Source organism: Prevotella jejuni (assembly GCF_900187995.1).
Lineage (GTDB): Bacteria > Bacteroidota > Bacteroidia > Bacteroidales > Bacteroidaceae > Prevotella > Prevotella jejuni.
On record NZ_FZNZ01000001.1, the window covers coordinates 1 to 57,671 of the forward strand.

Genomic DNA, 57,671 nt, shown 5'->3' on the forward strand with positions numbered 1-57,671 from the left:
TTACTGTCTCCATTCAAAGAGCATATCAAGTCTATTACAACTGACAATGGTACAGAATTCGCTTGTCATGAAATGATAGCCAAAAGCCTTGGTGTTACCATATATTTTGCTGACCCATACGCTTCATGGCAGAAAGGCGCTATAGAAAATGCTAACGGACTAATTAGGCAATACGTGCCAAAAAAAGAAACCTTTGAGCATATCAGCCAGCAACAAATAACTAAGTATTCAAAGAAAATTAACATGAGACCAAGAAAGAAATTAGATTTTAAAACACCACAGGACTGCTTTTACGAACTAATTAAGTAAATTTGCACTTGCTTGTTGAATTCACGAACCCTTTATAACACCAAGGTTTGTTAACTTCTGAATACGCTGATGAATGGCTGCACCGCTGACATTACACGCACGTGCAACCTCAAGGAAAGGAATTCGTGCATCCTCAGAGATGAGGTGCAGAATCTTTTTATCAAGACGATCTAAACTTCTATGTGCCATTTATTATTCTATTGTTTTTGCTTACAAAGGTATGAAAAAACTTTGAATTATCAAAATAGCGAGTTCCTTTTCTACAACAAATTACAACTTTCTACCTTATTTCTGTTTGTTATTTCTACTCATGGTAGCCGAAAAGTTGACATTCAATACGTTAGCTTCTCTTAGCGCTTGTTTGATGTCCATGATCGTACCCATGTCTGCATGGCGGTCTGCCTTAATACTGACACTAAGCTGCTTACGCTGTTCTGGGGGTAAGGCAGCGGAGAGTTGGATAAGATACCGTTTAATCTCTGGGACGGTTGTGATGTTGTTATTGAGCTGTACAACCATCTCGTTGCCCTCTACCTTACCAAGGTTGTTGATGGGTCGACCGACATAAATGTATTGTATGTTCGACTTGTTATATAAGCGTGAAAGCTCGGTAGCCATTGGGACTTGATACTTCACGTGTACAGTTGCCTTCCTCATGTGTACGACTAACATAAAGAAGAATAGGATGGAGAAGATGAGGTCGGGGAGAGAAGCCGTGTTTAATGCTGGAATCTCATGATTTCTACTGCGATAGAACTTCATTTTGTATCTCCTTTCTTTACGTCGTTATTGTTAGAAGCCACATATACCTCCGTAATTCGAATGGGTACTTCGTCAGCAATCTGTGTTTGTTGCTCATTACTACACAGGTCGAACTCCTTACCAAAGAGGTTCATTGACTTTTGGTTACGGATAGTGTTATAAGCCGCTACTAACTGATTTTGTACGTGGAGATAAGTATCGTATGAGGCGTTGCGGTCGCTTTGTAATTGGATAAGGTGGCCCTTACCAGCCGACTCAACAAGCTGCATCGTACGCTGCTTAATCTCATTCATCGAGGCAGGTTTACCATCAAGTGTCACTTGATTCTCGGCATTGATAACGATACGTATGACCCGCTTGCTGTCTACTGCAGCTGGTGGAGTCTTCGTCTTGTCGATAGCAGCCAGTCTACGTGACACCCCTTTGTCGAGGTCCATAGAGGAGGCAACGAGAAAGAGAATCAACAGCATAAACGAAATGTCAGCTGTTGATGTGGTGTTTAAGCCAGGAACTTTCCTCCGTTCTTTCTTTCGAAACATCATTTCATACGTTCCTTTCTGTAATAACGAGTAGCCCCAAAGACGACAACTCCTGCTGCAAGGACAAGAAGAAGGAGTGAGCTGTTGACAAACATATCAGTCATTCGAAGCCAAAAGCCGTCTGTGAAGTTCTGTCCATTGACTATCATCGCTTGCGTTGAGCCAAAGATAAAAGTCAAGACGAGGATGAGAGCGGTCACACCGTATGTCGTATAAGTAATCTTTCGTGCAGGAATACCATTCGTAACTCCTTCACTTCGGTTAGCTCGTTGTATGCCACGGACTACAGCAAAGACGGAGGCTAACGTGGTGAGAGCGAGTAATCCCCACATAAAACCAAGTAATACGTCGGTAAGCATAGGTGCATTGAAAGCCGTGTTATCGGCAAAAGGCATGTCATATCCAATGAGATAGAACGCTAAAAAGACGATGACTGACAAGGCTACTATGACATAGAGGATGCGTTGTGATATGCGTTCCTCGTCCATCTTTGCTATTCCTTTATTTTTCTTCATATTACTCTATGTTGTACATAACGAATAATTAGGATATTCATGTTTCTATTCGCCCAACTTAAATAAGTTCTCGGAGACGTTCTGATGTCCTTTTCTCTCTTTCTGATGGAAGTCAGATACATCGATAATCATACAGAGGACGAGTTGAGGAGAACGCTCTTGAGTGATAGCGAGTTACATGAATAATAAATTATCAATTACGTTTCAATTTATATTTCATTATCGAATCTAATAATGAAATGGCTGATTCCTCCATCTGAGCTGTGATATGTTCAATCTTAGAGAGGATGTAATTGTAGAATACTTGTAGTACAAGGGCAACGATGATACCGAAGATAGTCGTAATCAAAGCCACCTTCATACCTGCTGCTACAATTGTAGGACTAATGTCGCCAGCCTCTTGAATCTGGTCGAAAGCCATGACCATACCGATAACTGTTCCAAGGAATCCAAGTGAAGGAGCCATTGCGATGAAGAGTGTAATCCATGAACAACCCTTTTCAAGGTTGGCACTTTGAACACTACCGTAGGAGGTCACGCTGCGTTCGATGTTCTCTATAGAATCGTCGATACGGAGTAGTCCCTGATAACAGATGGAGGCCACCGGACCACGTGTGTCTCGGCTCAATTCCTTGGCTTGCTCAATCTCGCCTGCATCAATCATATCTTCGAGTTTTCCAACAAATCGTTTGGCATCTATCTCAGAAAGACTAAGGTAGATGATGCGCTCTATACAGAACGCTAAACCCAGTACTAATGCTAATGCTACCAGCGACATAAAGCCCGCATTACCCTCGATAAACTTCCTTTTCAACGACTGATGGAAACCCGCATCCTTTGTTGCTGGGGTCTTTGCGGTCGTAGTGTCTGCCACACCTGTCTCATTCAAAACATCGTCAGAGAGCGTGTCAGCTGTAGCAGCCGTCGCTGTTTTTGTTGGTTCTTGAGCGATAACAATGGTCGAACAAGTGAATGCAAGAATTGTTATGAATGAAAACAACGCTATTAATTTCTTCATAATTGTATAACCTATAGTGGTTCTCCTTATTATAATAAAGGCATTGCTGCCCCTGTTTATGAGAGGTTCCAGCCTTGAAAAGAGGAGGTTGAATAGTCTCTCTGATTGTCTGCGCAAAGGTATATAAAATTGTAATAACAGCCAAATCTTTGTACTTGAAAAGACTCAAAACCGTTACTTCTAAGTGTTTCTGACGTTGGATAGCTTATTCGTCGAACTTTTTAAGGGAATAGGATATTAGTTTGTCATGTTAAGAAAGCGGTGATGAAGCTCAGAAGATGCCATCTATTTTAGTCATAACTATGGAAAACCTGTTTGTTATTGGTATTATGTAAGGACAAACAGGTTTTCATGTTACGCTAATGTCGTCAGTCGTTATTTCTTGTTATCAGACATAGTAGCGTTGTGTTCTTCGGCTTTTTGTGCCTCTTTATTAGCTTCTAATGCATTCTTTTTACGGTGATATTGCATGACTTTCTTGCCAAACAATGCCGCCATTGAGTCAGCTGAAAGATAGCGCATAGAGCCAGAGTCGAAGCCAACAGAGTCCTGTGGGATGCGGTGCCCCTGCTCATCAACAGTATCTTTATAGATGTATAGTCTGCCATTGAAGATATGCCAGCTTGTATAAACCGTCACCTTCGGGTATTCAACAGGGCTTTCATCTTCCAAGGAGTTGGCTTTCATGACATAACCCACGGGTGAAGCCTGGTTATAACTCTTCAGAGTAAAGCCATACTCACGTGGGATAAACAACGCAGCCTTCATGGAGTCGCTCATTCCTGCTAATATCTCCTCCTCCGTTTTGGTAGGGTTTGGCTTTAACTTAGGCAATACTTGGAATGTCCATGTACCTTTCATCTGTTCGAGATCAATCACCATTTCAGCCTCGAGAGGGTCTATGGGATTAGGAACAATTGCCAGAGCGTCACCAATCTGAGGTGAGCCATAAACCATGCCATTGCGCTTTGCCGTTACAATGTCAAACTTTATAGGGTCGCCTCCCTCGTTAGGTAAGAGAACAATCACTGAGTCAGAACAGCCATCACATGCCAATCCATAGCGTGTACTGTCTCCTTTCAATTGTACCTCGACGTCTATAGCACCATGATCGCCAGTCGATACTTGGTTATAACATGCCGTGAGAAAGAACAGTACAGAGCTTAAGAGAGGAAAAAACAATTTCTTCATGTATTTACTTTTAGACTGCAAAGATAGTCAATTATTGCAAAAAATATTAGTAGTCAGCCGTTTTTTGGAAATTTTTATCTAATTTTGCAAGTCAGATTGCAAGTGGTAATCTCTTCAATTAGGTAATTATTGAAACATATATGGGAAAGAAAATTGAGTTCAGTCTCATTTATCGAGACATGTGGCAGAGCTCTGGTAAGTTCCAGCCACGTAAGGATGAGTTAGTTCGTATCGCACCAGTCTTCGTTGAGATGGGCTGTTTTGCACGTGTAGAGACCAATGGTGGTGCATTTGAGCAGGTTAATCTTTTAGCTGGTGAGAACCCAAACGAGTCTGTACGTGCCTACACCAAGATTCTGCATGAAGCTGGTATCAAGACGCACATGCTTGACCGCGGTCTGAACGCATTGCGTATGTATCCTGTACCTGATGATGTTCGTGCGATGATGTATCGTGTAAAGCATGCTCAGGGGGTGGATATCACTCGTCTCTTCGATGGTCTGAACGACATTCGTAATATAGCTCCTGCATTGAAGTGGGCTAAGGAAGCAGGTATGACTCCACAGGGTACACTCTGTATCACTACCTCTCCTGTTCATACAATTGAGTACTACTGCAAGTTAGCCGACGAGGAGATTGCAGCTGGTGCAGAGGAGCTTTGTTTGAAGGATATGGCTGGTATTGGTCAGCCAGCATTCCTTGGTGAGTTGACACGTCGTATTAAGGAGAAGCATCCAGACGTTATTCTTGAGTATCATGGCCACTCTGGTCCAGGTTTGTCAATGGCTTCTATGCTTGAGGTAGCCAAGAATGGTATCGATATCCTTGATGTTGCTATTGAGCCACTGTCATGGGGTAAGGTACATCCAGACGTTATCTCTGTACAAAGCATGTTGAAGAACGCTGGTTTCGACGTACCAGAAATCAACATGGATGCCTACATGAAGGCTCGTGCTATGACTCAGGAGTTTATTGATGAGTGGTTAGGTTATTTCATCAATCCACAGAACAAGATCATGAGTTCACTGCTTCTTGAGTGTGGTCTACCTGGTGGTATGATGGGATCTATGATGGCCGACCTCGGTGGTATCCGTTCAACGATTAACAATCTACGTAAGAAGAAGGGCGAGCCAGAGCTTTCAGTAGATGATATGCTCGTTAAGTTATTCGATGAGGTAGCATACGTATGGCCACGTGTTGGTTATCCTCCATTGGTAACTCCATTCTCACAATACACTAAGAACATCGCTCTTATGAACCTCCTCACCCTTGAGCAGGGTAAGGGACGCTTCGTAATGATGGACGATTCTATGTGGGGTATGATTCTTGGAAAGAGTGGTCGTGTACCTGGTGAGATATGTCAAGAACTGAAGGACCTTGCTAAGCAGAAAGGTTTCGAGTTCACTGATGCTGACCCACACACACTTCTTCCTAACGCTCTCGACGACTTCCGCAAGGAAATGGACGAGAACGGATGGGATTACGGACAGGATGATGAGGAGCTCTTCGAGTTGGCTATGCACCCAGAGCAGTATCGTAACTACAAGAGCGGACAGGCTAAGAAGAACTTCTTGGCCGACCTTCAGGCTGCAAAGGATGCTAAACTCGGTGCAAAGGTAAGTCCTGAAGAGGCTGCAGCGTTCAAGCATGCTAAGGCAGACGCCATTGTCTCTCCTGTTAAGGGACAACTGTTCTGGGAGTTCCAGGGTGATGGTGAGGCTGCTCCAGCCATCGAACCATTCATTGGTAAGGAATATAAGGAAGGTGAAGCATTCTGTTATGTTCAGGCTCCATGGGGTGAGTTCGTAACTGTTCCTGCTGCCCTCGGTGGTAAGTTGGTTGAAATCAACGCTAAGCAAGGTGCTAAGGTCAATAAGGGCGACGTTATTGCCTACATCGAAAGAGAGCACGAAGCATAAAGAAACAATACCATAATGACTGAGCTACGGTTCTTCGTTCATGGCGGCACGAGCTGTCTGAGTGGGGAGGCGTAGCTTTTTTTTGTTGTATGGACTATCAAGCAATCATTCAGAAGTATTATCCAGAGGATAATGAGTTGCGTCATATCCTCCTTGTTCATAGTCGTTCTGTAGCAGATAAGGCACTTGCCATAGCTGACCGACACCCAGAACTCTCCCTCGATAAACAGTTTCTTGAGGAGGCTGCCATGCTACATGATATCGGTATCATCCGTTGTGATGCACCTGGTATACAGTGTTTTGGTAACGAACCTTACATCTGTCATGGGCGTATTGGAGCTGAAATGTTACGTACCGAGGGCTTCCCTCGTCATGCTCGTGTCTGTGAACGACATACGGGGGCGGGGATTACTCGCAGTCAGATTATAGCTCAACAGCTTCCTTTACCAGCCCAAGACTTCCTACCAGAAACGATGGAAGAGAAAGTTATCTGTTATGCTGATAAGTTCTTCTCAAAGACTCATCTTGATAAAGAAAAGACTGTTGAACAAGCTATTGCGAGTCTTTCTAAGTTTGGAGAAGAGGGAGTTGAACGCTTTCGAGAGTGGGTTAAGATGTTCTAAAACAGTACTTTAACGTCGCTCAGAGTCGTTCCATGCAGAGAAAACAGCTATTGTTTTATCTTTGCCCTACGCTTATTCAGCTGATTTAATATACGCATAATAGTTTTAATCATTATTTCTTTGTACTTTTGTAGTATGATAAGAAAGAATCCATATACAGAGGAGAAATATAATCATTATCGGGTGACAGAGTCGGCTCCGTTGCTTGAGTGGCTACTTGCTAATCTTAAGGAAAGTAAGAGTAAGGTGAAGGCTACACTACAGAATCGTGGTATTAAGGTGAATGGTAAGTGTATTACGCAGTTCGACCATCCGCTGAAAGTAGGCGACAAGATTTCTGTCAGTAAAAGTAAGAAGAACGATATCTTCCGCAGCCGCTACGTTAAAATCGTCTACGAAGACCGCTTCTTGGTTGTAATAGAGAAGAATATCGGTATTCTTTCGATGGCTGCTGGCCACTCTTCATTGAATGTGAAGACTGTTCTCGACGACTATTTCCATAAGACAAAACAGAAGTGTTCGGCGCATGTAGTCCATCGTCTCGACCGTGACACATCGGGACTGATGATCTATGCTAAGGATATTCAGACAGAGCAACTACTGGAACATGACTGGCATAATATTGTCTACGATCGTCGTTACGTTGCTGTAGTCAGTGGCGAGATGGAGCAGGATGAGGGAACGATAGCCAATTGGTTGAAGGATAATAAGTCGTATATCACTTATAGTTCACCAGTAGATAATGGGGGAAAGTATGCTGTGACACATTTCCATGTGCTCAATCGCACAGTCTCACACAGTCTTGTAGAGTATCGATTGGAGACTGGACGTAAGAATCAGATACGTGTTCATTCTGCCGATATGGGTCATCCTGTGTGTGGCGACGTTAAGTATGGTAACGGAGACGACCCTCTTCATCGTCTTTGTCTACATGCCTACGTACTCTGTTTCTACCATCCTATCACCCATCAACGTATGGAGTTCGAGACACCAGTACCTGCTATGTTCAGACACTTGTTCAAATAAAGCATGCTTGAATGGAGAATTTACAGTATTTCATAGCCCTCCTTGCCGTATTAGTTATCGGTCTTATCCTTATTAAGAAGATAACTGGTTGCATCTTTCGCATCGTTATTACGCTTGCAATTCTTGCTTTTGCCTATTGGGCTTTGACTGGTTCACACGTCCTTTAGACGGTCAGTAATGATTTATTTACGTGAGAAGAAATATTTTTTCTCACGTAAATAATTATTTATTTTCATGAAAGTAAATCTTTTCTTTCATGAAAATAATTCCCTTGCCGAGCCCATTTAGGTTCGACATTTCTGTCTTTTATTAATATAATAAGGTGAGGTTGCTATGGAGTAAAGGACTACCTCCGTAGCTTGTTATGCCTTTTAGTGGTTGGTTTATAGGTAGTTATCTTTCTACTTAATACTTATTAAACGCAAAAAGCCCTGTTCCTTTTTGCCTTATAGATAGTAGGCAAAGGGGAACAGGGCTTAGTTTTTTAGTCTTATTATATGTTGGTTATTTAGTCATAGCAGGGTAGAGTACGAACTCAAAGCTTGTTGGCTTAACTGGTACACGATACTTCTCAGCAACACCAGGACCACATGTAGCAGTACCAACACCACTCTGGTTAGCATCTAAGTGTACGGTTAGCAGACCATCACGTGAGAGTTGGTTGATATGCGTTGCACGGTCGATAACACTGTCAGAGAATGGAGTCACAGAGAATTGGAATGGTGTCTTTGCGGCTACCATAAGGCGGTTACGTGTGTCAGAGAGCGACATCCAGCGCACATCAGTGCGATTACCCGTTGCTTGTGGCTTCACATAATAGTGGAACATAGCCTCAGCTGTCGTCTTGTAGTGCCCAATCAATCCAGCTTCCTTACGGTCGTTATAAGTCTCAATATCGCCACGACCATTGTATTCAACCTTGCCGAACGTGTCCTTTACACGGAAGGTAAGACCGATGCGAGCAAGCGACTTGACGGCAGCAGTGTCTGGTGTGAAGTCTACCTTCACGGCTAATGCACCGTTCTTCTGTGGTTGATAGGTGAAGACAGCCTTACCGATTATGTTGCCATTCTTGCCTATCACGTCAGTTTCAGCACGTGTTATGTCTTTACTTCTACTAATCTTTGTAACCTTCTGACTGATAGAGTCGATGCCATCCCTGTGCCAAACTCTTACGCCATATTGGTCGCGACCATCGTTATCGGTGGCTGGACGGTATAGACTTAGGCTCAATGGAGCATCGAGGAACTCTTGGTTGCCACTCTTTAATGAAGTCAACTCGCCCGTCTTCTCATCCACTTTGTAGGTCATGCGCTGCTTCTCACGTGGGAGGAAGGCGGTGCAGTCGTTTGCTTTCTTTAGTACAAACTGGTCGTAAGCCACTACGTCATTCTTCGTGATGATAAGTGCATCGCTGACAGGCTGCCATGCAAGGTTGAGATAGAGTTCCTTCTGTGTGCCAGTAGCAACAGATGGCAGCATGATTGTCGTTGACTCGTGTGGCGCACAGTCTACGTGTTGTGTACCCTTTGAAACGATATTACCGTTTTCGTCTACAACCTGCCAGTTAAGTTGATATTCATTTAGATTGGTGAAATCAAACCAGTTCTTAACCTTTATCGTAATCCCTTTCTCGGTTGAAACGAGCTTAGACTTGATGTTCTGATAGATTTTCTTTACCTCAGAGAGATGTGGGTGAGGGGTGCGGTCGGCAGCGATAAGACCATTAGTACAGAAATTGTCAAAGCTTGGTACGTCCTTTGGACCGTAGTCACCACCGTAGCTCCAGTACCAGTTGCCGTACTTATCTACCTCACGGAACGACTGGTCGACCCAGTCCCAAATACTTCCACCCTGTAAGATAGGCTCCGACTCGATCAAGTCCCAGTAGTCCTTCATACCTCCACAGCTGTTACCCATAGCGTGAAGATACTCGCACATGATGTAAGGACGTGTTATATCGGTTCGTTTTGCGTATGCTTTCATGTGGTCGAGGGATTGATACATAGGACAATAGATGTCTGTATTGAAATTCTCCTCAGCTCGCTCATACTGAATAAGACGTGTCTTATCAGCATTCTTCAGCCAGCGGTAGGTGTTTTCAAAGTTCACTCCGTTGCCAGCCTCATTACCCAATGACCAGATGATGATACTTGGATGATTCTTAGAACGCTCATACATGCGACGCGTTCTGTCCATGTGAGCCTTCAACCAAGTACTGTCTTTTGCCAAAGACTCCTTACCATAGCCCATTCCATGAGACTCGATATTAGCCTCATCGATGACATACAAGCCATATTTATCACATAGTTGGTACCAATAAGCATCGTTAGGATAGTGCGAACAACGCACGAGGTTGATGTTATTCTGCTTCATCAAGCGGATGTCCTGTTCCATGAGTTCCTTGCTCACGGTGCGTCCCAACTGTGAATGTTCATGTCTGTTAGCACCCTTCACGAGGATAGGTGTACCGTTCACGCACAGTTGTTTGTTCTTAATCTCAATCGTTCTGAAGCCCACCTTACTTCCAGTTTGCTCGGTGATATTGCCGTTCTTGTCTTTTAATGTAATAAGTAAGGTGTAGAGGTTAGGGTGTTCAGCACTCCAAGCAGCAACGTTCTGAACTGTTTTTGGGGTGAAATCCACCATTTCATCGTTGTTCTTGCCATTGACAGCCATGTCTTCTGAGAGTACAGTATTGCCTTTTTCATCAGTCAGAACATAGCTTATAGTACCATTGCCAGCCCCCTTAATATTAGTAGAAAGGCTGAAATTACCCTTGAATGAGCCGTTGTCCTGCTTGTCAACACCTGCTGCTACGTTGTAATCGGCAATATACTGGGTTGGAGTAGCATAGAGATAGACATCCTGTTCGATACCACTTATGCGCCAATAGTCCTGACATTCGAGGTAAGAACCTGCTGCCCAACGATAGACCTCCATAGCAATAGTGTTCTCGCCATCGTGTAGATACTTTGTAATATCCCATTCTGACGGCATCTTCGCACCCATGTTATAACCAACGTATGTGCCGTTAATCCACAGATAGAAGAACGACTTAACTCCCTCACAACAAAGGACTATGCGGCGACCCTTCCATGTTGAAGGGATAGTAAACGTACGTCGGTAGGAGCCAACTTCGTTTTGTGCGTATGGAACGAGGGGAGGGTTCTTCTTAAACTGAAAGAGTTTATCATCAAATTCGTAGGTTTCATTGACATAGATAGGCAGCCCATAGCCCTGACGCTCCCAGTTTCCTGGTACGTTAATGTCGTTCCAACCCTGCACGGCAAAGTCGTTTTGGAAGAAATCCTTTGGTCTTTTATCTGGATTCTTGGTCCAATGAAATTTCCATTTGCCGTTGAGTGTCATGTAATAAGCCGACTGCTCATATCCACCTGGTTGTTGTAACTTTTCAACAGAACTGTATGGTAGGACGTAGGCATGCGGTTCCACCTTATTTAAACCTGTTGTGTACTGACTCTGCCACTCTGGGTAAGTGGTCTGTGCAGACATGCACAGTGGAGTAAACGCTCCAATGAGGAGTGCATAAAGTTTGTTCATGTTTATGTTAGGAATGTGTTTGTTTTCTGTTGATTTAGTCGAGTCCCAGCAAAGAGACCACTCTCTAAATACCCTATTTAGAGAGTGTTATCTCCTTGTCGTGGATGGTGTAATGGAAAGAAATGGTATAAGAAAGTCCGTCTAAGACGTTTTCTATATCCTTATTCCTCTTGATCACACCTGTATAAGTCTTTTTGTGGTCTAACTTAGAGTCTATGGTTATCTTGTAGTCATAGAGCTGCTCGAGGATACGAGCAATCTCTTTGAGTTGCATGTTATTGAACGGTATCATGTTATCACGCCATACTGCGTCAGCAAGGGCGTAGCTGTCTTCTTTCGTAATAGTCTTAGAGTCTTTGCTAATCGTAGCTTTTTGGTTAGGGTGAAGGATAACTTTTCCCTCGCCATTATGCCCAGTCACCTCAAGTTTACCTTCTATCAAGCTGATAACATCTTTACCTTTAGCCCCTTGGTCTTTGAAGTTGAAGGTTGTTCCTAACACCTTTGCAGACGAAGCCTCACTGCTAACAATAAATGGTTTTGCGGCATTCTTTGTGACATGGAACAACGCTTCGCCTTTCAAGTTCACCTTTCTTTCATTGCCTTCAAAGCTCTCTGCGTAGCTAATGGTAGCCCCTTTGTTGAGCCATACAATTGAACTATCAGGTAAGACAACCTTCTTTACCTCGTTCAAAGCAGCGACAGTGATTGTTTCGGTGGACTGACGAAGATAGGCAAAAAGTCCTCCTCCAATCAAGAGAACTGCTACTATCATCGCTGCAGCATAACGGAAGAAATGTAATCTATTGTTTTTTATTGTATGTTCTTCGTGTTTATCAATCTGAGCAAATAATCTGTTCTCAGCCTCTTCGACCTTCTGTGGGGTGGCAACAGAGCTATTCCTTCCTAAATGGAATGCCAACTCCATCTCGAAGAGTTCCTTTTGATTCTCCTCCGAGTCTGCCAACCACTGGGCTAACTGCTCCATCTCTTTGGCCGTTGCCTTGCCAATAAGATAGTCTTTGATAGTTTTATTGTTTATTTTATTCATTCTTCTTCTCTTTCAACTAAGGCTTGTTGCCTTTAAAACTTTGGTCGGTAGTTTTCCAACCAGTCATTGTTATAACAACCTAAAAGCCCTTTTTACGTAATAGTAAATAATAAAAAATGTTATAGATGTTACTGTTTTGTAAGTTTGAGTACGTGTTTATCATAGCGTTCCCATTGTTAATGTGGATTTCTTTTCATGATGAAAAATATTTTTCTTCACGACAGAAAATATTTTTCTTCACGACAAAAAATATTTTTTTTCATGAAAATAATTTCAGCAAGAAGATGTTCTCTCCTACGATAAAGACTTTATGAATGACGTTTCAGCCTTGCTCTTAGCGTTTTCACAGCCTTGTAAAGGTGCACTTCAACCGTTCGGATTGAGATACCTAACTGTTCTGCAATCTCCTTATTCTTCTTGTCATGCTGATAACTCAGTATGAAGACCTCACGACATTTGGCTGGTAGTTCTCCGATAGCATCATTGATTTGCTTCCTTGTCTCCAATCCCTCGATATAATTCATCACGTCGTTTGTTTCAGGGTTATAGTAGTCTAACTTGAACTGGGTAACCTTCTTTACGCTATCAGCATGATTATTGACAACGGTACGATGCTTAATGACGTTAAGGGCCTTGGTATAGACGATACGATATAAGAAGGCTTTAATATGGCTTTCATCGTCAATATCCTCCTTGCGCTTCCATAGTTCCATAAAGGCTTCTTGTACGATATCTTCTGCCTCATCGTCTTGTATAAGACGAGTAGCATAGAAGGAGAGCGAAGGATATAGTGCTCTAAATATCTGGCGAAACCTTTGTTCTGGTAATGTCATTGTTTATTCTTTAACCCTACTTTGTCTGTTTTAGTCCTGTCAACAGTTACCTCTTTGCGATAGTCATAGCAGGAGAATTTTAATAATTATGAACAAAGATACACTATTTATGCTTGTTAAGACGAATGAAGGGGTTAATTTATGTGAAATGGGAGTATGTCAACCTTATTAAATAAAGATAATTGACTATCTTTGTGTATGTAAACTTGATGTTTTGTTAGTGTAATGTAATATTAATACTATTTGAACTGATTTACATGGTGATAGTTAGTCGTCTGAAAGTATTACTTTCCCTCAGAGTGATTATGTGTGCCTTTCTCTTGTTGATAGGTGTACATAGTGGTTCTGCGCAGGTGTCACTAACAACAAACCAAACCAACTTAAAGACAGTTATTCAGCGTATAAAATCGAAGACAAAATATCGTTTCTTTTATGATGATGAACTGAAAAAGCATAAAGTTAATGCTGTTTCTATCAGTAATTTATCTATTGACTTTGTTTTAGACAGACTTTTTGAAGGTACAGGGATAACGTATAAAATAATTGATAACGTAATCTATCTAAAGAAAGAAAAACGACCCGTTCAAAGTATAGAAACTAAAGAAAAGGGGACAACTGTACGTCAGCATGTAGAAAAACCATTTGTTGCTCCTACAATATACACTTACTATGGTCAGATACAAGACATTTCAGGAAACCCACTCATCGGTGCTACTGTAATGATAAAAGGCAGTTCTAAGGTGAGTACGGTATCTGATTTAGAAGGTAAGTTTGTACTTAAAACAGAACGTCCAAGTCCTGTGTTGATGATTTCTTGCATAGGTTTTGAAACGATAGAGAAGCGTGCTGAGAGTCGAGAAAACCAACTCTTTGTCTTAAAGGAGAGCCTTTATGAGTTAGACAATATCTTTGTGACTGCCTTGGGTATAAGCCGTTCTCGCCCTGCGCTGAACTACAATGTCAAGCAGATGGACGGTGAAGACCTTAATAAAGTGAAGACAGCTAACTTTGTTAATGCCTTAGCAGGAAGGGTCGCCGGTGTGTTTGTTAACGAGTCAGCAGCAGGAATGGGTGGTGCGGCAAGGGTTGTCATGCGTGGTCCAAAGTCTTTGGCACAGAGCAACCAGCCCCTTTATGTAGTCGATGGTATTCCCATTAACAATCGAAGTAATGACGATATAAAGAGTGGTATCTACTCTTTACAGCCCAGTTCAGAAGGTATATCGGACATCAATCCAGATGATGTAGAGAGTGTGTCCGTACTTAGCGGTGCAGCTGCAGCGGCTCTTTATGGGTCGGCAGCAGCGCAAGGAGCAGTGATGATAAAGACAAAGTCGGGTAGAGTAGGGAAGACCTCTGTAGAGCTTTCTACAAGTACTCAGTTCCTTTCGCCCTTTGTCTTACCCGCATTTCAGAATGAGTATGGCAACAGAAGTAATGAGATGAAGTCATGGGGGACGAAGCGTCTTTCACAAAAGGAGGATTACACACCTAACGATTTCTTCCGAACTGGATTAAACCAAACCCATAATGTTGCTCTGACAGCAGGTACTGAGCGTAATCAAGTGTATCTGTCATTGGGCTCGACCACCGTACATGGCATTATACCGAACAATGATTTCCACCGGTATAACTTCTCGTTTAAGAACGTGTTTTCAACCTTCCATGATAAGTTAAGGCTTACCTTCTCTTTTAAGTACATCAAAGAGAATGATAAGAACATGTTGGCTCAAGGACAGTATTTCAACCCTCTCACCTCGGTTTACCTCTTTCCACGTGGTGAAAGCTTTGATGCTGTGAAATCATTTGAGGTGTTTGATGTTGCACGTAATGTCTATCTGCAGAATTGGAGCTATGGAGATGACCTAAAGATGCAGAACCCCTATTGGGTTGCCAATCGTATGGTGAAGACGACAAAGCGTAATCGTTACCTCACAGACCTTAGCTTAAAGTATGATGTAACAAGGGCTTTCTCACTTGAAGGAAGACTCCGTTGGGATGAAGCTATCAATAAGTTAGAAGACAAGCGATATGCTTCAACACTTGATATCTTCACCCATTCGCCCTACGGATATTATAGTTATAGTAGGGCGAACGACCGTTCTATCTATGTAGACATCATGGCTAATATCTCAAAACAATGGACTGACCTGTCGTTTATAGCCAATATTGGTAGTGCTTTCACCCATACATCCTATGATATAACAGGTTTTCAGGGAGGATTGAAACCACCATCAAACCTCTTCACACCCAATGCCATTGATTATAGTAGAGTGTCGGGCGACAACCGTCCTATCTTCGATTTGACTCGACACGCAATCCATTCCGTACTCGGCAGTGTAGAGTTAGGATGGCAGGAGAAAGTCTATCTGACTGTGACGGGACGTAATGACTGGGACTCATCACTAAGTAATACAGCACAACAATCCTTCTTCTATCCCTCAGTGGGTATGTCGGCTATCCTCTCAAAGATGCTGAAACTCCCTGCGTTCGTTGATTTCTTGAAATTCAGAACATCGTGGGCTTCAGTTGGTTCAGCCATCTCACCTAATATATCTTCAGCTTGGCGATATGAGTATATACCCTCAACAGGTACGTATCATACAGTCACCTATAAGTTTCCAGACAATTTCTATCCAGAGCGTACGAACTCCTTAGAGGCGGGTGTGACCGCAACCCTGTTTAAAGAAGCACTGTCTGTGAAGTTTACGCTTTATCAGTCAAATACGAAGAACCAGACCTTCTTACGGCAAATTACACTTGGTGGAGCTTATAATCGTGAGTATATACAGGCAGGAAATGTTCGAAACAGAGGGCTTGAACTTACTGTTGGTTATAATAAGAAATGGACTGATAGTCGCTGGTCTGTGAACATGAGTTACAGTATGAACCATAACCGGATAGTCAGACTACTTGATAATCCAAACGAGACACTGCGACAAGGAGGGCTAAACGGATGTGAAGTTATCTTGACACAAGGTGGGACAATGGGCGATCTCTATACATTTACTGGTTTTAAGCGCAATCAGCAAGGTGACATCCAAGTGAATGCTGACGGACAGGTGATGCAGATAGAGCTACCTACACCACGTTTAGTAGGCTCTGTCTTACCGAAAGCTCACCTTGGACTGAACAATACTTTCTCATGGAAAGGCTTAGAGTGTAGGCTGTTGATAACAGCCCGCTTGGGAGGAGTCTGCGTCTCACAGACACAAGCCTTTATGGATTCGTATGGCGTATCACAGAAGACTGCTACGCAAAGAGATAACGGTGGTGTAGTTGTTGGCAGTCAGTATGTTCCGACAGAAAGGTATTATACTGTCGTGGGAGGTGAGACGCCTATTTGGGATGAGTATGTTTATGATGCTTCTAATGCCCGAATAAAGGAAGTCTACCTTAGTTACACCTTCGACAAACTGATACGTGGAGCAAAGCTGTCAGTGGCATTGACGGCCCGAAACCTTCTGATGTTGTATTGTAAAGCACCTTTCGATCCAGAGGCAACTCCCTCTACGGATATTTATTATCAAGGCTTCGATTATTTCATGCAGCCAAGTCAACGATCATTGGGATTTAGTATCAACGTTAAACTCTAAGGTTATGATGGTTAGTAGAAAGTTATTTCTCTTCTTCTTATGTTTACCAGCAATCTTCTCTTCATGTACGGGACGTTTTGTTGATATCAACCGTCCAGGTAGTAAACTGTCGCCAGATGAGTTAAAGCGGGACAACTATGCCGTTGGTTCCTTCCTTATTCAGATGCAAGGAGTTGCTTTTCCAGAGCAGGAGAATGCCTATCAGACGATGATAGACTTTGTGGGTAATTATTTGGGACGATACACAACCTACACGAAGGAATTGCCGAAGAATCATACACTCTTTAATGCAAGTAATGCGTGGTGTGCGTGGCCTGCCTCTTACGCTCCACCTATTGTATCAGCCTTTAACGAGGTTGTTAAACTGAATGGTAAGGAGAATATTTCATACGCATGGGCTTTGATACTTCGTGCACAAGCTTTCCTGCGGTTTACAGATATCTACGGACCCTTTCCGCTCAGTATGAATAATGGCAGTGACGAGGTCTATTCTTCTCAGCGTGACATCTATTTACAATTGATAAACGACCTGAATGAAGCGACTACTCTTATCGCTTCTGACACACATCTTGCGCAGGAACGAGAGACGTTGGCGTCCTACGACCTTGTCTATAAGGGTGATTTCAATCAATGGCGTAAGTTTGCTAATTCGCTCAAATTGCGTATTGCTGTGCGTATAAGTAATGTAGAGCCTGTTATGGCACGCTCTCTGGCCGAACAAGCGGTGAGGGATGGCGTCATAGAAGAGAATGAAGACAACTGTACGATAAGTTATCATAAGTCGGGTTTATGGACTACTGCTGTCTCGTGGGGCGATAGTCGTATCTGTGCTGACATTGAGAGCTATATGACAGGATACAAAGATCCACGCATGAGTAAGTATTTCTTACAGCCAATCTCTACTGGTGTACGTAGATTTATAGGCTGTCGTGCGGGTGCTCCGATAGGGAGTAATGTTGTTGCGAAGCGACTTTACTCCACTGTTAATGTGTCGCAAACAACACCAGGGATATGGCTCACCGCCTCTGAAATGGCTTTTTGCAAGGCCGAGGGAGTCTTGCGAGGATGGAATATGGGCGGAGGTACGGCCAAAGAATATTATGAAGAAGGTATCAGACGTTCGTTTAGTCAATGGGATGCAGATGGAGTTGCAACCTATCTAATGGATAATACGTCAACAGAAGCTAATTATATTGATGCTATAGGGGGCTATGGTGGAGATGCTGTGAAGGTCTCTACGATAACAATAAAATGGGATGATAATGCAACTATGGCTGAGAAGATGGAGCGACTGATAACTCAGAAATGGATAGCACTATACCCCAATGGACAAGAGGCATGGAACGAGATTCGTCGTACGGGTTATCCTCATATATTTGCTATACCCCAGACTACAAACGGCTATACGCTCTTGACGCCCAATAGAATACCCTTCGATAAGAATCAACAAATCTATAATCGACAAAACTATACCAAGGCTGTGGAGCTCTTAGGTGGTCCTGATGATTATGCAACACGCATGTGGTGGCAGAGATAGCACCTTATAGTAGGTTAGGCAATGCCCCCCATGATACTATTCAACTGGTTCTTATAGTGGAGTGGTGCCTTAGTACTTGGGATACGGAGGATTGACACACAAGGTGTAGAGGCTTATCTCGCATGTTACACAACATAAAACAGGATATAGACTATCGTAGGAGAAGGAATGGCTGAAGCTTAAGAAAGAATAAGATAATCCTGTGTTAAATTACAGTCGAAGCCTTTAGAGACTCTGTGTTTTTTCCTTTACAACGTTTGGTAATCTCTGCTTTTATATTTACCTTTGTTCTTTGAACATAACAATCATATTATTACCAAATTATCTTTCGGCTATGGAGAAGAAATATTTTGCCCCTTCTGAACTGATTATAAATGCAGATGGGAGTGTATTCCACCTACATTTGAAACCAGAGAACCTTGCAGATAAGGTCATACTCGTTGGTGACCCAGGGCGTGTGGCACTCGTTGCTTCACACTTCGAGAATATAGAATGTGAAGCATCCAACCGTGAGTTCCGTGCTATCACTGGTACTTTTCGTGGAAAAAGAATCACTGTCTTGAGTACGGGTATTGGTTGTGACAATATAGATATAGTAGTAAACGAACTCGATGCACTTGCTAACATCGACTTTAAGACACGTACTGAGAAAGAGGCATTACGCCTGTTGACATTCGTGCGCATCGGTACTTGTGGTGGCCTGCAGCCTTATACACCTGTTGGAACATACATTGCATCTGCCAAGAGTATTGGTTTTGACGGCTTGTTGAATTTCTATGCTGGTCGTAATCAGGCTTCTGACCTTACGTTTGAAGCTGAGTTTAAGAAGCAGGTGGGATGGGACTTGCAGATGGGTAACCCTTATGTGGCTTGTGCGGATAAGGAGTTATTGGATAGAATAGCGTCTGATGATATGGTACGTGGCGTGACGATTGCATGTGGAGGCTTTTTTGGACCACAAGGACGTGAACTTCGTCTACCACTGCAGGACTCTAAATTGAATGAAAAGATAGAAAACTTCTCTTATAACAATATGCAAGTAACTAACTTTGAGATGGAGTCTTCGGCTCTTGCTGGCCTTGCAACGCTCATGGGACACAAGGCTGTAACCGTCTGTATGGTTATTGCCAACCGCCTTGCTAAGGAAGCTAATGCAAGCTATAAGAATACGATAGATGGCTTGATAGAGAAGGTGTTGGAGAGAATATAAGATACATTCTTTATGAACAAACAGACAGACAAGATAATACAATCGGTGTCATCAACATCACTGTCTACTATTGTAGGAGGCAGTGATGCTATTTGTTCTCTTGCCACTCAGCCTGGCGGGGCTATAGGAGTTATCCGTGTGAGTGGCGATGAGGCTATAGAAATAACGGATAAGGTCTTTCGTAGTGTACGTGGACGGCATTTGCAAAATGCAAAAGGGAATACCTTATATTATGGTGAAATCCTTGATAAGGAGGGAAATACCATTGATGATGTTCTGGTTAGTGTCTTTCGTGCGCCTCATAGTTATACGGGTGAGGACAGTACGGAGATATCTTGTCATGGTTCTGCTTATATCCTTAATCAGGTTGTTAAGGCACTTATTGATGCGGGATGTCGCCAGGCTCAACCAGGAGAGTACACCCAACGGGCCTATCTGAATGGTAAGATGGACCTTAGTCAGGCTGAGGCTGTGGCCGACCTCATTTCAGCTTCAAACCGTGCTACGCACAAGGTAGCATTGAGTCAACTTAAAGGTCATTTCAGTTCGGAGCTATCAATCCTGCGTGAACAGCTGTTGAAGATGACATCCTTATTAGAGTTAGAGCTCGACTTCTCCGACCATGAGGAGCTTGAGTTTGCTGATCGAACAGAACTGAAAGCATTGGCAGAGACGATACATCAAAAGATTAAGACACTCACAGACTCCTTTGAAACAGGTAAAGCATTGAAGAAAGGTGTACCTGTAGCCATAGTTGGTAAGACAAATGTGGGTAAGTCGACCCTTTTGAATTGTCTCCTTCACGAAGAGAAAGCCATCGTGTCGAATATTCATGGTACAACTCGTGATGTCATAGAAGATACAACAGAAATAAAAGGAGTTACTTTCCGTTTTATAGATACGGCAGGCATTCGGCATACTGACGACCAAATAGAGAAGTTAGGGATAGAACGTGCATATCAGAAGATGGATGAGGCTGCTATTGTCTTATGGGTTCTTGACGAGCAACCTACAGTAGAAGAATGTGCAGAGATGCAAAGTCTGACACAGGGGAAGCATTTGATTACTATCTTTAACAAAATTGATAATAAGGTAGTTGAGCCCAAGTTAGTAGGGGCAGGATTGCATACTGTCTATATCTCTGCAAAGTTAAAGCAGAATATAACAGCCTTAGAAGAAGCTATCTACGATGCGGCTGATATTCCTGAGATAAACGAGAACAGTGTTATCATTACTTCTGCACGTCATTACGAGGCATTAACTCATGCCGATGAGTCTATCCTAAGAGTGATAGAAGCACTTGATTTTGGACTTAGTGGCGACCTTGTTAGTGAGGACTTACGCATCTGCCTTTATCAACTTGCTGATATCACAGGTGGCCAGATTACCCCACATGAAGTACTTGGAAATATCTTCAAGCACTTTTGTATTGGTAAGTAAGGGCTTAAGATAGTTTACCCACGTTGCATCGTAACTCTTTTTTATTGAGTGATATACCCCTCTTGATCATAACCTTTACGCTCATGATGAATGAGGTCTATCAATTGTTGGATTTCTCTTCTGTCTGATTTAATATCTTTATAACGAGCATATTGTTCGTTATAACGGCTTGTTGAGCCATATCTTAACCGTGAGGAGATATCTTCTGGGATTAAGAGAGATGTGCGTCCTATGCCTAAATGCTTCTGAAACTCAGATAGGAATATATGAATACCAGCCAAATCAAAGTCGCCAAAGTGGATATATAGATTGGAATTAGATGCCAGCCATTCTCTGAGATCAGTTGATTGTGGATAGCGTGAGACGAACAGTACTTTTTGTGAATGTCCATGTTTATGTAGGTACTCATCGAAGAAGAGTCTTTGTTGACGAACTTTTCTAAAATTCTCCATATTCTCAATTCCAATGATAATCACATCATTTGGAATTGTAAAAGTTCTCCAATCAGAAACAAAGTAGAAACATCCTTCTTGCGGATTGATGATAAATGGCTCTTCATTCAATCGACATTCAATAGGCTCATACGTATTCACTGGGAACCCAGGACACGAACGTACAGTCACGAGCTTAGAGTTTCCAGTCTCGCTTGCCATAGAACTTCTTGAGTCGAAATTATCGATATCTAAAATACGATAGTTCTCATCCTTGTCAATGAGAAACCTCTTTAATGCTTCGATGTTATTAGCACGATACGACTTTCTCGACCCATGTATAATGATTTGCAATAGACCTTCCTGAATAAGTTCTGTCAGTAGTCTATTGCTTATCCTTGAGCCTGCAACAGTCTCACCAGCTATCAACGCTTGTATAGATGCACTTATTGCCATAGTCTTTCGATGTTATATTCTCTTCAAGAGCTTCTCTACTTTCGTCTTTACACCATGCTTGCTTAGTAGGTAGGTGTACCGATAATCGTACGGATTGTAGGATGTTGGCGAACTATTTATTAGATAGATATTACGTGAGTTGGCAAACTGCAAGATACCTTTAATATTGTTTGGATGAAGACGCCCAATCTCATCCATCATACAATGGACGATGAAATCACCACTCTTACGGGCTGCCTTCTTCTTGAAAACATTGATAAGCATAATGTTGACCATGGCCTTCACTAAAATGTCTGTTCCGTCTGAACCAACGTTATTAATGCGTTCTACCCAGCTTGTGTCATTGTCGTTCTCCTTCACACGGAACTGTAGACGGAAGGCATCTCCCAATGAAACGATGTTACGATTAGGTTCGTTTTGCAACTGATGAGCTAAGCTTTTCAAGTAGTCTACAACCTTTCGGTTCACTTCATCACGATTATCACTTGAGAAGAGGTTCAGTTCTCCTATAGAGAGGGCGTTCTCTACGCAGTAATCATGGATTGATATAAGCAACTGCATAAGTTTGTCTGACGACTCATTTGCCCTTAATTCTATGCTTTTAATCACCCCTGCAAAGTTCTTCTCGACAAAGTCTCGATTGATGTCAAGGATTACTCCATCTACATCAGAACGACGTTTCATCAACGCACCAACCTCTGTTGAGATACGACCTAAGATGTCTTTGTAGTGTTCACTGGTACGTCTTCGGTACTCTTCTATCTTGTTGTTATCGATAAACTCTTGTAAATCAACAGCTATCTGCATGTAATCATCATCAGTGACAGGCGTTGTATTGAAGTGAAAAGCATTCTGTGGCTTAAAGTTACGATTGAAGTTTACAACGGTTCCCTTTAATGTTTCAATAGCTTCTCGTTTCTGATTAATGGTACCTCTCAGCTGACTTAACAGCTGTAAACAGTCTAAGTGAGTAGATTTCACCTTGTTATCAGCGAGATAGACAGTAGGTACTAAGTGTTCGTTCTCTATAACTTGATGATATTGGCTTAGTCCATCTCGTCTATGTGCGAGGTCTTTCTGGAAAGCCCTCTGTTGGTCTTCACATGCTTGTTTCTTCTTTTCTATGCGTATTCGTTTGTCTTCGTAGCGTTGTTGCAACATAATAAGTCGCTGCGTAATCTCCTTTATATTGTTTCTAATATCAGCTTCTTTAGAGAAGAGAGTCTCCACCGCATCTTCGTATTTAATAACGTCATTGCGGTCAGTTTCTATCTGTTGAAGTAGCTTGTTAAGCTCATCAAGTGCTTTGCGATATTTGTTCAGTAGTTTTATGTCTACTCCTTTGCCTTCAAGCTCAGCCCTCTGTTGTTTGTCGAGTTGGGTCTTTTGATTTTCAAACTCTTGATTATGCGATTCAGCTTCAGTCTTTTGTTGCTCTTGGAAAGCATGAAGCTCATTATTAAGCGCCCTTACAGACCTATTGAAAGCAGCATCAAGTTCCTTCAAGTCCTTTTCGTTCTTAGCATCATTCTTTGCTTGTCTTTCTTTTTCAGCTTCAACTTTAAGAGTGGCATCATTGAATGCACGCATACGTAACTCTTGTTCGCTTGAAATTATTTCCTGCTCTTCCATCTCTAATTTATGCTGTTGGTTTTGCAGGTTCTGTCTCTTTGTCGGTATTTGTTCAGCCTCCACTCTTAGGCGAGTAGCATCCTGACGTAATGGTTTAAGTAGATTACCATATTTCTTCCCGAGTTTGGAAATATCCTCTTGAAGGGTTATAGGCAGTTGTGATAACTGTCTATTTAATAGCTGAAGTTGGTCTTCTAATTTCTTTTTCTCTGCCCGATACTCATCAGGAGTACGGTGAGTTGACTCAATGTTATCCAAGTTGAGTTTTACTCCAAATAGGTTGTCTGTTTTATTGTCTAAAGTTGGCTCAAGTCCTTGGGCATAGAGTATCCGTTCTTCATCTACAACTTTTCCAATTGTATCCTCCCATCCTTCAGCGTTCTCACATAACCAATGATAAAGCGAATCATCTAAATGTGACAGCAAGTCGTTGATTCTTGCAATCTCATTACGGCATATCGTGCGTTCGTCTTCCAACCGCTTTTGTTCCTGCAAAGAGGCCTGTTTCAATTCAGCCTCTTTCATTTCGAATTCGTTAGTCAGCTTTTCTATTTGAATTCTTACAGTTGTCTGCTGTGCCTCATTATCTTTTTCATTGATATCTAATTGTACCAGTTGTTCCTTCACCAGCTTGATATCCTCCTCTTTAGGGTGCCATTGGCGCAGTTCTTTAAGTCTACTATCCGCCCTATGTTGCTCTGTAATAAGTGATTGAAGGCGTTCGTTAGACTCATGTATCCAAGTACGATACACGCTCATAACCTGGTTTCTACTCTTAGAACGCTCTTCTTCGTAGCGATTACGTTCTTGTTGTAGCTCTGTTTGCTTTGCATATAAAGTCTCCTTCTGCCCATTGATAAATGTTTGATGAGCATTTTCAAGTTTCTCTTTAGCGATGTTATATTTATCAGCTATCGAAGCATTCGTTTTGAGTAAATCGTTCAATAGCATTTGTTTCTCAGCCACCTCGTGCTTTAAAGACTTCTCACGAGCGTTAAGTGCAACTTTTTCTTTTATATTGATAGCATCGAAATACTTCCGTTTCTCAGCAATCTCTTTCAGTTTACTATTCTTCCCTCCAAGGTCTTGATTGAGAGCGTCTTTCTCTTTGTCATAGTCCGTTTTTAGTTCCTTCTGACGTTTACTCTCTTTTTCAATATTGTTTCTTACATCTACAAGTTTACTTTCCAATAATGGTATCTGTTGTTCATCATCTGCTACAACATAGTTGAGCATGTGCCATACATCAAGTAGTTGCTGGTCGAACGCTACTATCTTACGGCCTTGCTCAGCTATTTTCAGTGCTTGCTGACGTACAGGAAAGATTCCATCACGTGTTTGTTGGAACCAACAGTCTATCTCATCGTATTCTCTTTCAAAGTCCGTTACCAGTCTTCTGTACGTTTGCAAATCAATAGGATGGTCTTCGTCAGCCATTGATTGGATGATAGTATTCTTCACAAAGTCGGCATCCAACTTCGTATTAAGGAATACATTCTGAATACTTCGAGGTATGTTCTGATAGTGAGCACTCTGTACTAAGGCATAACGAGTAAACTTATGGTCATGTGTATTACCAAAGATAATATCCTTAAACATCACCCCAGAGTCGATTCTTGCCGACACACTCACATTCTTATCAATGCGTTCACGTATCTTCACCCAGTCGCTCAGCACTTGTTTCCCATTGTCAATGAGCCACTCCCTTTGGTAGGGAGCATCAATAAACCGCCATGAAGCACGTCCTTGGTATCGGTTGACTAATATGGTATATGCGCCATTGTCACGCATTACCTCATAGAGGATATGCGAGTTAGATTGGCGGAAATAGAACTCGTCAAAAGACTTTTGGCCTTGTTGAATACCCAACTTATGTTTGTCGGCATTGTAGAAGAACAGAAGAGCCCTTAGTACTGTACTCTTTCCAACGCCTTGTGTTCCCGTAAAGTGCACGTTACCATCTACTGATATTTCAGCGTATGGAATATTCGCACTATTGATAAATATGATTCTATTCAGGTATTTCATCTTCGTTAGCTATTTGAATCATGTTAACCAATTCCTCGGCATAACGGAATGCAGAGGTAATCTTAAAAGTCTCATCTTGGATGTTGACACACTCAGCAAAGCCCATGTTTTGCATCTCTTGGAGTAGTTTGTTCACTATCTCTTGATTTGAGCCTGCGCCATATTTCTTAAACAAGTGGTTGGCTTTCTCCTTTAGTTCGATGTCCAGACTGATTTGTTCTATCAGATGACCTTTGCGAAACTGGTAGCCAGCTGAGAATGCTTGATTGTAGCATTTAAGGAAGTCAAGATAGTCAAGCCACTTAGAGAAGCTCTCTAACTTTTGTTCTATCGCTTGCTTTCCTTCTCCTATACGAGAGAAGTAAAAGTACCCATTGCCTTGTTCTAACTGTAGACCGATCTCCTTAAAGTAGTCAGCATAATCTTCAAAGTTCTCTTCCAAGTCATCATATAGATGTCGGATAGAGTTGTCAGCACTATCCACAGAGAGGAACTCTCCACGGATTAAGCGTTCATATATTCGTTGAGTATTATTTCGCATATATAATAGGATATTCAATGTTTTGGTAAGTTGCGTATTCTCCTGTCAGTTTACATTCATCAGGATGTAGGATGACAAGTTGGCAAAAGAGGGTTGCATGATCTTCTATCTCACGTTTTGTTGTGTAGTTATATCTGAGGATGAACTCAAATAGATTGTAGCTTGATGCTGCAAAGGCATTCCATACTTCAGTAGGGTCAATCTCTTTCAAAAGTTGTACTTGCTCTTGTAAGTCTTCCTGTGTCAGCGGTTCCGCTTCTATTCGTGACGTCTTCTGTATGCCGTTACGTTCTGCTATCCTTCTTAAAACCCGCCCTATCTCGTCATTCTCTCTCAGTGCCTCCAATGAAAGACGTATCTTACTATATTGTCGAGACTCCATCCATAGCGGATTGTTATCTTCTAATACTTGTGTTATATTAGTCTCTGTCTTGATGAGAAGCTGGTCCTTTAGATACTTTAATTTGCGTATCTTCTTGTATAGTTGGTTCTGTTGGTCTATTTGATTGATATAGACAATAATCTGCCTGTCTATCTCCATCAGTGCATGATAAGCTTCAACAAAATCGTGCCTCACGGTGCTACAGGTCTTAGCCATGTGTGGGTCATTGGCCATAATGAAGAAAGCTTGCTCGTTGTCCATTAGCTTCTCACATTCACGTATCATCGAACGAATACTATGGCTTTTCTCATCAAGGTGCTGTAGTTTCGTTTTCTTGTTGAGATAGTTGGGTTCTTGCTTATAGGTGTTGTCCATGTTTCGTTTCAAGTCCACCACATTCTTCAACGTTCTAAAGCCTGTTTTCTTCAAGAGTTGGCGCACACTATCTTGATAACCAGCCCTTCTGTTTACGTTTGTCTCTTGTAGGAAGTAAGTGATATGTTCCTTTAGTGTGTTGATACATTCCTGTACGCTTAGCACACTTATCTCTTCGTTCACATTCAGAACCTCCTCGAAGAAATTAAGATAGTCGCTCTCTATTTCAAGAGAACTGCCTGTTTCTACCAGTACTCCATAGTCAATGAGCCTACTTAGTCGGCTCTCGTTTCCGCCAACTATCTCCAGTGCTATTGCTTTGGGATACTTCATTAGCTTTCGCTTCTCAAACATCTCACTCAGTAGTCGCTGTTCGCGTGAGAGTGTTTTAGTAAGTTCTTCTATTGTTCTAAAGTGTGACAGTATGTCCATGTGCTTGTTTTATATATCAACAGTGTGATAGTCTTTGACGTTCTTATTATATAAGGTGGAAATTAGAAAAACTTCTTACTGTACCAATCTTGCATGGGTAAGATTCTTCTTACTACTTGGTCAGCACCTTATACTTTAGGTATTAAAGCAGATACAAATATAATAATAACTTTTGAAGAATGTGGTCAATTCTCGATAAAATCTTCGTAACATACGGTAAACTCGCCTTATACGAGTCTTATCATGGGCATATTCGTATGATAAGGGTGCTAAAAGTCAATCTTTTATGGCTCGTGATATAACATTAAAGTTATATGTTTACCAGTAAGTTATATGACATTCTCTCTATTTTAAGTTTAATAAGAGTGTAATAAAAAACCGCACTTAGTCACAATCATAACTAAGTGCGGATTAGTATTTAATCTTCTTATGATTAGCCTTTCACGGCAATCAATATTACTTTAGCTTCTTGGTCATTCTTCCATCAGGCGTCACCCTCAGTTCGATAACGTATGTTGTGTCAGCATCAGGAATACCAATGATGACATAGTAGTAGAGAGCCTTGGCATCAGCATGGGTGAAATACATCTTACGAAGGATGCTTCGAGAGAGAAAGTCCTTCGGGATGAGCGACTGAAACTCTTGTTTACGGAAGTCGTGTGCGAAGACTGGTGTACCGTGATTGTACAACCGCAAGGCTGCAACATTGTCCAGATACATATTGTCTACTTCAACTCCATTGTCGTTGTACGTAGACTTCACCACCTTATCAGATGTCGTTTGCACATGTACCTTGCTCTCAAAATAGCCCAAGTCAGTACGGATAATCGTGTCTTGCGACTGTTCTAAGAAAGTGTTCATTGCATAGACATGATAGTTGAAGGCCGAGTAGAGCGCTTTGTCATTTGTTTTTGTAAGTTTTACGTCATCACCATTTTGATTGGCAAACTTAAACAGATGAGGTGCTTGCTTCTCTATCTTGTATCCATGGACATTCTGACCTTGCAGATAGATAGTGTCTTGATAGATCCAGAAGCGCACAGGCATACTCGCTGAGTCAGGGTAGAAAATACTATCACCCTTTACTAACATGGCTGGGTCACTATTCTCACCATTGGTCCATAAGCCCTGCAACATCTCCTTAGCCTGCTTGTCCTCGTTTTGTTGCTGATAGTCGGCTCCACGATTGCGACAGGCTGTCAAGAGAATTAACAACACCGATATGCAGGTAAATAACTTCCGTTTCATCTTTACAGATAGATAGTTGAACACATTATCCATGCGTTCGTAAATGATTGATTTATGGCGGATACACTGCCGTTGTGCCCGCTATTGATAAATCTATTGATACTTATTCGAATACTTTAGCCTCTTTTAAAGCTAAGCCTTTATTAAGGTCTTTGTCTGAAAGGATAACATCCTTCGCATCAATAGGCCATGTAATCCCTACGGTCTCATCGTTCCATTTAATGCTGGCCTCAGTTTTTGGACTATAAACATTGTCCACCTTATAAGTAAAGACAGCCTCGTCAGAGAGCACAAGGAAACCATGTGCAAAGCCACGTGGTACAAAGAATTGACGCTTATTGTCCTCAGATAGTTCTACCATGACATACTTGCCGAAGGTAGGAGAACTCTTGCGAAGGTCGACAGCCACGTCAACAACCTTACCTTTAATGACACGCACGAGTTTGGCCTGTGCTGTGTCGCCCTCTTGATAGTGCAGACCACGGAGAACACCATAGCTTGACTTAGACTCATTGTCCTGTATGAAATCTACATGGTAACCAATGTGTTGGTCAAATTCTGCCTGTTTGAATGATTCAAAGAAATAACCTCTTTCGTCATTAAATACTTTAGGTTCAATAATCCAAACACCATCAATTTCTGTTTTAATAAACTCCATAGCTTTATTTTTAGTTCTTATTGCAAAGATAAGAAGTTTTATCGATTATCAGAAGGATTATTTCCTTTTTCATATATTAAACAGGATTTTAACGTCACGGACTTGCCTCTTCCAAATAATTTGTTTAATTTTGCAAACGTGATAAAACTCGACCGACATATTGAAATCCTGCTTTTGGAGAATGACTGTGTCATTGTTCCAGGCTTAGGCGGCTTTGTTGCGCATCGTATTCCTGCTCGATACGATGAGCAGGATGGGTTATTCCTGCCACCTTATCGTACACTTGGCTTTAATGCACAGCTCAGAATGAACGACTCTTTGTTGGTTCAGTCTTATGTTGATGCGTATGATTTAAGTTACCCTGAAGCCTTACAGCAGATTGAGAACGAGGTAGAAGAGATTTATCAAGCATTGGGCGAAGAGGGCGTTTTTGAGTTGAATGACCTTGGAAGCCTATCGAGGAACAGTGATGGTAACTTAGCATTCGAACCTTTCGAGAGTGGTATTCTGACGCCATTGTACTATGGCTTGAGTAGCTATGAGTTCCCTAAGCTTATCAGTAATAATCAGTCTGCTACATCGATTGCTGACATTAAGCCGCAAAAGCAGGGCGTTGTCTTCGTTGACGATACTGACGCTACGAACAAACGACTTAGCATTAGCATGCGTGCAGTACGTAATGTCGCGGCTGCAGCGGTCTTCCTTACAGCGGTCTTCCTTGTTGCTTTCCCTGGTTCAAACCGTAACGGCATTGCTGATAAGCAGCAGATTAAGAGCGGTGTGCTCTATAATATATTCGATTCCGACGACACCTCCAACACTTATAAGCAGCTTGAAACACTGACTTCTAATAGTCACCCTATGGGTATAAAGCGTCAACAGGAGGCTACAACCGTTGCTTCTCATTATTGGGCAATCGTTATGGCAAGTCATATAACAGATAGTAATGCCCGTGCTTTTGTAGCGAAACTGAAGAAGAGCGGCCTTACTGACGCACGTGTCTATGATGGTCCTGAGAGTATAAAGGTGCTTTATGGTTATTTCTCAAGTCCTAAAGAGGCTACTGAAAGGATGAAGGTAATCAATAAGACTACTGAATTTAAGGAAGCGTGGGTGATTGAGATAGGGAAGTAAGAGCAATACTTGTTTGTGTAACGAGCGTTTACTTGATTATTTTCTTATTATCATTTTTTGTCAAGAAAGATATATGAATGAAGGCTAATCATAATCCTTTAATGTCTTAGTCTTATTCATTTTTCATAACTCCTCTTTCTCTTCTTCTATGAGGTGAGGGGTGGTTTTATTAATAATACTTTTATTATATGAAGCGTGTTAGATGTCCGAAGTGTGATAACTTCATAACTTTCGACGAAACAAAATATAAGTCTGGACAACGACTTGTATTCCAATGTCCTCAGTGTGGGAAGGAGTTTGGAATCCGTATCGGCGTCTCTAAACTACGTAAGACACAAAAGGAAGAGAACAATTCGCCTATTGATGAGAATGTAGAAAGCCAATATGGCTCTCTTCATGTGATAGAGAATGTGTTTCATTTCCGCCAAGTCATCCCCCTACAAATGGGTGAGAATGTTATTGGACGATACATGAAAGGCAACCCTATTAACTGTCCGATAGAGACAGTCGACCCGAGTGTTGACATGACGCATTGTACTATTACGGTTAGTAAGGACAAGAATGGCAAACTACAGTACGTATTGCGTGATGGTCCTTCTTATACTGGTACTTTCGTTGACAATGTTATCCTTGGCGACCGCGAACGGCGTGTGATAGAAGGTGGTACGCTCTTTACGATTGGTGCTACGAGTATTATTCTTCAAACCCCAGACGGAGATTGATAAAAGAAAATAGTTTACAATCGAGTGGGTTGGTTGTCCTTGAATACCTATATGACGTCTCTTATAATTGACTCTGTAACTGGCAGGAATACAATTAGTTGTGATGTCGGTTTGAGAGCGGGCTTAGTAAGGTTCAAGAAGGGCGTTAGTAAGATGCAAGAAGGGCGTCTTCTAAATGCTTGTCAAGGCTTGTCTTGAATGTTGTAAAGCCTTGGTTAAAATGTACTCGTGAATTTTTATTACAAAAGATAACGATTGAGCAATGGTGATAAAACAATAGAGCCAGCTTTTACAGATGCGTAAAAGCTGGCTCTATCATTTGTGTCTATAAGTTATTTACCCGTCATGACACCTTCTATATAGAGTCGTGTCATCTCCACTTTTCCGTTAGTACGAACGGTAATACTCTTCTTGAAGTGTCCAGGAAACTTACCTGTTCCGTTGTAAGTCACGTCAATCGTACCCTTCTGACCAGGAGCAATCGGACGCTTGTCATAGTTAGGTATGGTACAACCACAGCTTGCAACGATCTGATTAATTACCAATGGCGCCTTACCAACATTAGTGAATGTAAACGTTGTCTTGTGCACTGGGTTGTCATCAGAGAATGTTCCGAAGTCGTAAGTCAACTTATCAAATTTAATTTCTGCCTGATTCTGTGCTGCTGCAAATGTCAGTCCGAAGACTAACATAAGTGTCATTAATAAGAACTTCTTCATGTCGTTTTAATTTAATTGATATTTATTAAGTTCGATGCAAAAGTAATCAGAAAGTTTATAGATACACTATAAATTTACAATAATTAAGGAGATATTGTTATTTTAATGACTTTCTATATGTTATCTTAACAATAAAACCAACAGTAGTCCTTTATATTTTTAATAAGGTGATACCCTTTTTTAATATAAAGTTCGTATCTTTGCAGTAGATTAATTAAACCGAACAGTTGGGGTAAAGATTTCCCCTTTTGTTAATTGAAACGGCGAAATATAATAAAACATATAATATAAGGTATGTATAGAACAAATACTTGTGGAGAGCTGCGCCTGTCGGATGCAGGCAAGGAGGTTACCCTCGCTGGATGGGTACAGCGCGCACGTAAAATGGGAGGTATGACTTTTGTCGACCTTCGCGACCGCTATGGTATTACCCAGTTAGTCTTCAATGAGGCCGATAATGCAGACCTTTGTGGCGAAGCTAATAAGTTGGGACGTGAGTATTGCATCCAAGTTAAGGGTGTTGTCAACGAACGTCAGAGTAAGAACAACAAGATTCCAACAGGTGACATTGAGATTATTGCTAAGGAACTGAAGGTGCTTAGCAGTTCTCAGACTCCTCCTTTCACAATAGAAGAAAACACAGACGGTGGTGATGACCTTCGTATGAAGTATCGCTACTTAGACCTTCGTCGTGAGGCAGTGCGCAAGAACTTGGAGCTGCGTCATCGTATGACGATACTTATTCGTAACTTCCTTGATGCCGAAAAGTTCATGGAAGTGGAGACTCCTATCCTCATTGGGTCTACCCCAGAGGGTGCACGTGACTTCGTGGTACCATCACGTATGAACCCTGGTCAGTTCTATGCACTACCACAGAGTCCACAGACTTTGAAGCAGTTGTTGATGGTAGCGGGTTTTGATCGTTATTTTCAAATAGCGAAATGCTTCCGTGATGAGGACTTGCGTGCCGACCGTCAGCCAGAGTTTACACAGATAGACTGTGAGATGTCATTTGTTGATCAGGAGGATGTTATCAACTTGTTCGAGGAAATGGCACGCCATCTTTTCCGTGAGATTCGCGGTGTTGAACTTCCAAAACTTGAGCAGATGAAATGGCATGATGCCATGAAACGCTTTGGTTCTGATAAGCCTGATTTGCGCTTCGGTATGGAGTTTGTTGAGTTAATGGACGACCTAAAGGGTACTGGTTCATTCTCAGTATTTAATGAGGCTGCCTACATCGGAGGTATTGTTGTTCCTGGTTGTGCTGATTATAGTCGTAAGCAGCTAAATGAATTGACCGATTTTGTTAAACGTCCACAGGTAGGTGCTCAAGGCCTTGTCTTCATCAAGTATAATGCAGACGGTACTGTTAAGAGTTCTATTGATAAGTTCTATACAGAGGAGCAGTTGCTGAAAGTTAAGGAAACAACTGGTGCTAAGGATGGTGACCTCGTGTTGATTCTTTCTGGTAACAACGCAAACAAGACACGTGTACAACTATGTTCTTTGCGTCTTGAAATGGGCGATCGCTTAGGACTTCGTGATAAGAATGTCTTTAAGTGTCTGTGGATTGTTGACTTCCCATTGTTTGAGTGGAGTGATGAAGAGCAGCGATTGATGGCAACACACCATCCATTCACGATGCCACACCCAGAGGATATCCCCCTGTTAGACGAACATCCAGAACAAGTACGTGCGAAGGCTTACGACTTTGTATGTAATGGTATAGAAGTTGGTGGAGGTTCACTTCGTATTCACGATACGCAGTTGCAAGAGAAAATGTTTGAGGTTCTCGGCTTCACACCAGAGAGTGCTAAGGCACAGTTTGGCTTCTTGATGAATGCCTTCAAGTATGGAGCGCCACCTCATGCAGGTCTTGCTTTCGGTCTTGACCGCTTTGTAAGTATCATGGCAGGTCTTGACTCAATCCGTGACTGTATTGCGTTCCCTAAGAACAATAGTGGACGTGATGTCATGTTGGATGCTCCTTCGTTTATTGACCAGAAACAGTTAGACGAGTTAGAGATTAAGTTAGACTTAAAGGACTAATCCTCCTATTTGGTTGATATACATCAAAAAAAACAAGAGGAGAGTCCTAAAGCATTCAAAATCTTTTACTTTTCGTCGTAAGTATTTGATACTTTGAATTATTTGATGTACTTTTGCAAATGATTAGTAACGTTCAATAGTAGATGATTAATATCTCTTTTAATGTTTATAAAAGTAATAGTTGCAGATAAAAACAAATTAGATAATATTCGATTGCTTGAACAATACTTTAATTGTGTATAACTATGACAGAAAAGAAAGAAGTTAAGTCTGCTCCTAAAGCAGTAAAGAAAGCTCCTGCTAAGAAGGCCCCTGCAAAGAAAGCAGTTGTAGCTATTAACGCAGAGAATGTTGGTTTTAAGGCCGGTGATGTTTACAATGCTCTTGCTGCCGAGGCTAAGGCTTTGACTGTTGCAGAGATTGCTAAGGCTGCAAAGATTAGTTCTGAAGAGGTTTATCTTGGTATTGGATGGCTCTTCAAGGAGGGTAAAGTGAAAGGTGAAAACGACAAGGTTACTCTTGCTTAATTAGAGTAATTATCATAACAAAGGAGGGAGTCTGTATGATAAGTGTATAGGCTCCCTTTTTTTATGCAGTACGATAAGGAAATATTACGGGTTCTTGCTGAAGCAGGCGACGAGGGACTTTCTGTACAGAATATCTCCCGTCATGTCTTTAATGCTTGTAACTCGTTTTTTAATCCTATCGATCAAGAAGAGGTTCGTAGGTATGTTCAATCGTATCTTTTGAAGAATAGCAAGACTGCGAACGCTCTTTTAGCTAAGAATAAGAAAGGAGTTTATAAACTTAATGCTAATAATCAACTATCTGAGCAGCTACTTTTCCAATTCCATGATGAACCAGAGGTTTATAAAGAGAAACCCATTGTAGACCAGAGTCTGAGCCTCTTTGATGACTAATAAATGTCCTTGTAGCTTTGAGAAATCCGTATAAACAGTACTAAAAAATAAAAAGCTACATTAATTATTGCCGTTGTTCTTTTTTATTTGTATATTTGCAAGCATATTAATTCATTGCTTATAAGTTATGGCGCAAACTGATAATCATCTCGTAATCATGGCCGGTGGAGTAGGAGGTAGGTTCTGGCCGATGAGCACTGCAGACTGTCCTAAACAGTTTATTGATGTCTTAGGAGTAGGAAGAACGCTTATTCAGCTGACGTATGACCGCTTTTCTGGTGTTGTCTCAGCGGACAATGTGTGGGTTGTTACTAATCAGAAGTATGTGTCTTTGGTTCATGAACAATTGCCAGAGATACCTTTGAACCATATTCTGAGCGAACCTTGTCGTCGCAATACCGCTCCTTGTATTGCATACGTGAGCTGGCGCATCAAGAAAGAGAACCCAAAGGCAAATATCGTGGTGTCGCCAAGTGATCATATCGTAACGAATGAGAATGAATTTAAACGGGTAGTTTCTAACTGCTTGAAGTTCACTGCTGAGACGGATGCTGTCGTTACCTTGGGTATGAAACCTACTCGTCCTGAGACGGGGTATGGCTATATACAAGCCGACTTGTCCACTGCCTCTGCCCGTAACCGTGAGATTTACCGTGTTGATCAGTTTCGTGAAAAGCCTGACTTAGAGACTGCTGAGCAGTATATTAAGCAAAGTAACTTCTTTTGGAATGCTGGTATCTTTATCTGGAGTGCTTTGACTATTGTTAATGCCTTCCGTATTTATCAGCCAAGTATAGCAAGAATATTCGAGCGGGTTATGGACATCTTGGATACACCTGACGAACAGCGTGTTATCGATGAGGTCTATCCTGAATGTGAGAATATCTCTGTTGACTATGCTATCATGGAGAAGGCTGAAGAGATATTCGTGTGCCCTGCTGACTTTGGATGGAGTGATTTAGGTACTTGGGGTTCGCTACTTGCACAGACAAAGCATGATATCTATGGTAATGCTGTTATAGGAACTGATGTCCATCTCTTTGATAGTAAGAATTGTATAGTACATACAACGGAAGAGAGAAAAGTTGTTATTCAGGGCCTTGATGGCTATATCGTTGCAGAACAAGAGGGTAAACTTCTTATTTGTCGTTTGTCTGAAGAGCAGCGTCTGAAGCAGTTCACAGGAGAGGGATAGGCTCATTTGTGTTCCTTTCTATTGTTCAGGGAAAGGGAGATAAGGTCAGAGTTCGAGCATATCTTTTACAGATTTGATTTCTATTGAGCATGAATAGTTTGCGTAGGTACAGGTTTTATAAACTGGTCCTACGCATATCTTTTTTATTATAGTAGGTTAATTCTGAACGTTATCATTATGGACTTTATTCATTAAAGGGCTGTTGTAAGATCGAGTCTATTATTCTGTTGATTTTATTCTGTCGTTATATAATGTGATGATAAGCCTATGTATTCCTTATAAGGAGGTTCTTCACATAGAAAGGTGAGGGACGGATAGAGCCTATTAGTCCTTATCATATATAATAGACCTTTAATGATTGGATTATAGAAGAGTGTTTGTCAGGTCACTTAAAAATATATATTTGTGAGTATGATACTAAAGTTTAGGTACATTATAAGCTTTGTTTTATGTTTTCCCTTTACTGTCTTTGCACAGGTTCCACGGCTTGTAAGAGTCAATCCACAGCATTATTTTCAGCGAACAGTACCTAAAGGAAACTATAGCGGACTGACATGGTTGGGTGGAGACCACTATGCTGTTGTTTCTGATAAGGCTTCAGAAAGTGGCTTTTTCGTCTTTCGAATACAGGTAGATACTGTTAGTGGGGATATTAAAGATATTGTTAATGAGGGCTTCCGCTCGTCGGGTGAGATGAATAAAGATGAGGAGGGGATTGCTTTCTTCCCAAAGGATAGTACGTTATGGATATCTCGTGAAGCAGATAATACGGTTTTGGAGTATGGACTGAATGGTAAGCAGACAGGTAGGGGGTTGTCTATACCTTCTGTTTTCAGTACTGCTACGCCTGCATATAGCTTTGAAGCATTAACTTATAACGCTCATACCCATCGCTTTTGGACAACTTCTGAGAGTACGTTGAGGCCTGATGGTAAGCAAGCTAATGCAACGAATCAAGTGAAGAATAGGCTTCGCTTTCAAAGCTTTGATGATACTTTCGTTGCTAAAGAACAGTATGCTTATTTGATGGATGCGCCTGATAATCATCCTTCTGCAGCTAATTATGCAATGGGAGTACCTGCTATGGCGGCATTAGATAATGGATGTTTGCTTGTTTTAGAGCGTGAGTTCTTAGTTACACCAAGTAAGTTTGGCTCGTATGTGGTCAATAAGATATATTGTGTAAACCCTATTCAATCAATGACTATCAGCCAAGACAAAGTGCTTGATGCCGATAGTCCTTATATGAAGAAAATGTTGATTGCAACGTGGAAGACCTCTTTAAGTCTGTTTCATCAGAACCTTGCGAATTATGAAGGGATGTGTCTTGGCCCCCGCCTAATGGACGGAAGCCAAGTTATTGTGCTTTGTGCGGATAGTCAAGACCAGTATGGTGGAGTCCTGAGAGACTGGTTTCGTACGGTTGTTATTCGTTGACAGCTATGTGTCTAATACCGTTCTTACTTCATCTTCTTATGTAGCTTGCGTAAAGCCTTGTCTCTTATCTGTCGTACACGTTCACGTTTTAGGCCCATCTCTTCGGCAATCTCTGCCATTGTGTAGTGCGACCCAGTTAGTCCATAGATATAAGTAATGATGCGTTTCTCACGTTCGTCGAGTACATCCAACCCTTTTTGTATCTCATTACTGAGGATATCTTGATTAAGCTGGTCGTCTGTTTGCTTGGCATTCTCGTTCTCAAGGATGTGTTGAAGAGTAAAGTTATTGTTACTTCCTACGGGGACTGGCTGGTCAATAGACAGTGCTCGTGAGCGTATCTTCTCGTATTTATTCTTCTCGTTCTTAGGGAGCTTGTATAGTGTAGACTGTTCCTTGATAGCTTCCTCCATTGCCTTACGGATGTAAGGAGCCGCAAAGACAACAAAACGCACACCCTTCTTACCATCAAACCGTTGGGCTGCATACATCATACCAATATTTCCCTCGCTGATAAGGTCGTCTTCTCCTAATCCACGGTTACGGTATTGATGTGCCAAAGAAACAACAAACTTCAAATTAGCCTTTGTCAGTTTCTCTAAGGCCATAGCGTCCCCAATCTTTATCTTCTCGGCCAACTCTTGTTCTTCTTTATCTGAAAGGAGTTGCTCATGGGCTATCTCTTCGATGTATTTCTCGTTTGATGTCATAAAAAAAGAGTTTTTATTTGATGCTATAAAACCACATTCTACTTATTTAACCTGCTCGTTATCAGCCTTCTTCTTCTTGATATACCATTTGAGAAGGAAGTAAAGACAAACAATGATAACTAAGATTATCAGGCCAAACTTTATGTATTCTCCGTACTCTAAGATTTTCTCATTGAGCTGCTCCTCGGGTACAAAGGCATGCATATAGTGTCCTAAAAGAGCAAGGATACTGTGCCATGCACCCGCACCAATGGTAGTGTAGAGCAAGAACTTCCAATAGTTCATCCTTGATAGGCCTGCTGGGATAGAGATGAGATGGCGAATACCTGGCAAGAGGCGGCCTGTGATAGTGGCAACCATACCATGTTTCTCAAAGTATCTCTCGCTTTTTTCAACCTTCTCTTGGTTCAACAAGCATAAATGTCCCCATTTACTATTTGCAAACTTATAGATAATTGGACGTCCAAGATACCATCCGGCAAGATAGTTTATAGTAGCTCCTACATCTGCTCCTAAGGTGGAGAAAAGAATTACCAACCACATATCAAGATTCCCTCCAGCGGCATGATAGGCCGCAGGAGCTACAACTAATTCAGAAGGAACAGGGATGACTGTACTTTCAAGAAGCATCAAGACGAAGATGGTGCCATAGTTGAGATGACCAAGCATGGATGTGATAAAACTCATAATAGTATGTTATTTCTTTTATTCTAATGGGTTATAAAATATTAAACGAGGGATAGTCTTTCGGATTTGTCCCTTCTGGATAGAGGTCTGAAAGTACGTCAATACATTCTTCTGGGTTCTTCTCTACAGCTTGACGCAGGTACTTCTTGAACTCTCTCTTCTTCTTTAATTCATAGCAACAGCGTGCAAGAAAGCCATAGCCAATGTCCCAATCATCCCCTAAACTTGGTAAAAGGGTGCTAAAGAGATGGTATGCATATTCTATATAACCATTGTCAAAGCTTGAACACCCCATTTGGATGATTGCCATATTCTTGTCTGGTGCCTCCTCTAAAGCCATCTGAAAATGTTGTTGAGCATTGTGTATATCCCTTTGTGAGAGGTAGATATGACCAATAGAGATGTCTACTAACGATTTATCCTGTTCATGACTTAGTTTCTTATAACGCTCGAAGTACTTCAGAGCTTCCTCATAGTTACCAAGCGCAAAGAGCCCATTTGCTTTATTCAAGATGGCCTCCTCATCTTCAGGATTTATGGCTATTGAGTACTCACTTGAGGTAATAGCCTCATTGATGTCGTTCCTTAAAAGTTGACTCTGTGCCAGTTGGTTCCAGTAAGGACCTGAGTAAGGATTGCTATCAAGTAATTCGTTCAAAATCAACTCACTCTCTTTATACTCTCCACGGCTCTTGAGGATGTGTGCACGAATCTCTTTGTAATCGTTCTCTTCAGTCTTATTTGAACGATTCAACCACGTCTCTGCATACTCCATCTCCTCATAGTCAGAGAAGAGGGCAGCGACATCAAGGGCCATACCAGCTCTCTCCTCAGGGTCTATAATATCGTCATAAACATTCTTAAGGAAGCTATCAGCAGCAGCAACCTTATTGTCAACGATCATTATCTCAGCCTTAAGGTATTCGTAGTCAGGGTCGTTCTTGTCAATAATCGTCTCTGCAATCTTGTTTGCGAGTTGTGGGTCTTTGTCGCACAGTAGTGCCATACGTGCTTTAAAGGTACGTGGGATAACGGCAAGAGGGTCTATTTTAATGGCCATGTCTATAGCCTCCATAGCCTCTTGATCATCACCCATATAATGAAAGAACTCCGCAATATCAGTTAGTTCCTCGGGGTCGAGGAACTCACTGCTAATATTTTCCTGCAGGTCTTCATACCTACGAAGCAACTGCTTGAACTTATCACTTTGATAGTATATATCCAACTCTTAATTTCTTTTAGTTATGCTTTAGCCTTTTTTGCCCAAGTATCTTTCAAGCCGACAGTCTTGTTGAACACGAGGTGATCAGGCGTTGTGTCTGGGTCGAGCATAAAGTATCCTGTGCGCTGGAACTGCAAGTAGTCGCCTGGTCTCTTCTCTGAAAGATACTGCTCAACATAGCACTCTGTACGCACGGTAAGGCTCTCTGGGTTAAGAAGCTCACGGAAATCACGCTCATCAGCAGATGGGTTTTCTATATTGAACAGACGGTCGTATTCACGAACCTCAGCTTTTAAGCAGTGGTCAGCACTAACCCAATGAAGCGTACCTTTCACCTTGCGGTCAGCACCTTGCATACCGCTCTTACTGTCTGCATCGTATTCTGCTTGTATTTCAACGATGTTTCCCTCTGCATCCTTGGTACAACCGGTACATCTAACGATGTAGGCATTCTTCAGTCTGACCTCTTTACCAGGTGTCATACGGAAGAACTTCTTTGGAGCATCCTCCATAAAGTCAGCTCGTTCAATCCATAGATTCTTTGAGAAAGTGATGGTATGTGAGCCATCCGCCTCATTTTCAGGGTTGTTGATAGCCTCCATTTCCTCGGTCTTACCCTCTGGATAATTAGTAATAACGAGTTTTACTGGGTCGAGAACAGCACTAACACGGGTAGCCTTTTTGTTTAAGTCGTCACGTACGGCAGCCTCTAACAATGCAACATCATTGAGGGCATCAAATTTAGTGTAGCCGATAGAGTCAATAAAGTTACGTATAGACTCTGGTGAATAACCACGACGACGCATACCACAGAGGGTCGGCATACGTGGATCATCCCATCCCTTAACGAAGTTCTCATCTACTAATGTATGGAGCTTACGCTTAGACATTACTGTATAAGTAAGGTTTAAGCGGTTGAACTCTATCTGTCGTGGACGGTTATCAGATAAGTTATCATCAGTGCCATCGCTCTCCTTTAAGAAATCAATAAACTTATCGTAAAGAGGGCGGTGAGGTACGAACTCAAGTGTACAGATAGAGTGGGTGACACCTTCAAAGTAGTCGCTTTGACCATGCGCAAAGTCATACATTGGATAACAATGCCATTTTGTACCTGTACGATGGTGTGGTATTTGAATGATTCTATATATGATTGGGTCACGGAAGTGCATGTTAGGATTGGCCATATCAAGCTTAGCACGTAGCACCATACTTCCTTCCACAGCCTCAGGAGTATTCATTTGTTCAAACAGTGCAAGGCTCTCCTCGATAGGACGGTCACGGTAAGGTGATGCTGTACCAGGGGTTGTTGGTGTACCTTTCTGTGTCGCAATCTGTTCTGCAGTCTGCTCGTCAACGTATGCCAAACCCTTCTTTATCATCCAAATAGCAAAATCCCACAACTTCTCGAAATAGTCACTTGCATAATAGATATTGCCCCACTTGAATCCAAGCCAGCTAATATCATGAAGGATATTCTCCACATATTCATTATTCTCCTTGCTTGGATTAGTATCATCAAAGCGGAGATTACAAATACCATTATAGTTTTCTGCTACACCGAAGTCCATGCAAATCGCTTTCGCATGACCAATGTGAAGATAGCCGTTAGGCTCTGGCGGGAATCGTGTCTGAATACGTCCACCATTCTTACCTTTAGCAAGGTCTTCCTCTACCAGCTGTTCAACGAAGCTCAAGCTACGCTTTTCTTCATTGGTGTTGTTCTCTATCGTAGTCATATTTTCCTATTTATTATTATGCTGCAAAGTTACTTATTTTTTCTCGTTTATGATGCACTTTACTATAAATAATGGTGTTCAATCTGCAATGATGTTAAAAAATAAGTTTATAAACTCTTTGTTGTGTAACGCTTTGAAAGCCTAATTGTTGTTTCAGTAACGAAATGTAAGCTTTTCTCGTACCCTTTTTTTAATGTTTAATAAAGGTGAATAAGCAATATGTGTACGTTTAGTATATGTGCAATAACAAATGTTTCATTATTGATAAAAAAGTTGCATAAAAGTTTGCACATATAAAAATAATGCTCTATCTTTGCATTCGTTATCCTGAATACAATCTTTTTACCTTAAAGAAACTAATACCTATTGAGATTGAATGCCCATCGCTGTGAAGCGTAGGGCATTTTTGTTTTCAGTAGTTTTGAAGCTTGTTAATTTTGTTTACAATATTCAGTTTATAAGTTTAAGTTTGTTTAGAGTTATGCTTATAATTTTCTTTATAGTTTATTCGAACGGTTTGTTATTTTATATGTAGGTGTATAGTAGACTATTCAAAGCACATTTTAACGATTCATTTCATTCTTTTGTTATTTGCCTATTGGGCTGTAACAGAATTACTTTCGTTTGTGTTTATTATATTAGTGAGGGCACCTCTCCAAACTAACTTACACTCCCTTGTATTTTTTTCAATATTTCGTTTGTATCTTGTAGATTGTCATATAGAAATCGTATCTTTGCATAAAAACTAAGAAAAGATGAAGAATATATTAAAAGAACTACGTCGTAAGGATCACCCACGAGTGTTGGGAGCCTTAGATATATTTAAGTTTATTGGCCCTGGTCTGTTAGTGACAGTAGGGTTCATTGACCCTGGTAACTGGGCAAGTAACTTTGCAGCCGGCTCTGAGTATGGGTATGCACTGCTATGGGTGGTAACCCTTTCAACGATTATGCTGATTGCTTTGCAGCATAATGTAGCCCATCTCGGTATCGTGACTGGTCTCTGCCTTAGCGAAGCCGCTGTTAAGTATGCCCCAAAATGGGTTGGTCGTCCGATTATTGTGAGTGCCATTTTGGCCAGTATCTCTACCTCTCTGGCCGAGATATTGGGTGGTGCTATAGCCCTACAGATGCTCTTTGGGATAAGTATTCCTACGGGTTCGGTCCTCACAACAGCAGCTGTATTAATCATGTTGTTTACGAATAGCTACAAGAAGATGGAACGTGCCATCATTGGTTTTGTGTCAATGATAGGCTTGTCCTTTATCTATGAACTCTTTTTAGTAGACATTCATTGGCCTGCAGCCATAGAGGGAGCATTCGTACCAACCGTCCCTCAGGGGTCGCTTTTGATTATTATGAGTGTGTTAGGAGCCGTTGTCATGCCCCATAACTTATTCCTTCATTCAGAGATAGTACAGAGCCGTGAGATTCATTTGAAGGGTGATGAGCGCATTCGTCACATGTTGAGGTTTGAGTTTGTCGACACTCTTTTCTCTATGATAGTAGGCTGGGCTATAAACTCAGCGATGATTCTTTTGGCAGCGAGTACGTTCTTCTCACATGGTCAGCACGTCGATGAGCTTTCTCAAGCACAAGCGATGTTACAGCCGCTATTGGGTAACAATGCTGCAAACATCTTCGCTATCGCCTTACTTCTGGCTGGTATATCAAGTACGATAACCAGCGGTATGGCTGCAGGTAGTATTTTTTCAGGACTTTTTGGAGAGTCATATAATGCGAAGGATACGCACTCCATTGTCGGGATAGTCCTCTCGTTGGGTGTAGCCCTCCTCATGATATTCTTTATTGGTGACCCATTTAAGGGATTAATCATCTCTCAGATGTTTCTATCAGTACAACTTCCGTTCACAGTCTTCCTACAAGTAGGCTTGACATCCTCTAAGAGAGTGATGGGTAAGTACGCTAATAGCAAGTTGAACATGTGTTTCCTTTACTCATTAGCAGGCATTGTCACCTTACTTAATATATGGCTCTTAATAGAGAGCGTGTCATAGTGTTGGTTGGTTACAAGATGGTTTTCATATAGTAGTAAAATCAGTTTTTGTAAAATAAAATCATCGACTCGAAATGAGATGAGGCCTGACTGTGTTTCAAATAGGCCTTATCAATGATAAAGAAGGGCGTTTTCTTGCATGTAGTTAACGCCCTTCTTTAATGCAGTAAGGCGTCTTCTTCAATGCTAATCACAACTGTCTGACTCATTGATGATTATGATGATGATTTTACTCGATATCGTGTGGTAGTAAAGGGAGTGTTTTCTATCTTAAATGTAAGATATTTTTAATCCAATGAAGCATGTAGTCTATTGTGGTAAAGTTTCTTTATAGCGATTTTATAGGTCAGGGTATAAAACAAAGAAAACGGGAATGACACGACGATATCATTCCCGTTAGTTATGGTATATGCTATTTAATCTTAGATAGACTTGTAGCCATTTGTACTGTTATGTGCAAGCAAGTCTTTCAGATTTAGCTCTCTTCCACCATGTGCTTCGTAGGCTTCTTTCATCTCTTCCTCGCCCTCAGCCTCTTCTTCAGAGTGTACGAACGTAACGCACTTATCCTTAAGTTCTGCGATTACCCAGCCAATCAGTGCGATGATAAGCAGTGCAATCAATCCTATCATTGGAGTTGTCATAATTAAATAGTTTTTTATTTCTGATGCAAAAGTACATTAAGTTTCGTAAAGAACCAAATTATCTCTAAGTTTTCAGTAACTTTGCAGTAAATATAGCTGTATAAAGTTAATAAGAACAAGATGACAAGAAAAGAAAGATACGACTATGCACTGAATTATTTCCGTAAGCATGTTGGACACGTGTCAACGGAGCTTAATTTCGGTTCAGCATTCCAATTGCTTTGTGCGACACTCCTTTCTGCACAGTGTACGGATAAGCGTATTAATGCAATTACACCCGAATTGTTTCGCCATTATCCTGATGCAAAGACAATGGCAACGGCCACCTCGGATGAAATATTTGATTATGTGAAGAGTGTCTCTTACCCTAATTCAAAGGCAAAGCACTTGGTTGAGATGTCAAAGATGCTGGTAGAGAAGTTTGGAGGGGAGGTTCCTTCTGACCCAAACGCCCTCATTACGCTGCCAGGAGTAGGTCGTAAGACGGCAAATGTCATACAAGCTGTGTGGTTTGGCAAGCCAACATTGGCTGTCGATACGCATGTTTATCGTGTTAGTCACCGCTTGGGACTGGTCCCCTCAACGGCAAATACGCCCCGAAAAGTAGAGGATTATCTGATGAAAAATATCCCTACTGAGGAGGTTACGGATGCTCATCATTGGATATTACTTCATGGACGTTATGTCTGTAAGAGTGCGAAGCCCGATTGTGAACATTGTCCCTTTGATGACATGTGTCCCAAGTTATTGGAGAATAGTAAGCTGTAAGAAGACCTAAAAAGGTAAAGGATTAAAAGGATATAATATAAGAAGAATATGAATACAAAGAAGATAATGCACTTCTTGAAAGGTATTGCTGCGAACAACAATAAGCAGTGGTTTCAAGAACATAAGGCTGAGTATGATGCTGTAAAGGCTGACTTTGAACAGGGAGTCGACAAAGTTATAGCTTGTTTGGCAACCTTTGATGAAGAGGTTTCACACCTGACAGCAAAGGATTGCACCTACCGTTTCTATCGTGATGTTCGTTTCTCACCCGATAAAAGTCCGTATAAACGCCATTTAGGTGCATACATCTGTGCACGTGGTAGGAAGGCTTTGCGTGGTGGTTACTATCTACATCTTCAGCCAGGGAACTGCTTGATAGCTGTAGGTTGCTATTGGTTGCCTACAAACATACTGACGTCATGCCGCAATGAAATCATGGCGAATATTGATGAATGGCGTAAGGACGTTGAGAATGAGGGCTTTGTCAATTTGTTCGGACGACCCAATGAGGGCGAGTGGACGGACGATAAGGTTAGTGAGAAGGGTTTTGGACTTGCTGCCTTGAAGACTGTTCCAAAGGGATTCCCCAAGGACTATGAGTATCTTCAGTATCTTCGAATGAAGGACTACTGCTGTTGGGTGTCTGTGCCTGATGACTTCTTCGAGGGAGAAGGATGGGTTGAACAATTGAAACACATCTGCAAGACGGGTAAGCCGATGATGGACTTCATTAATAATGTGGTAGATGATTATGAATAGAAACAAATAAAGAGGAACGCAAAGACATTCCTCTTTATTTTTATACTTACTAAAACGCTTTGGCTAATGGGCGCATTAGCCAAAGAGATAGCGATTATTTCTTTCTCAATTCCTCAAGACTTGCCTTCAAAGCGGCAATCTTCTCTTCAGAATCGCTCTGCTTCTTACGCTCGCGTTCAATAACTGCTTCTGGCGCATTGGCCACGAACTTCTCGTTAGAGAGCTTCTTCTTGATACCAATGAGGAAGCCTTCAAGATGCTTGAGTTCCTTCTCCTGCTTCTCAATCTCGGCCGCAACGTCAATCAAGTCGCCCACTGGTACTGCGAAGCTGTCGGTTCCTACCATGAAACCAGATGCGTCACCACGCTTCTCGGTTACTACCTCGATAGCCTTTAAGTTAGCCATCTTGATGATTACACTGTTATAAGCTTCATAATTGTTCTGGCCGATTACGTCCAGTTCCAACTCTACCTTTGGTGCGATGTTCTTCTGATTACGTACGGTTCTCACACCGCTGACGATTGCTTTAACCTGTTCGATGGACTCGATAAGAGCCAACTCTTCCTTGCTTGGAGCGTCAAGTTTGAGTTCATCACGCATGATGCTCTCGCCGTCTTTACGGTCGTAGATGTGTTGCCAAAGCTCTTCTGTAATGAAAGGCATGAATGGATGGAGCATCTTCAGCAGTGTATCGAAGAACTTAAGAGTAGCTTGATAGGTGGTCTTATCGATTGGCTTGCCATATTCAGGCTTGATCATCTCTAAGTACCAACTTGAGAATTCATCCCAGAAGAGGCGATAAACAGTCATTAAAGCTTCTGAGATGCGATAGCTCTTGAACTGTTCATTCATCTCAGCGTTCACTTCCTTCAACTTTGCATCGAACCATTCAACGGCAATCTTGTTGGCTAATGGCTGTTCAGCATCGGCTGTCTCCCAACCTTGAACGAGGCGGAAAGCATTCCAAATCTTATTGTTGAAGTTACGTCCTTGCTCACAAAGTGTCTCGTCGAAGAGGATGTCGTTGCCTGCAGGAGCAGATAGCATCATACCCATACGGACACCATCAGCACCATACTTCTCTATCAACATGATAGGGTCAGGAGAGTTGCCAAGACTCTTACTCATCTTTCTTCCGAGTTTATCTCGTACTATACCTGTGAAATAAACATGCTTGAATGGGAACTTGCCACGATACTCATAGCCAGCCATAATCATACGTGCTACCCAGAAGAAGATAATGTCTGGTCCCGTAACAAGGTCGCTGGTAGGGTAGTAGTAGTTGATTTCTTCGTTGTTAGGGTTATTGATTCCATCGAATACAGAGATTGGCCACAACCAGCTTGAGAACCATGTATCCATACAGTCGCTCTCTTGTTCGAGGTCAGATGATGTGACAGAAGGATTAATCTCCTGTGCTAACTTTAATGCTTCCTCAGCCGTCTCTGCCACAACAGTAGCGTTCTTACCCTCAGTGTCCTTGAAGTAGTAAGCTGGAATACGGTGTCCCCACCATAGCTGACGACTGATACACCAGTCCTTGATGTTCTCTAACCAGTGGCGATAAGTGTTCTTGTACTTCTTTGGATAGAACTCTATATCATCGTCCATGACAGGTCCAAGGGCAATGTCAGCAAAGTGTTGCATCTTTAGGAACCATTGTGTAGAGAGCTTTGGTTCGATAGGTACGTGCGTACGCTCTGAGTATCCGACCTTATTATCATAGTCTTCAACCTTCTCCATCAGCCCTGCAGCCTCCAAGTCCTTTGCTATCTGCTTACGTACATCCATACGATCCTGACCTACATAAAGGCCAGCTGCCTCAGAAATCGTACCATTATCGTTGAAAATATCAATTGTTTCCAATCCGTGCTTCAAGCCAAGTGCATGGTCGTTAACGTCATGTGCAGGTGTAACCTTCAAACAACCCGTACCGAACTGGATGTCTACATAGGTGTCTTCGATGACTGGGATGACACGATTTACCAATGGAACGATAACATGAAGACCCTTCAACCATGTGTTTTTAACGTCCTCTGGATTGATACACATAGCTGAGTCGCCCATGATAGTCTCTGGTCGAGTGGTTGCTACAACGGCATAGTAACCCTTATCATCCTTGTGTATTACGTTGCCTTCGTCCTTGCGCTCAAACTTAGCTTGGTCTTCTTTTGCAACATAATACTTAAGGTGATAGAGCTTAGAGTGCTCATCCTTGTAGATTACCTCTTCATCAGAAAGGGCCGTCTGAGCCTGTGGGTCCCAGTTAACCATTCGTACACCACGATAGATATAACCCTTCTTATAGAGGTCGCAGAACACTTTGATAACACTCTTACTACGAGTGTCATCCATTGTGAAGGCTGTGCGGTCCCAATCACATGAGCAACCAAGTCGACGCAACTGCTTGAGGATGATGCCTCCATGCTCGTGTGTCCAATCCCATGCATGTTCGAGGAATTGCTCACGGGTGAGGTCGGTCTTTTTTACACCTTGCTCTGCGAGACGGTTCACAACCTTTGCTTCTGTAGCAATACTTGCGTGGTCGGTGCCTGGTACCCAGCATGCATTCTTACCTTCCATGCGTGCACGTCTTACCAAGATGTCCTGTATCGTGTTGTTAAGCATGTGTCCCATGTGGAGCACACCTGTAACGTTTGGTGGTGGGATAACCACGGTGTAAGGCTCACGGCCGTCAGGCTTAGAACTGAAAAGCTTGTTGTCCAGCCAGTACTGGTACCATTTAGACTCCACTATCTGTGGGTCGTACTTGCTTGCTAATTCCATTGTTTCGTATATTATTATTTCTTTATTATCATTAAAATAACGGTGCAAATGTACAAAAAATCCGCCTAAAAAGCGTATCTTTGCAGCAATAATAGTACGTTGATAAGTACTTTAACGTTTATGTTTAACATTAAACATCAAGACTTTGCATACTAAAGAAGAGAAACTGAAAGCCTTTGCACGACTTTTAGACGTTCAGGAAAGACTCCGTAAAGAGTGTCCATGGGATAGTAAACAGACGAATGAAAGCCTTCGTCCTAACACAATAGAAGAGACGTTTGAGTTGGCTGATGCGCTCTTAAAAAACGACTCGAAGAATATCTGTAAAGAGCTTGGAGACATCATGGAGCATGTTATCTTCTATTCAACTTTAGGTGAGGAAAAGGCCGAATTCGACGTTGCTGATGTTTGTAATGCGCAATCTGATAAGCTCATGTTTAGGCATGATTTCATCGATTGGACGGGTTGGAGCGTGTCACGTCCGGACATGGTCGTAAATACTACTGGGCAGGTTGTCTACAAGGATGAGGTTCTGCAAAATAGTGAAGGCTCACAAGCGGATGCGCCTACTACTGCGCCTCAGGTGGAGACTACTTGGGAACAGCGTAAACAACGTGAACGTGATGGTAACACCTCTGTGCTTTCTGGGGTGCCAGACTCGCTGCCCAGCCTCATTAAAGCTTATCGTATTCAAGACAAGGCACGCAATGTTGGCTTTGATTGGGAGGAGAAAGAGCAGGTCTGGGATAAGGTTTATGAAGAGTTAGGAGAGCTGAAAGAGGAGTTAAAGAGAGGAGATAAGCATCGTTCGACCGAGGAGTTTGGCGACTTCCTATTCTCGCTTATCAACGCCGCGCGCCTCTATCACATCAATCCCGACAATGCGCTTGAGTTTACCAATCAGAAGTTTATTAAACGATTTAACTACATTGAGGAAGCTGCTAAGGCTAATGGAGTTATGATAAAAGACTTAACGCTTGCAGAGATGGACGAGTTGTGGGAAGAAGCAAAGGCTCTCAACAAGTAGAACAGCTACGGATTTAAGCTATAAATAAGATATAATTATGAGAAAAACCTTTTATTTTATCATGTCTTTGTTTATCCTTGTGATGGCTTTCTCATGCAAGGATAACAAACCAAAGTCTGTTTTGTCTGAGGTTGAGGCAGCTGGTGATTCTGTTTCTACGGGTGACAGTACGGTCTATGGTATTATGGTTGAGGGTGGAATGAACTCTATTGTCCTACTTACAGACCATGGTGATACATTGGAGTACCTTGTTAATCCGAACGATACTTTCGAGGTTGTTAAGGGCGGAAAGATTGATGGTGACCGCTTTGCTATCATTGGCTATAAGGAATATGGCGACCATTTCATGCGCTCAGCAATCAACTTAACGACATTGTTAGGCAATTGGACCAGCCTTGATCGTAACTTTGAGATTAAAGAAGATGGAACGGTAACATCGAGTCTTCAGTCTGAAAAAAATCCTTGGACAGCCTGGAAGATATGGAATGGTAAGTTGGTTCTGTCTAAAGATACGTTTGATATCGAAAGTCTTGGCGCTGACTCTTTGTCATTAGAAAACAAGTCAGGCTTGTTTGTGTTCACAAGAGGGAAGTAAGTACTTAGCTTTGTTTCCTTCAAGTGATTGTTTAAGACGATTATAATAGTGTTTCTCTTCATCCCCTTCTCATGTTCGAGTGGGAGATGAAGGGTGTTTGATGAGTTTTATTATGGAGCCATTTAAAGTACATATCCTTGGTTGTGGTAGTGCGTTACCAACCTTACAGCATAATGCTTCTTCCCAGATAGTGGAGCTTAGAGAGAAGCTCTTTATGATTGATTGCGGTGAGGGAACACAGATACAACTACGTAGATCGCGCATACACTTCTCTAAGATTATCGCAGTCTTCATCAGTCATCTGCATGGAGATCACTGTTTTGGTCTGCCAGGAATGATTTCCACCTTCGGTATGACAGGTCGAACGGCTCCTTTACACATCTACGCTCCAGCTGCCTTCGAGCCTATTCTCGACCAAACACTGAGTTTCTTCTGTCAAGGATTAGAGTTTAAGGTGGTGTTTCATGCTGTCGATACAACGCAAAATAAGGTGGTTTATGAAGATAGAAGTCTGACGGTTGAGACCATTCCTTTGCAACATCGTATTGATTGTTGTGGCTTTTTATTCCGTGAAAAGCCCATCCTTCCACATATTCGTCGTGATATGATAGACTTCTATAAGATACCGATTAGCCAGATAAACAATATTAAGGCGGGAGCTGACTGGGTGACTGCGGAGGGAGAAGTGATAGCTAATAGTCGGCTGACAACCCCTGCCGAACCAGCTCGCAGCTATGCTTACTGCTCTGATACACGTTATATAAAAACACTACACGAGCTTGTGAAAGGTGTTTCTACGCTCTATCATGAAAGTACATACTCCACCGAAGATGCCGAGCGTGCACGGCTCTATTGGCATAGTACATCTCAAGATGCTGCAAAAGTGGCTCGTGACGCCTCAGTCGGAAAACTGCTTTTAGGTCATTTCTCAGCCCGTTATAATAACGAATCACAGTTGTTAGATGAGGCAAAGGAGATTTTTCCAAATAGTTATTTTACTTGTGAAGGTGCTACCTTCGATATTTGATTAGTCAATACCTCATATTGACGACTACTCCTCATCGTTCTTTCTTAACGTATAGAAGGTGTTGTCTTAGCCACTATGATTTCTTTCCAGCCTTAATCCCTTATCTGTTTGTCAAGAATTTTCATCCTTCTTGAATCTAATATATGCTCTTCATGCTTTAAGAAAACGCCCTTCTACGTTCAAGAACATGCCCTTCTTGGATGTAGAAGACGCCCTTCTTGAGGCAAGAAAGGCATCTTCTTGAACGTAATGTATAATGTGTTGATTAATTGATAGTTATAGTGTTCTGTTTAAGAGATGTTATACCCTTGTTTAGAGAGTGTTTTACTTGATGTTGTGTAATGATTTTTTACAACGTTATTAATTCTCCTTGCATTAAGAGTGTTTACTAATATCGCATGGATGAGTAGGCTGGTTAATATAGTAGAGTACGTTCTTTTTCTCACAGATAAACACTGACTCTTACATGTAGGAAGGAGTCGTAGGTAGATTGTCTTCATTTTCTCGCTTATCAGAATAGGAGGAGAGTGATTGTTGGAATAGCTCCACAAAAACGTTAGGGAGTAGACGCTATGAAAATAAGGGGCAATAGCTACATCGCTCGATAGGCTGTGTGAATGCGAAAAACAATGCTGTTTCTATTTTTAATAGGCTGCTTGAAGCAGACAAAAGATGTTATTACTCATGTATAAAGCACGAAAAAAGGAGCATACTAAAGATAGTACACTCCTTATAAAGGATATAATTATAAAACTTGTCTCTTTGTTATACGTATTTGTCAGAAGCCTTTCAATCTGCCTATTATGACTTTATTAAGTCATTTAAGCATACGAATGCATACCACCAAGAATGTAGTTAACACCGAAATAGGTCATTAGGATGCTAAGAAAAGACAGTAACATAAAGAAATGATATTTCTCTGGTTTCCTTAATGCAGGCAATGAGTTGGTGTGAAGAGGTATCGCATAAATTAAGAAAGTAATCAGTGCCCAAGTCTCCTTAGGGTCCCATCCCCAATAAGTTCCCCAACTGATATTTGCCCAGATAGCACCTATAAAGATGCCTAATCCTAATGTTGTGATAGCAGGATAAAGGAATATTTGCGACAAGTCGGTCAGTTGTTTGTTGACTGATATGACGCTTTCTCTCTTGCTGTTGCGGGTGAAGAAATAGGCTATTGCACTGATAAACGTGAGTGAAAGCAGTGCGTATGACATCATGATAATACTCACATGAATACTCAACAACGGACTATTCAATACAGGCATACGTGGTGTAATACTTGGGTCCATCTCTCCGAGGTGGCTTACAAGAAGCATAAATCCACTCATGATAAGTCCGAATGTTGTCATAAGTTGTAACTTTCTTGTTGTCAGAATAGACACAATCATGATTAACCATGACAACAGGAGCATTGTTTCATAGCCGTTGGCAAGTGGGATAGTACCATTGATAATCCACCGAAGAGCCAATGTGAAGGTGAGAACACACCATGAGAGCGCCATCAATCCAGTGAAATATCTGTAGCGTTTCTTCCTTGTTATGAACAGAATAGACAGTAGTCCAGCTGTTAAGTTTACGATAAAAAGGATGGTTGCAAATGGGTATTGGTTGTAAATCCGTTCTGCTCTGATAGCCGTGTTAGAAGGGATAGTGTTGCCACCGTAGGTGTATTGATATTTTCTCAGCTTCTGTATGAGTTCGTTCACCATATCTGTTTTCCCTTGTCTGGCCAATTGTCCTGCCAAAGGAAGGATAGAACGCATATATTGCTGTTGTGCCTTATCCATGCTCTTAGGGTATTTATCATGTGGTGAGAACCAATCAACAGTACCCTTCTTAGACATATAAGGGAATACACGCAGCGTGTTTCCTTGCATAAGCTCCATGAGTAGCATCATCTTATCGTCGGTATCCAATAGCTGTCTTGCTACGTTGTCATTCTCTTGACTACGTGCTTCTTGGAGGTAAGGACCGAGGATATAGCCTTGTTGGCCAAATAGACTCATTGGTGAGACATACTCTTCTAAGTTCAGTTTGTCGCGTAGTTCGGAGCCTTTTAGTCTTAGGATAGGCTCTCTCATCCACTCTTTTCCCCAGAACATAAAGCCTGTCAGGACTTGAGTAGGAGTAAAGTCTTTGTAATTCTTTTTGCCATAGAGTTTCTTTGTAAAGTCTATGGCGTAGGTTTCCATAGGACATATTCGTCCGTTATATACAATAAGTATCTTACCAAACTCATCGGCCGTCTGTCGTGGTAATGAGGGCTGCGCATTTGCTACAGAATATCCCATCATAAGCATGACTATCACTACCGCTTTCTTTCTAAGCAATCGACGGAAGTTGCCCTTAGGCTCAATTAGCATTGCGATAAGGCCAAAAAAGAGTAGGGCATAGCCAAGATAAGTTACTGGAATACCGTATGGGTCGGAATTGACAGACAGATAGCTACCCTTCAAATCTTCGTCGTAACTACTCTGATAGAGACGTGTCCCATATCCTGAATAGATGTTGTTCATAGAGACTTGATATTGTTCTTTCTTCCCATTCTCGCTGATTGTGATGATTGAAGCATAATCCATAGCTGCCATGTTGCCTGCATGATAGGTGACGTTGAACTTATCCAACAGAATACTGAAAGGTAGTTCGGCTTCATTCCCATCCTTTGTGGTATAGGTGTTGACAACCTTTCCTTGTCGCAAATGAACCATCCCTTTATGAGAAGTAAGGTGGGTTAGCAATGCACCAAGGAGGATGATGACAAAAGAAAGATGTAAAAGAATAATGATAGGACGGCGAACTTTTCTTTGGATGAAGTAGACTATGCCCGCAGCAGTACCCATAGCCCATAGTAAACAGAACCACCATGACCCGAAGATATTGTCTGAAACATAATCAAGGGTCGTGTATTTCCCTATGATTGTCCCCGTAGCCATCACTATGATAAGGAGTATATAAACAATCTCAAGTGTCTTCTTTGTTCGCATTTGTTAGATGATAAAGAAGAAGATGAGCCTTTGTAGACTGCATCTTCTTCTTGTCTTTGTTTTTGTAAATAATCGTTTGTTAGATAGAACGTATGAACTTAACTACAGCGTCTCTATCTTTCTTTGGCAAGTTATAGAATTTAACAGCTGCCTTATAAGCCTGACTGTTCTTGCTATAAGCATGCCACATGATTGCTTCAACCTCATTACGAGCACGAGCATCATGTAGACGGTCTTCTACACCAGAGTTAATCAATGAAAGACCTCGGCCCCACAGTGGAGTAGTGCGGCACCATGATCCGTGGATGTCGTTCTTCATATCGAGCTTGTGCTGTATGAAATCAGAGTATGGATAAATCTTCTGATTAGCATACTTAGGCAGCTGCTTGTTGCCAAGGATTACTGAAGAACCGTGGTTGTCAGCACCTGTTGTCCAAGAGGCCTTGTGACAGTGTGCACAACCTAACTCTCCAGTGAAGAGTTCCTTACCACGCTGTACGTCCTTGTCGTTCAAGTTTCTTGCACGTGGAACAGCAATACCTCTGTGCCATACCATGAATGCGTGATAGGCATCATCGCTCACCTCTGGCTTGAAGTTGAAGTAAGGATTGTTATAGAGGTTTACGTTGTCGCTTGGTGAAAGCAAATAACGAACAGCCTTCTTGATACCTTCACGAGTTCCATCGTTGTAGTATGGATGTACGTAAGAGTTTGGATTACTACCATGCTGTTGGATGTAACTAATCACGTTCTCGTTCTCTGACATTGCTTTTGCCCATGGTTCTGTAGAACAGATGTGCTTGATGTCTGAACGAAGAATATTCAACTCGTCCCAAAGAGCAACGTCGTTCTCAAGACAACCATCGAGCAAATCGTAGTTGAAACGCTTTACGAACTTATTGCCAAAAGCATCTTCTGCCCATGCCTCAGGCTTCAATTGCTTTGTTGTATTGTCCCAGAACTCTGGGTTCAACTCTACAAAGCGTCCCTCTGCCTTGTATTGTTTCTCGAGGTCTTCATTAGAGATAGCGTCAATCAAACCAAGACCTTGGAAGTTACAAGATGCTATCAAGCGTACTTCATAATTGCTTGGTACTGGGTCAGTGTTGAATGCTGACTGTGGAATAGATACTGATGGATAACGAAGATTATACTTCTCACCATCAGGGAACTGCATTGGCAAACCACTTGGCATAGATGTTACGTCATGCCATGTGATGTGTATTTGCTTCGGATCAACAGGAGGCAAGAACGGCTCGACGGCTTGCAACATCGTAAAGGTTGTGAGCTGATTGATAGGAGTACCATTGTTGCTACCTGGAGCATCAGGTGTATAAACTGAAACAATGTAACCGTTGCCCTTTACTGGCTCCATGTCATTACGACTATGACCGTGAGCATAACCACCAGAGTGGCAATACTCGCATGAACGACGAGATGCTACTGGACCCCAACCTTTGTATGGCTCGGTGCTAAGGGTGTACTTAGCACTTGCCATCATATCTCCTTGGTTGAAGAGATCGGTTAGTCCTTGTTCGTCGATAGCTGGTGTGTTGTCCTCATAACCACCTGCTGCGGTGTTCTCTGTTGTACCAAGTTTGCCACCTGGGTACCATTCGTCTGCAGAGAAATTACCTACTGCCTGACCAATGTACTTTGTCTCAGGTTCTGATGGTTGCTGTGGATTGTCTGGCGTAACATTGTCGTCAGAACATGCAGCAAATGCACATAAGAGTGCTCCAGCAAGTAAGTATTTGCTATAGCTGTTGTGTCTCATAATGTTTTATAGTTAAATTTACGTTTGAAACGTAGCCTTGTCCTATAGAAGACAAAGCTACGTTTATTATTTATATTTACTTTTCAGATTTGCAAGAGTTGGATTACTTGTCTGTCTGTTGGTTTATCCATGTACCTGCAGCATTAAGTGCTTCATTCAAGGCAGTAACCTTCTCGATGCAAGTCTTAACCTGTGCATGACCTGGATTATCAATGAAAGCAACGCCACTCTTCTTAGCTGTCTCCAAGGCAGCGATTGCCTCGTTAAGAGCAGTGTTCAATTCATTATATTTAGGATAGTTGTTATTCTTCAAGAAGTTCATGATAGAGTACTGAGCTGGAGTAGAGATATTCTCTGTACCACGTACGCCATAGAGTGAGTTCTTGATAGAATAGATGTTATCCTGGTAGTCTTGGAATGAACGCTTACTGTATGGTGACTCGATGTAGTTAGCTGCATCGTCTGCCGTACCAGTACCTGTAGCCTTACGATAAGCCTGACCAAGTTTTTGTTCAGCAACTTCTTCGCAGATGCCAGAGCATCCGCCAATGAATATATTGTTCAGTGTCTCATGCCATGAAGCAAACATACCTTTCTCAGTAGTGGCGAACTGTGAGTAATCACGGTATGGGATATTCTTTGCAGAAAGTCCTCTGTGACGTGTTCCATTAACTACCCACATTGCATCAGCAAGCTGGTTCACGTGAGAAGTTGGTATACTTGTACCTAACCAGCCATATTCCAAGAGGTAAGTCATGTTACGGAGGTCACCAGCAACAGCTGCTGCAAAGGCTGCTTCGTTCACTGTACTTACGCTTGTAAGGCCTTGTTCTTTCTCTTTCTCAGCATTGAAGTCTGCTACGGTACGGTTCTTACCATTACGGAAGAGAACGAACTCCAATCCATGGAAACCTAAAACAGAGTCGAAGTTACCATTGTTGTCATAAACATACTTGGCTGGGTTTTCACCATTGATACCAGCAATAACGTTTGCATTATTTAAAGCTCTTGTCAACTGATCATGGTCGAGTGGCCATGAGTCGATATGTGGGTCGATCTCATTGTCAGAAGCAGCACCATAGAGGAAAGCCTCACTCTGCTCCCAATCTCGACGTGCTCCTTTGAAAGCCTCACAAGCTGCATCGATGTCATTCTGGGTCAATGTACCAGCTTTACGCTTCTGATAAAGATTCTGGCAAGCCTTGTAAAGAATATCAGACTTCTCTGCCAAGTCTAAATATGTAGGTTTAACAACTTCATTAATGTAGTTTGCAACAACCCTACCCATCTCTGTTTTATTAGCGTTTGCTCTACTTTCGCTTTCAGCCTGGCTTAAAGCTGATTGCTGTTCAGGTGTAAGAATTGTTGTGTTAATAACTTCATCATCATCACTACTACATGATACGAAGCCTGTAGCTAATGTTCCTGC

At 41.8% G+C, this 57,671-nt stretch carries 46 protein-coding genes and 1 pseudogene (1 of these 47 running past the window's edge); 22 read left to right on the top strand and 25 right to left on the bottom strand.

Features of this window, described 5'->3' with window-relative positions:
* On the top strand, window positions 1-309 hold a 309-nt coding region (locus CHB62_RS00005; RefSeq protein ID WP_141240394.1), incomplete at its 5' end, for an IS30 family transposase.
* 24 nt (window positions 310-333) lie between these two features.
* Here the strand turns inward: CHB62_RS00005 and CHB62_RS00010 are convergent.
* From CHB62_RS00010 to CHB62_RS00035, 6 genes and pseudogenes are all read right to left on the bottom strand, one after another.
* Window positions 334-498 (bottom strand): annotated as a pseudogene (locus CHB62_RS00010) (Lrp/AsnC family transcriptional regulator); the annotation flags it as partial.
* A 96-nt stretch (window positions 499-594) separates the two neighbouring features.
* Window positions 595-1,071 (bottom strand): ExbD/TolR family protein, encoded by a 477-nt coding sequence (locus tag CHB62_RS00015; protein ID WP_009012886.1) that lies wholly within the window; start codon window positions 1,069-1,071, stop codon window positions 595-597.
* Complete coding sequence (locus CHB62_RS00020) at window positions 1,068-1,613, bottom strand: ExbD/TolR family protein (RefSeq protein ID WP_089365148.1); 546 nt, start codon at window positions 1,611-1,613, stop codon at window positions 1,068-1,070. The genes CHB62_RS00015 and CHB62_RS00020 overlap by 4 nt, the downstream gene beginning before the upstream one ends.
* Window positions 1,610-2,125, bottom strand: coding sequence for a hypothetical protein (locus CHB62_RS00025; protein WP_089365149.1), 516 nt, complete (start codon window positions 2,123-2,125; stop codon window positions 1,610-1,612). The genes CHB62_RS00020 and CHB62_RS00025 overlap by 4 nt, the downstream gene beginning before the upstream one ends.
* A gap of 193 nt (window positions 2,126-2,318) precedes the next feature.
* Window positions 2,319-3,143: a MotA/TolQ/ExbB proton channel family protein gene (locus CHB62_RS00030; RefSeq protein WP_089365150.1), complete on the bottom strand. Its 825-nt coding sequence runs from the start codon at window positions 3,141-3,143 to the stop codon at window positions 2,319-2,321.
* A gap of 375 nt (window positions 3,144-3,518) precedes the next feature.
* Window positions 3,519-4,334 (bottom strand): hypothetical protein, encoded by an 816-nt coding sequence (locus CHB62_RS00035; protein WP_089365151.1) that lies wholly within the window; start codon window positions 4,332-4,334, stop codon window positions 3,519-3,521.
* A 140-nt stretch (window positions 4,335-4,474) separates the two neighbouring features.
* Between CHB62_RS00035 and CHB62_RS00040 the strand changes: the two genes are divergently transcribed.
* From CHB62_RS00040 to CHB62_RS14775, 4 genes are all read left to right on the top strand, one after another.
* The gene (locus CHB62_RS00040; protein WP_089365152.1) at window positions 4,475-6,253 is read left to right on the top strand and encodes a biotin/lipoyl-binding protein; all 1,779 of its coding nucleotides are present in this window, start codon (window positions 4,475-4,477) and stop codon (window positions 6,251-6,253) included.
* Window positions 6,254-6,342: 89 nt separating this feature from the next.
* Window positions 6,343-6,876: an HD domain-containing protein gene (locus CHB62_RS00045; protein WP_089365153.1), complete on the top strand. Its 534-nt coding sequence runs from the start codon at window positions 6,343-6,345 to the stop codon at window positions 6,874-6,876.
* A 135-nt stretch (window positions 6,877-7,011) separates the two neighbouring features.
* Window positions 7,012-7,902, top strand: coding sequence for an RluA family pseudouridine synthase (locus tag CHB62_RS00050; protein ID WP_089365154.1), 891 nt, complete (start codon window positions 7,012-7,014; stop codon window positions 7,900-7,902).
* Between the two features lie 11 nt (window positions 7,903-7,913).
* Window positions 7,914-8,069 carry a hypothetical protein gene (locus CHB62_RS14775; RefSeq protein ID WP_009012894.1) on the top strand — a complete coding sequence of 52 codons (156 nt, stop codon included), beginning with the start codon at window positions 7,914-7,916 and terminating at the stop codon, window positions 8,067-8,069.
* Window positions 8,070-8,406: 337 nt separating this feature from the next.
* Here CHB62_RS14775 and CHB62_RS00055 read toward each other — a convergent pair whose 3' ends face one another.
* The 3 genes from CHB62_RS00055 to CHB62_RS00065 all read right to left on the bottom strand — a co-directional run bounded on the left by CHB62_RS00055 (window position 8,407) and on the right by CHB62_RS00065 (window position 13,350).
* Window positions 8,407-11,466, bottom strand: coding sequence for a glycoside hydrolase family 2 TIM barrel-domain containing protein (locus CHB62_RS00055; protein WP_089365155.1), 3,060 nt, complete (start codon window positions 11,464-11,466; stop codon window positions 8,407-8,409).
* Between the two features lie 73 nt (window positions 11,467-11,539).
* Window positions 11,540-12,517, bottom strand: coding sequence for a FecR family protein (locus CHB62_RS00060; protein ID WP_089365156.1), 978 nt, complete (start codon window positions 12,515-12,517; stop codon window positions 11,540-11,542).
* A 308-nt stretch (window positions 12,518-12,825) separates the two neighbouring features.
* Entirely contained in the window at window positions 12,826-13,350 is a 525-nt protein-coding gene (locus tag CHB62_RS00065; protein WP_089365157.1) for an RNA polymerase sigma-70 factor, read from the bottom strand.
* 257 nt (window positions 13,351-13,607) lie between these two features.
* On the opposite strand from CHB62_RS00065, the gene CHB62_RS00070 reads away from it, so the two are divergent.
* The 4 genes from CHB62_RS00070 (at window position 13,608) to mnmE (ending at window position 21,133) form a co-directional block, all read left to right on the top strand.
* Window positions 13,608-16,946: a SusC/RagA family TonB-linked outer membrane protein gene (locus CHB62_RS00070; protein ID WP_089365158.1), complete on the top strand. Its 3,339-nt coding sequence runs from the start codon at window positions 13,608-13,610 to the stop codon at window positions 16,944-16,946.
* Window positions 16,947-16,950: 4 nt separating this feature from the next.
* On the top strand, window positions 16,951-18,483 hold the full coding sequence (locus CHB62_RS00075; protein ID WP_089365159.1) for a RagB/SusD family nutrient uptake outer membrane protein: 1,533 nt from the start codon (window positions 16,951-16,953) through the stop codon (window positions 18,481-18,483).
* Between the two features lie 334 nt (window positions 18,484-18,817).
* Window positions 18,818-19,693, top strand: coding sequence for a nucleoside phosphorylase (locus CHB62_RS00080; protein ID WP_089365160.1), 876 nt, complete (start codon window positions 18,818-18,820; stop codon window positions 19,691-19,693).
* Window positions 19,694-19,705: 12 nt separating this feature from the next.
* Window positions 19,706-21,133, top strand: a complete 1,428-nt coding sequence (mnmE, locus tag CHB62_RS00085; protein ID WP_240616313.1) for a tRNA uridine-5-carboxymethylaminomethyl(34) synthesis GTPase MnmE — start codon at window positions 19,706-19,708, stop codon at window positions 21,131-21,133.
* 41 nt (window positions 21,134-21,174) lie between these two features.
* Here the strand turns inward: mnmE and CHB62_RS00090 are convergent, their stop codons facing one another.
* The 6 genes from CHB62_RS00090 to rfbC all read right to left on the bottom strand — a co-directional run bounded on the left by CHB62_RS00090 (window position 21,175) and on the right by rfbC (window position 29,316).
* Window positions 21,175-22,020 carry a DUF7281 domain-containing protein gene (locus CHB62_RS00090; RefSeq protein ID WP_089365161.1) on the bottom strand — a complete coding sequence of 282 codons (846 nt, stop codon included), beginning with the start codon at window positions 22,018-22,020 and terminating at the stop codon, window positions 21,175-21,177.
* Between the two features lie 12 nt (window positions 22,021-22,032).
* On the bottom strand, window positions 22,033-25,680 hold the full coding sequence (locus tag CHB62_RS00095) for an ATP-binding protein (protein WP_089365162.1): 3,648 nt from the start codon (window positions 25,678-25,680) through the stop codon (window positions 22,033-22,035).
* The gene (locus tag CHB62_RS00100; protein WP_089365163.1) at window positions 25,664-26,221 is read right to left on the bottom strand and encodes a condensin complex protein MksE; all 558 of its coding nucleotides are present in this window, start codon (window positions 26,219-26,221) and stop codon (window positions 25,664-25,666) included. The genes CHB62_RS00095 and CHB62_RS00100 overlap by 17 nt, the downstream gene beginning before the upstream one ends.
* Window positions 26,211-27,410 carry a hypothetical protein gene (locus CHB62_RS00105; RefSeq protein WP_089365164.1) on the bottom strand — a complete coding sequence of 400 codons (1,200 nt, stop codon included), beginning with the start codon at window positions 27,408-27,410 and terminating at the stop codon, window positions 26,211-26,213. The genes CHB62_RS00100 and CHB62_RS00105 overlap by 11 nt, the downstream gene beginning before the upstream one ends.
* A 456-nt stretch (window positions 27,411-27,866) precedes the next feature.
* Window positions 27,867-28,658, bottom strand: coding sequence for a DUF4738 domain-containing protein (locus tag CHB62_RS00110; RefSeq protein ID WP_089365262.1), 792 nt, complete (start codon window positions 28,656-28,658; stop codon window positions 27,867-27,869).
* A gap of 103 nt (window positions 28,659-28,761) precedes the next feature.
* A complete protein-coding gene (gene rfbC / locus CHB62_RS00115; protein ID WP_089365165.1) occupies window positions 28,762-29,316 on the bottom strand; it encodes a dTDP-4-dehydrorhamnose 3,5-epimerase in 555 nt (184 codons plus the stop codon).
* A 120-nt stretch (window positions 29,317-29,436) separates the two neighbouring features.
* Between rfbC and CHB62_RS00120 the strand changes: the two genes are divergently transcribed.
* Together CHB62_RS00120 and CHB62_RS00125 are read left to right on the top strand one after the other, a co-directional pair.
* Window positions 29,437-30,450 (top strand): HU domain-containing protein, encoded by a 1,014-nt coding sequence (locus CHB62_RS00120; protein WP_458693487.1) that lies wholly within the window; start codon window positions 29,437-29,439, stop codon window positions 30,448-30,450.
* A gap of 188 nt (window positions 30,451-30,638) precedes the next feature.
* On the top strand, window positions 30,639-31,172 hold the full coding sequence (locus CHB62_RS00125; RefSeq protein WP_009010823.1) for an FHA domain-containing protein: 534 nt from the start codon (window positions 30,639-30,641) through the stop codon (window positions 31,170-31,172).
* A gap of 332 nt (window positions 31,173-31,504) precedes the next feature.
* Here the strand turns inward: CHB62_RS00125 and CHB62_RS00130 are convergent, their stop codons facing one another.
* Window positions 31,505-31,891: a DUF1573 domain-containing protein gene (locus tag CHB62_RS00130; protein ID WP_089365167.1), complete on the bottom strand. Its 387-nt coding sequence runs from the start codon at window positions 31,889-31,891 to the stop codon at window positions 31,505-31,507.
* A 294-nt stretch (window positions 31,892-32,185) separates the two neighbouring features.
* Between CHB62_RS00130 and aspS the strand changes: the two genes are divergently transcribed.
* The 5 genes from aspS (at window position 32,186) to CHB62_RS00155 (ending at window position 37,495) form a co-directional block, all read left to right on the top strand.
* Window positions 32,186-33,943, top strand: a complete 1,758-nt coding sequence (gene aspS, locus CHB62_RS00135) for an aspartate--tRNA ligase (protein WP_089365168.1) — start codon at window positions 32,186-32,188, stop codon at window positions 33,941-33,943.
* A 245-nt stretch (window positions 33,944-34,188) separates the two neighbouring features.
* Window positions 34,189-34,470, top strand: a complete 282-nt coding sequence (locus tag CHB62_RS00140; RefSeq protein WP_089365169.1) for a winged helix-turn-helix domain-containing protein — start codon at window positions 34,189-34,191, stop codon at window positions 34,468-34,470.
* A gap of 63 nt (window positions 34,471-34,533) precedes the next feature.
* On the top strand, window positions 34,534-34,863 hold the full coding sequence (locus CHB62_RS00145; RefSeq protein ID WP_089365170.1) for a hypothetical protein: 330 nt from the start codon (window positions 34,534-34,536) through the stop codon (window positions 34,861-34,863).
* A gap of 127 nt (window positions 34,864-34,990) precedes the next feature.
* A complete protein-coding gene (locus CHB62_RS00150; RefSeq protein WP_089365171.1) occupies window positions 34,991-36,058 on the top strand; it encodes a mannose-1-phosphate guanylyltransferase in 1,068 nt (355 codons plus the stop codon).
* Window positions 36,059-36,463: 405 nt separating this feature from the next.
* Window positions 36,464-37,495: an esterase-like activity of phytase family protein gene (locus tag CHB62_RS00155; protein WP_089365172.1), complete on the top strand. Its 1,032-nt coding sequence runs from the start codon at window positions 36,464-36,466 to the stop codon at window positions 37,493-37,495.
* A gap of 23 nt (window positions 37,496-37,518) precedes the next feature.
* Here CHB62_RS00155 and CHB62_RS00160 read toward each other — a convergent pair whose 3' ends face one another.
* The 4 genes from CHB62_RS00160 to CHB62_RS00175 are packed head-to-tail and all read right to left on the bottom strand — an operon-like array spanning window position 37,519 to window position 41,853.
* A complete protein-coding gene (locus CHB62_RS00160; RefSeq protein ID WP_089365173.1) occupies window positions 37,519-38,205 on the bottom strand; it encodes a sigma-70 family RNA polymerase sigma factor in 687 nt (228 codons plus the stop codon).
* A gap of 42 nt (window positions 38,206-38,247) precedes the next feature.
* On the bottom strand, window positions 38,248-38,892 hold the full coding sequence (locus tag CHB62_RS00165) for a DedA family protein (protein ID WP_089365174.1): 645 nt from the start codon (window positions 38,890-38,892) through the stop codon (window positions 38,248-38,250).
* Window positions 38,893-38,923: 31 nt separating this feature from the next.
* Complete coding sequence (locus CHB62_RS00170; protein ID WP_089365175.1) at window positions 38,924-40,117, bottom strand: tetratricopeptide repeat protein; 1,194 nt, start codon at window positions 40,115-40,117, stop codon at window positions 38,924-38,926.
* Between the two features lie 17 nt (window positions 40,118-40,134).
* Window positions 40,135-41,853, bottom strand: coding sequence for a glutamine--tRNA ligase/YqeY domain fusion protein (locus CHB62_RS00175; protein WP_089365176.1), 1,719 nt, complete (start codon window positions 41,851-41,853; stop codon window positions 40,135-40,137).
* A gap of 755 nt (window positions 41,854-42,608) precedes the next feature.
* On the opposite strand from CHB62_RS00175, the gene CHB62_RS00180 reads away from it, so the two are divergent.
* Window positions 42,609-43,871 carry an Nramp family divalent metal transporter gene (locus tag CHB62_RS00180; RefSeq protein WP_089365177.1) on the top strand — a complete coding sequence of 421 codons (1,263 nt, stop codon included), beginning with the start codon at window positions 42,609-42,611 and terminating at the stop codon, window positions 43,869-43,871.
* Window positions 43,872-44,292: 421 nt separating this feature from the next.
* Here CHB62_RS00180 and CHB62_RS00185 read toward each other — a convergent pair whose 3' ends face one another.
* A complete protein-coding gene (locus CHB62_RS00185; protein ID WP_089365178.1) occupies window positions 44,293-44,514 on the bottom strand; it encodes a hypothetical protein in 222 nt (73 codons plus the stop codon).
* Between the two features lie 120 nt (window positions 44,515-44,634).
* Between CHB62_RS00185 and nth the strand changes: the two genes are divergently transcribed.
* Complete coding sequence (nth, locus tag CHB62_RS00190) at window positions 44,635-45,282, top strand: endonuclease III (RefSeq protein WP_009010809.1); 648 nt, start codon at window positions 44,635-44,637, stop codon at window positions 45,280-45,282.
* Window positions 45,283-45,330: 48 nt separating this feature from the next.
* Window positions 45,331-46,041, top strand: a complete 711-nt coding sequence (locus CHB62_RS00195) for a DUF2461 domain-containing protein (RefSeq protein ID WP_089365179.1) — start codon at window positions 45,331-45,333, stop codon at window positions 46,039-46,041.
* A 94-nt stretch (window positions 46,042-46,135) separates the two neighbouring features.
* Here CHB62_RS00195 and CHB62_RS00200 read toward each other — a convergent pair whose 3' ends face one another.
* The gene (locus CHB62_RS00200; RefSeq protein WP_089365180.1) at window positions 46,136-48,829 is read right to left on the bottom strand and encodes a valine--tRNA ligase; all 2,694 of its coding nucleotides are present in this window, start codon (window positions 48,827-48,829) and stop codon (window positions 46,136-46,138) included.
* A gap of 145 nt (window positions 48,830-48,974) precedes the next feature.
* Between CHB62_RS00200 and mazG the strand changes: the two genes are divergently transcribed.
* From mazG to CHB62_RS00215, 3 genes are all read left to right on the top strand, one after another.
* A complete protein-coding gene (gene mazG, locus CHB62_RS00205; protein ID WP_089365181.1) occupies window positions 48,975-49,856 on the top strand; it encodes a nucleoside triphosphate pyrophosphohydrolase in 882 nt (293 codons plus the stop codon).
* A gap of 37 nt (window positions 49,857-49,893) precedes the next feature.
* Window positions 49,894-50,451: a lipocalin-like domain-containing protein gene (locus CHB62_RS00210; RefSeq protein WP_009010805.1), complete on the top strand. Its 558-nt coding sequence runs from the start codon at window positions 49,894-49,896 to the stop codon at window positions 50,449-50,451.
* A gap of 112 nt (window positions 50,452-50,563) precedes the next feature.
* Complete coding sequence (locus CHB62_RS00215) at window positions 50,564-51,478, top strand: ribonuclease Z (RefSeq protein WP_089365182.1); 915 nt, start codon at window positions 50,564-50,566, stop codon at window positions 51,476-51,478.
* A gap of 821 nt (window positions 51,479-52,299) precedes the next feature.
* Here the strand turns inward: CHB62_RS00215 and CHB62_RS00220 are convergent.
* The 3 genes from CHB62_RS00220 to CHB62_RS00230 form a co-directional block, all read right to left on the bottom strand.
* Window positions 52,300-54,465, bottom strand: coding sequence for a cytochrome c biogenesis protein CcsA (locus CHB62_RS00220; protein ID WP_089365183.1), 2,166 nt, complete (start codon window positions 54,463-54,465; stop codon window positions 52,300-52,302).
* A 79-nt stretch (window positions 54,466-54,544) separates the two neighbouring features.
* On the bottom strand, window positions 54,545-56,242 hold the full coding sequence (locus CHB62_RS00225; protein ID WP_089365184.1) for a di-heme oxidoredictase family protein: 1,698 nt from the start codon (window positions 56,240-56,242) through the stop codon (window positions 54,545-54,547).
* A gap of 103 nt (window positions 56,243-56,345) precedes the next feature.
* Window positions 56,346-57,671, bottom strand: partial view of an imelysin family protein gene (locus tag CHB62_RS00230; RefSeq protein ID WP_089365185.1) — the 3' portion only. 36 nt of this gene lie beyond the right edge of the window; 1,326 of the gene's 1,362 nt are visible here — the last part of the coding sequence; its start codon lies beyond the right edge, outside the window; its stop codon occupies window positions 56,346-56,348.

Excerpts from the sequence above, each read along its gene's own strand:
- CHB62_RS00175 (WP_089365176.1), bottom strand. The coding sequence starts at position 41,853 with ATGACTACGATAGAGAACAACACCAATGAAGAAAAGCGTAGCTTGAGC.
- CHB62_RS00055 (WP_089365155.1), bottom strand. The coding sequence starts at position 11,466 with ATGAACAAACTTTATGCACTCCTCATTGGAGCGTTTACTCCACTGTGC.
- CHB62_RS00100 (WP_089365163.1), bottom strand. The coding sequence starts at position 26,221 with ATGCGAAATAATACTCAACGAATATATGAACGCTTAATCCGTGGAGAG.
- mnmE (WP_240616313.1), top strand. The coding sequence starts at position 19,706 with ATGAACAAACAGACAGACAAGATAATACAATCGGTGTCATCAACATCA.
- aspS (WP_089365168.1), top strand. The coding sequence starts at position 32,186 with ATGTATAGAACAAATACTTGTGGAGAGCTGCGCCTGTCGGATGCAGGC.
- CHB62_RS00180 (WP_089365177.1), top strand. The coding sequence starts at position 42,609 with ATGAAGAATATATTAAAAGAACTACGTCGTAAGGATCACCCACGAGTG.
- rfbC (WP_089365165.1), bottom strand. The coding sequence starts at position 29,316 with ATGGAGTTTATTAAAACAGAAATTGATGGTGTTTGGATTATTGAACCT.
- CHB62_RS00095 (WP_089365162.1), bottom strand. The coding sequence starts at position 25,680 with ATGAAATACCTGAATAGAATCATATTTATCAATAGTGCGAATATTCCA.
- CHB62_RS00225 (WP_089365184.1), bottom strand. The coding sequence starts at position 56,242 with ATGAGACACAACAGCTATAGCAAATACTTACTTGCTGGAGCACTCTTA.
- CHB62_RS00045 (WP_089365153.1), top strand. The coding sequence starts at position 6,343 with ATGGACTATCAAGCAATCATTCAGAAGTATTATCCAGAGGATAATGAG.
- CHB62_RS14775 (WP_009012894.1), top strand. The coding sequence starts at position 7,914 with ATGGAGAATTTACAGTATTTCATAGCCCTCCTTGCCGTATTAGTTATC.
- CHB62_RS00060 (WP_089365156.1), bottom strand. The coding sequence starts at position 12,517 with ATGAATAAAATAAACAATAAAACTATCAAAGACTATCTTATTGGCAAG.
- CHB62_RS00220 (WP_089365183.1), bottom strand. The coding sequence starts at position 54,465 with ATGCGAACAAAGAAGACACTTGAGATTGTTTATATACTCCTTATCATA.
- CHB62_RS00020 (WP_089365148.1), bottom strand. The coding sequence starts at position 1,613 with ATGATGTTTCGAAAGAAAGAACGGAGGAAAGTTCCTGGCTTAAACACC.
- CHB62_RS00105 (WP_089365164.1), bottom strand. The coding sequence starts at position 27,410 with ATGGACATACTGTCACACTTTAGAACAATAGAAGAACTTACTAAAACA.
- CHB62_RS00130 (WP_089365167.1), bottom strand. The coding sequence starts at position 31,891 with ATGAAGAAGTTCTTATTAATGACACTTATGTTAGTCTTCGGACTGACA.
- CHB62_RS00125 (WP_009010823.1), top strand. The coding sequence starts at position 30,639 with ATGAAGCGTGTTAGATGTCCGAAGTGTGATAACTTCATAACTTTCGAC.
- CHB62_RS00140 (WP_089365169.1), top strand. The coding sequence starts at position 34,189 with ATGACAGAAAAGAAAGAAGTTAAGTCTGCTCCTAAAGCAGTAAAGAAA.
- CHB62_RS00070 (WP_089365158.1), top strand. The coding sequence starts at position 13,608 with ATGGTGATAGTTAGTCGTCTGAAAGTATTACTTTCCCTCAGAGTGATT.
- CHB62_RS00185 (WP_089365178.1), bottom strand. The coding sequence starts at position 44,514 with ATGACAACTCCAATGATAGGATTGATTGCACTGCTTATCATCGCACTG.
- CHB62_RS00210 (WP_009010805.1), top strand. The coding sequence starts at position 49,894 with ATGAGAAAAACCTTTTATTTTATCATGTCTTTGTTTATCCTTGTGATG.
- CHB62_RS00110 (WP_089365262.1), bottom strand. The coding sequence starts at position 28,658 with ATGAAACGGAAGTTATTTACCTGCATATCGGTGTTGTTAATTCTCTTG.
- CHB62_RS00215 (WP_089365182.1), top strand. The coding sequence starts at position 50,564 with ATGGAGCCATTTAAAGTACATATCCTTGGTTGTGGTAGTGCGTTACCA.
- CHB62_RS00150 (WP_089365171.1), top strand. The coding sequence starts at position 34,991 with ATGGCGCAAACTGATAATCATCTCGTAATCATGGCCGGTGGAGTAGGA.
- CHB62_RS00035 (WP_089365151.1), bottom strand. The coding sequence starts at position 4,334 with ATGAAGAAATTGTTTTTTCCTCTCTTAAGCTCTGTACTGTTCTTTCTC.
- CHB62_RS00030 (WP_089365150.1), bottom strand. The coding sequence starts at position 3,143 with ATGAAGAAATTAATAGCGTTGTTTTCATTCATAACAATTCTTGCATTC.
- CHB62_RS00075 (WP_089365159.1), top strand. The coding sequence starts at position 16,951 with ATGATGGTTAGTAGAAAGTTATTTCTCTTCTTCTTATGTTTACCAGCA.
- CHB62_RS00065 (WP_089365157.1), bottom strand. The coding sequence starts at position 13,350 with ATGACATTACCAGAACAAAGGTTTCGCCAGATATTTAGAGCACTATAT.
- CHB62_RS00165 (WP_089365174.1), bottom strand. The coding sequence starts at position 38,892 with ATGAGTTTTATCACATCCATGCTTGGTCATCTCAACTATGGCACCATC.
- CHB62_RS00080 (WP_089365160.1), top strand. The coding sequence starts at position 18,818 with ATGGAGAAGAAATATTTTGCCCCTTCTGAACTGATTATAAATGCAGAT.
- CHB62_RS00050 (WP_089365154.1), top strand. The coding sequence starts at position 7,012 with ATGATAAGAAAGAATCCATATACAGAGGAGAAATATAATCATTATCGG.
- CHB62_RS00090 (WP_089365161.1), bottom strand. The coding sequence starts at position 22,020 with ATGGCAATAAGTGCATCTATACAAGCGTTGATAGCTGGTGAGACTGTT.
- CHB62_RS00015 (WP_009012886.1), bottom strand. The coding sequence starts at position 1,071 with ATGAAGTTCTATCGCAGTAGAAATCATGAGATTCCAGCATTAAACACG.
- CHB62_RS00195 (WP_089365179.1), top strand. The coding sequence starts at position 45,331 with ATGAATACAAAGAAGATAATGCACTTCTTGAAAGGTATTGCTGCGAAC.
- nth (WP_009010809.1), top strand. The coding sequence starts at position 44,635 with ATGACAAGAAAAGAAAGATACGACTATGCACTGAATTATTTCCGTAAG.
- CHB62_RS00145 (WP_089365170.1), top strand. The coding sequence starts at position 34,534 with ATGCAGTACGATAAGGAAATATTACGGGTTCTTGCTGAAGCAGGCGAC.
- CHB62_RS00025 (WP_089365149.1), bottom strand. The coding sequence starts at position 2,125 with ATGAAGAAAAATAAAGGAATAGCAAAGATGGACGAGGAACGCATATCA.
- CHB62_RS00160 (WP_089365173.1), bottom strand. The coding sequence starts at position 38,205 with ATGACATCAAACGAGAAATACATCGAAGAGATAGCCCATGAGCAACTC.
- CHB62_RS00040 (WP_089365152.1), top strand. The coding sequence starts at position 4,475 with ATGGGAAAGAAAATTGAGTTCAGTCTCATTTATCGAGACATGTGGCAG.
- CHB62_RS00200 (WP_089365180.1), bottom strand. The coding sequence starts at position 48,829 with ATGGAATTAGCAAGCAAGTACGACCCACAGATAGTGGAGTCTAAATGG.